Annotated in this window: 50 protein-coding genes and 2 pseudogenes (2 of these 52 cut by a window edge); 29 read left to right on the top strand and 23 right to left on the bottom strand. The window is 70.1% G+C overall.

What is annotated here, in order from left to right; all coding sequences use genetic code 11:
- The 5 genes from SGFS_RS39510 to SGFS_RS39490 form a co-directional block, all read right to left on the bottom strand.
- Positions 1–565: the 5' portion of a DUF475 domain-containing protein gene (locus SGFS_RS39510; RefSeq protein WP_286257044.1), read on the bottom strand. It extends 578 nt beyond the left edge of the window; the window shows 565 of its 1,143 coding nt (coding positions 1–565); it begins with the start codon at positions 563–565; the stop codon falls past the left edge of the window.
- A gap of 125 nt (positions 566–690) precedes the next feature.
- Complete coding sequence (locus SGFS_RS39505) at positions 691–1,266, bottom strand: TerD family protein (protein WP_286257043.1); 576 nt, start codon at positions 1,264–1,266, stop codon at positions 691–693.
- A gap of 212 nt (positions 1,267–1,478) precedes the next feature.
- Complete coding sequence (locus tag SGFS_RS39500) at positions 1,479–2,054, bottom strand: TerD family protein (protein ID WP_286257042.1); 576 nt, start codon at positions 2,052–2,054, stop codon at positions 1,479–1,481.
- Between the two features lie 113 nt (positions 2,055–2,167).
- The gene (locus SGFS_RS39495) at positions 2,168–2,626 is read right to left on the bottom strand and encodes a peroxiredoxin (protein ID WP_286257041.1); all 459 of its coding nucleotides are present in this window, start codon (positions 2,624–2,626) and stop codon (positions 2,168–2,170) included.
- Positions 2,627–2,800: 174 nt separating this feature from the next.
- Positions 2,801–3,241 carry a DUF3052 domain-containing protein gene (locus tag SGFS_RS39490; RefSeq protein WP_286257040.1) on the bottom strand — a complete coding sequence of 147 codons (441 nt, stop codon included), beginning with the start codon at positions 3,239–3,241 and terminating at the stop codon, positions 2,801–2,803.
- 414 nt (positions 3,242–3,655) lie between these two features.
- Here SGFS_RS39490 and aceE point away from each other — a divergent pair, with 414 nt between their 5' ends.
- Together aceE and SGFS_RS39480 are read left to right on the top strand one after the other, a co-directional pair.
- A complete protein-coding gene (aceE, locus tag SGFS_RS39485) occupies positions 3,656–6,388 on the top strand; it encodes a pyruvate dehydrogenase (acetyl-transferring), homodimeric type (protein WP_286257038.1) in 2,733 nt (910 codons plus the stop codon).
- A 71-nt stretch (positions 6,389–6,459) separates the two neighbouring features.
- Complete coding sequence (locus SGFS_RS39480) at positions 6,460–7,218, top strand: ion channel (protein WP_286257037.1); 759 nt, start codon at positions 6,460–6,462, stop codon at positions 7,216–7,218.
- Between the two features lie 514 nt (positions 7,219–7,732).
- Here the strand turns inward: SGFS_RS39480 and SGFS_RS39475 are convergent.
- Complete coding sequence (locus SGFS_RS39475) at positions 7,733–9,361, bottom strand: MFS transporter (protein ID WP_286257036.1); 1,629 nt, start codon at positions 9,359–9,361, stop codon at positions 7,733–7,735.
- 99 nt (positions 9,362–9,460) lie between these two features.
- Between SGFS_RS39475 and SGFS_RS39470 the strand changes: the two genes are divergently transcribed.
- From SGFS_RS39470 to SGFS_RS39460, 3 genes are all read left to right on the top strand, one after another.
- Entirely contained in the window at positions 9,461–10,120 is a 660-nt protein-coding gene (locus SGFS_RS39470; protein WP_286257035.1) for a TetR family transcriptional regulator, read from the top strand.
- Between the two features lie 124 nt (positions 10,121–10,244).
- Positions 10,245–11,453: an alpha/beta hydrolase gene (locus SGFS_RS39465; protein ID WP_286257033.1), complete on the top strand. Its 1,209-nt coding sequence runs from the start codon at positions 10,245–10,247 to the stop codon at positions 11,451–11,453.
- Between the two features lie 74 nt (positions 11,454–11,527).
- Complete coding sequence (locus SGFS_RS39460) at positions 11,528–12,391, top strand: DUF4429 domain-containing protein (protein WP_286257032.1); 864 nt, start codon at positions 11,528–11,530, stop codon at positions 12,389–12,391.
- A 91-nt stretch (positions 12,392–12,482) separates the two neighbouring features.
- On the opposite strand, the gene SGFS_RS39455 is transcribed toward SGFS_RS39460, so the two are convergent.
- Both SGFS_RS39455 and SGFS_RS39450 read right to left on the bottom strand, forming a co-directional pair.
- Entirely contained in the window at positions 12,483–13,520 is a 1,038-nt protein-coding gene (locus tag SGFS_RS39455; RefSeq protein WP_286257031.1) for an aldo/keto reductase, read from the bottom strand.
- Complete coding sequence (locus tag SGFS_RS39450; RefSeq protein ID WP_286257030.1) at positions 13,517–13,993, bottom strand: MerR family transcriptional regulator; 477 nt, start codon at positions 13,991–13,993, stop codon at positions 13,517–13,519. Before SGFS_RS39450 ends, SGFS_RS39455 begins: the two co-directional genes overlap by 4 nt.
- A gap of 97 nt (positions 13,994–14,090) precedes the next feature.
- Here SGFS_RS39450 and SGFS_RS39445 point away from each other — a divergent pair, with 97 nt between their 5' ends.
- The 3 genes from SGFS_RS39445 to SGFS_RS39435 all read left to right on the top strand — a co-directional run bounded on the left by SGFS_RS39445 (position 14,091) and on the right by SGFS_RS39435 (position 17,268).
- Positions 14,091–14,561 carry a GNAT family N-acetyltransferase gene (locus tag SGFS_RS39445; RefSeq protein WP_286257028.1) on the top strand — a complete coding sequence of 157 codons (471 nt, stop codon included), beginning with the start codon at positions 14,091–14,093 and terminating at the stop codon, positions 14,559–14,561.
- 21 nt (positions 14,562–14,582) lie between these two features.
- Positions 14,583–15,410, top strand: a complete 828-nt coding sequence (locus SGFS_RS39440; RefSeq protein ID WP_286257027.1) for a serine hydrolase domain-containing protein — start codon at positions 14,583–14,585, stop codon at positions 15,408–15,410.
- A gap of 73 nt (positions 15,411–15,483) precedes the next feature.
- Positions 15,484–17,268: a protein kinase domain-containing protein gene (locus SGFS_RS39435; protein WP_286257025.1), complete on the top strand. Its 1,785-nt coding sequence runs from the start codon at positions 15,484–15,486 to the stop codon at positions 17,266–17,268.
- A 236-nt stretch (positions 17,269–17,504) separates the two neighbouring features.
- Here SGFS_RS39435 and SGFS_RS39430 read toward each other — a convergent pair whose 3' ends face one another.
- A complete protein-coding gene (locus SGFS_RS39430) occupies positions 17,505–18,164 on the bottom strand; it encodes a pirin family protein (RefSeq protein WP_286257024.1) in 660 nt (219 codons plus the stop codon).
- Positions 18,165–18,266: 102 nt separating this feature from the next.
- On the opposite strand from SGFS_RS39430, the gene SGFS_RS39425 reads away from it, so the two are divergent.
- The 5 genes from SGFS_RS39425 (at position 18,267) to SGFS_RS39405 (ending at position 23,200) form a co-directional block, all read left to right on the top strand.
- Positions 18,267–19,469, top strand: a complete 1,203-nt coding sequence (locus SGFS_RS39425) for a PucR family transcriptional regulator (protein WP_286257023.1) — start codon at positions 18,267–18,269, stop codon at positions 19,467–19,469.
- Positions 19,470–19,558: 89 nt separating this feature from the next.
- Positions 19,559–20,473 carry an ACP S-malonyltransferase gene (locus SGFS_RS39420; protein ID WP_286257022.1) on the top strand — a complete coding sequence of 305 codons (915 nt, stop codon included), beginning with the start codon at positions 19,559–19,561 and terminating at the stop codon, positions 20,471–20,473.
- Between the two features lie 17 nt (positions 20,474–20,490).
- Complete coding sequence (locus tag SGFS_RS39415; protein ID WP_286257021.1) at positions 20,491–21,522, top strand: ketoacyl-ACP synthase III; 1,032 nt, start codon at positions 20,491–20,493, stop codon at positions 21,520–21,522.
- Positions 21,523–21,603: 81 nt separating this feature from the next.
- A complete protein-coding gene (locus SGFS_RS39410; RefSeq protein ID WP_286257020.1) occupies positions 21,604–21,852 on the top strand; it encodes an acyl carrier protein in 249 nt (82 codons plus the stop codon).
- Positions 21,853–21,928: 76 nt separating this feature from the next.
- Positions 21,929–23,200, top strand: a complete 1,272-nt coding sequence (locus tag SGFS_RS39405; RefSeq protein ID WP_286257019.1) for a beta-ketoacyl-[acyl-carrier-protein] synthase family protein — start codon at positions 21,929–21,931, stop codon at positions 23,198–23,200.
- A 68-nt stretch (positions 23,201–23,268) separates the two neighbouring features.
- Here the strand turns inward: SGFS_RS39405 and SGFS_RS39400 are convergent, their stop codons facing one another.
- The gene (locus SGFS_RS39400) at positions 23,269–23,763 is read right to left on the bottom strand and encodes a DUF3145 domain-containing protein (RefSeq protein WP_033527269.1); all 495 of its coding nucleotides are present in this window, start codon (positions 23,761–23,763) and stop codon (positions 23,269–23,271) included.
- Between the two features lie 300 nt (positions 23,764–24,063).
- On the opposite strand from SGFS_RS39400, the gene SGFS_RS39395 reads away from it, so the two are divergent.
- Positions 24,064–24,963 carry an SGNH/GDSL hydrolase family protein gene (locus SGFS_RS39395; protein ID WP_286257017.1) on the top strand — a complete coding sequence of 300 codons (900 nt, stop codon included), beginning with the start codon at positions 24,064–24,066 and terminating at the stop codon, positions 24,961–24,963.
- Between the two features lie 33 nt (positions 24,964–24,996).
- The gene (locus tag SGFS_RS39390; protein ID WP_286257016.1) at positions 24,997–25,968 is read left to right on the top strand and encodes an aldose epimerase family protein; all 972 of its coding nucleotides are present in this window, start codon (positions 24,997–24,999) and stop codon (positions 25,966–25,968) included.
- Positions 25,969–26,058: 90 nt separating this feature from the next.
- On the opposite strand, the gene SGFS_RS39385 is transcribed toward SGFS_RS39390, so the two are convergent.
- Positions 26,059–28,515, bottom strand: a complete 2,457-nt coding sequence (locus tag SGFS_RS39385) for a beta-glucosidase family protein (RefSeq protein ID WP_286257014.1) — start codon at positions 28,513–28,515, stop codon at positions 26,059–26,061.
- Positions 28,516–28,628: 113 nt separating this feature from the next.
- Between SGFS_RS39385 and SGFS_RS39380 the strand changes: the two genes are divergently transcribed.
- On the top strand, positions 28,629–29,216 hold the full coding sequence (locus SGFS_RS39380; protein ID WP_286257013.1) for a TetR/AcrR family transcriptional regulator: 588 nt from the start codon (positions 28,629–28,631) through the stop codon (positions 29,214–29,216).
- An 18-nt stretch (positions 29,217–29,234) separates the two neighbouring features.
- Here SGFS_RS39380 and SGFS_RS39375 read toward each other — a convergent pair whose 3' ends face one another.
- A complete protein-coding gene (locus SGFS_RS39375; protein WP_286257011.1) occupies positions 29,235–31,358 on the bottom strand; it encodes a M48 family metalloprotease in 2,124 nt (707 codons plus the stop codon).
- Positions 31,351–31,902: a hypothetical protein gene (locus tag SGFS_RS39370; protein WP_286257009.1), complete on the bottom strand. Its 552-nt coding sequence runs from the start codon at positions 31,900–31,902 to the stop codon at positions 31,351–31,353. Before SGFS_RS39370 ends, SGFS_RS39375 begins: the two co-directional genes overlap by 8 nt.
- A gap of 259 nt (positions 31,903–32,161) precedes the next feature.
- Between SGFS_RS39370 and SGFS_RS39365 the strand changes: the two genes are divergently transcribed.
- Positions 32,162–33,370, top strand: a complete 1,209-nt coding sequence (locus SGFS_RS39365; RefSeq protein ID WP_434028128.1) for a pyroglutamyl-peptidase I — start codon at positions 32,162–32,164, stop codon at positions 33,368–33,370.
- Between the two features lie 205 nt (positions 33,371–33,575).
- On the opposite strand, the pseudogene SGFS_RS39360 reads toward SGFS_RS39365, so the two are convergent.
- A pseudogene (locus tag SGFS_RS39360) lies at positions 33,576–33,692 on the bottom strand (LysE family translocator); the annotation flags it as partial.
- Positions 33,693–33,705: 13 nt separating this feature from the next.
- A complete protein-coding gene (locus tag SGFS_RS39355) occupies positions 33,706–34,524 on the bottom strand; it encodes an EI24 domain-containing protein (RefSeq protein WP_286257006.1) in 819 nt (272 codons plus the stop codon).
- Positions 34,525–34,791: 267 nt separating this feature from the next.
- Between SGFS_RS39355 and SGFS_RS39350 the strand changes: the two genes are divergently transcribed.
- Both SGFS_RS39350 and SGFS_RS39345 read left to right on the top strand, forming a co-directional pair.
- Positions 34,792–37,344, top strand: a complete 2,553-nt coding sequence (locus tag SGFS_RS39350) for a M14 family zinc carboxypeptidase (protein WP_286257005.1) — start codon at positions 34,792–34,794, stop codon at positions 37,342–37,344.
- A 35-nt stretch (positions 37,345–37,379) separates the two neighbouring features.
- The gene (locus tag SGFS_RS39345; RefSeq protein ID WP_286257004.1) at positions 37,380–38,567 is read left to right on the top strand and encodes a serine hydrolase domain-containing protein; all 1,188 of its coding nucleotides are present in this window, start codon (positions 37,380–37,382) and stop codon (positions 38,565–38,567) included.
- Positions 38,568–38,644: 77 nt separating this feature from the next.
- On the opposite strand, the gene SGFS_RS39340 is transcribed toward SGFS_RS39345, so the two are convergent.
- The gene (locus SGFS_RS39340; RefSeq protein ID WP_286257002.1) at positions 38,645–39,643 is read right to left on the bottom strand and encodes an NADP-dependent oxidoreductase; all 999 of its coding nucleotides are present in this window, start codon (positions 39,641–39,643) and stop codon (positions 38,645–38,647) included.
- A gap of 103 nt (positions 39,644–39,746) precedes the next feature.
- Here SGFS_RS39340 and SGFS_RS39335 point away from each other — a divergent pair, with 103 nt between their 5' ends.
- Complete coding sequence (locus SGFS_RS39335; protein WP_286257001.1) at positions 39,747–40,184, top strand: MarR family winged helix-turn-helix transcriptional regulator; 438 nt, start codon at positions 39,747–39,749, stop codon at positions 40,182–40,184.
- Between the two features lie 33 nt (positions 40,185–40,217).
- On the opposite strand, the gene SGFS_RS39330 is transcribed toward SGFS_RS39335, so the two are convergent.
- Positions 40,218–41,417, bottom strand: a complete 1,200-nt coding sequence (locus SGFS_RS39330; protein WP_286257000.1) for a cysteine desulfurase-like protein — start codon at positions 41,415–41,417, stop codon at positions 40,218–40,220.
- A gap of 107 nt (positions 41,418–41,524) precedes the next feature.
- On the opposite strand from SGFS_RS39330, the gene SGFS_RS39325 reads away from it, so the two are divergent.
- From SGFS_RS39325 to SGFS_RS39315, 3 genes and pseudogenes are all read left to right on the top strand, one after another.
- Positions 41,525–42,466 (top strand): LysR family transcriptional regulator, encoded by a 942-nt coding sequence (locus tag SGFS_RS39325; protein ID WP_286256999.1) that lies wholly within the window; start codon positions 41,525–41,527, stop codon positions 42,464–42,466.
- Between the two features lies 1 nt (position 42,467).
- Positions 42,468–42,656: pseudogene (locus tag SGFS_RS39320) on the top strand (GNAT family N-acetyltransferase); the annotation flags it as partial.
- A 52-nt stretch (positions 42,657–42,708) separates the two neighbouring features.
- Positions 42,709–43,554: an alpha/beta fold hydrolase gene (locus tag SGFS_RS39315; protein WP_286256998.1), complete on the top strand. Its 846-nt coding sequence runs from the start codon at positions 42,709–42,711 to the stop codon at positions 43,552–43,554.
- Between the two features lie 79 nt (positions 43,555–43,633).
- Here SGFS_RS39315 and yjfF read toward each other — a convergent pair whose 3' ends face one another.
- The 6 genes from yjfF to SGFS_RS39285 all read right to left on the bottom strand — a co-directional run bounded on the left by yjfF (position 43,634) and on the right by SGFS_RS39285 (position 50,998).
- Positions 43,634–44,674 carry a galactofuranose ABC transporter, permease protein YjfF gene (gene yjfF / locus SGFS_RS39310; RefSeq protein ID WP_286256997.1) on the bottom strand — a complete coding sequence of 347 codons (1,041 nt, stop codon included), beginning with the start codon at positions 44,672–44,674 and terminating at the stop codon, positions 43,634–43,636.
- Positions 44,674–45,795: an ABC transporter permease gene (locus SGFS_RS39305; protein ID WP_286256995.1), complete on the bottom strand. Its 1,122-nt coding sequence runs from the start codon at positions 45,793–45,795 to the stop codon at positions 44,674–44,676. The genes yjfF and SGFS_RS39305 overlap by 1 nt, the downstream gene beginning before the upstream one ends.
- Entirely contained in the window at positions 45,792–47,324 is a 1,533-nt protein-coding gene (locus SGFS_RS39300) for a sugar ABC transporter ATP-binding protein (protein ID WP_286256994.1), read from the bottom strand. The genes SGFS_RS39305 and SGFS_RS39300 overlap by 4 nt, the downstream gene beginning before the upstream one ends.
- A 104-nt stretch (positions 47,325–47,428) precedes the next feature.
- The gene (locus tag SGFS_RS39295) at positions 47,429–48,436 is read right to left on the bottom strand and encodes a substrate-binding domain-containing protein (RefSeq protein ID WP_286256992.1); all 1,008 of its coding nucleotides are present in this window, start codon (positions 48,434–48,436) and stop codon (positions 47,429–47,431) included.
- Positions 48,437–48,584: 148 nt separating this feature from the next.
- The gene (locus SGFS_RS39290) at positions 48,585–49,631 is read right to left on the bottom strand and encodes a LacI family DNA-binding transcriptional regulator (RefSeq protein ID WP_286256990.1); all 1,047 of its coding nucleotides are present in this window, start codon (positions 49,629–49,631) and stop codon (positions 48,585–48,587) included.
- Positions 49,632–50,254: 623 nt separating this feature from the next.
- On the bottom strand, positions 50,255–50,998 hold the full coding sequence (locus SGFS_RS39285) for an SCO2400 family protein (RefSeq protein ID WP_434028127.1): 744 nt from the start codon (positions 50,996–50,998) through the stop codon (positions 50,255–50,257).
- A 247-nt stretch (positions 50,999–51,245) separates the two neighbouring features.
- On the opposite strand from SGFS_RS39285, the gene SGFS_RS39280 reads away from it, so the two are divergent.
- The 6 genes from SGFS_RS39280 to mmsB form a co-directional block, all read left to right on the top strand.
- Positions 51,246–52,403 carry a mandelate racemase/muconate lactonizing enzyme family protein gene (locus tag SGFS_RS39280; protein WP_286256986.1) on the top strand — a complete coding sequence of 386 codons (1,158 nt, stop codon included), beginning with the start codon at positions 51,246–51,248 and terminating at the stop codon, positions 52,401–52,403.
- The gene (locus tag SGFS_RS39275) at positions 52,400–53,422 is read left to right on the top strand and encodes a zinc-dependent alcohol dehydrogenase (protein ID WP_286256984.1); all 1,023 of its coding nucleotides are present in this window, start codon (positions 52,400–52,402) and stop codon (positions 53,420–53,422) included. Before SGFS_RS39280 ends, SGFS_RS39275 begins: the two co-directional genes overlap by 4 nt.
- Before the next feature lie 122 nt (positions 53,423–53,544).
- Entirely contained in the window at positions 53,545–54,513 is a 969-nt protein-coding gene (locus SGFS_RS39270) for a glycosyltransferase family protein (RefSeq protein ID WP_286256983.1), read from the top strand.
- Between the two features lie 104 nt (positions 54,514–54,617).
- Complete coding sequence (gene chvE, locus SGFS_RS39265; RefSeq protein ID WP_350284047.1) at positions 54,618–55,733, top strand: multiple monosaccharide ABC transporter substrate-binding protein; 1,116 nt, start codon at positions 54,618–54,620, stop codon at positions 55,731–55,733.
- 32 nt (positions 55,734–55,765) lie between these two features.
- Positions 55,766–57,316, top strand: a complete 1,551-nt coding sequence (gene mmsA / locus SGFS_RS39260; protein WP_286256979.1) for a multiple monosaccharide ABC transporter ATP-binding protein — start codon at positions 55,766–55,768, stop codon at positions 57,314–57,316.
- A protein-coding gene (mmsB, locus tag SGFS_RS39255; RefSeq protein WP_286256978.1) for a multiple monosaccharide ABC transporter permease crosses the window boundary here: on the top strand, positions 57,313–57,671 show its 5' portion. The gene runs 886 nt beyond the window's last position; the window shows 359 of its 1,245 coding nt (coding positions 1–359); the start codon lies at positions 57,313–57,315; its stop codon lies off the right edge, out of view. Before mmsA ends, mmsB begins: the two co-directional genes overlap by 4 nt.

Raw genomic sequence — 57,671 nt, 5'->3', positions numbered from 1 at the left:
TGTCAGCGTGCCCGGCGTGGAGGTGGGCGTTCTTCGCGAAGGTCATCGAGGTGACCAGCAGCACGACCAGCGCGATACAGACCGACAGCATGTCGACCTTGCCGAGCTTGGCCAGCGGGCGCTCCAGCCAGGCCAGCCACTTGATGTCCCGGTCCTCGAAGATGAAGTCGAGGAAGATCATCAGCAGGAACATGCCACCGAAGGCGGCGATCGACGGGTGGGCGTCGGTGACCAGTTCCTCGTAGTGGTTCGGCTCGTTGAGCGCGAGGTCGACGGCCTCGATCGGGCCGAGCTTGGCACTGATGGCGACGATCACGACGGGGAAGACCAGCCGCATGCCGAAGACGGCGATGAGGATGCCGACGGTGAGGAAGATCTTCTGCCAAAAGGCATTCATCTTCTTCAGGATCCCGGCGTTGACCACCGCGTTGTCGAAGGACAGCGAGATCTCGAGGACGGAGAGGATGGCCACGACACCGAAGGCCGTCCACCCTCCGAAAAGAACCGCTGCGACCAAGCCGAGCGCGGTGACCGCGAACGACCAGCCGAAGGTTTTCAGAACCACTGGCTACCCAATCGTGTTAGTACGGGGCTCCCCCGCGCCACGCGCGGCTTTACGAAACTTTGAACCCGAAGTCTAGTCGGCTACCCCTCGCGCCCCACGCGGCCCCGGCTTTTGCGCATATAGCGCTACGAGACGTTCACTCCGAAGTCCAGAGCGATGCCTCGCAGACCGGACGCATACCCCTGTCCCACCGCCCGGAACTTCCATTCGCCGTTGTAGCGGTAGAGCTCGCCGAAGATCATCGCTGTCTCGGTGGAGGCGTCCTCGGAGAGGTCGTAGCGGGCCAGTTCCTGACCGTCGGCCTGGTTGACGACCCGGATGAAGGCGTTGCTGACCTGGCCGAACGCCTGGCCGCGGTTCTCCGCGTCATGGATGGACACCGGGAAGACGATCTTGTCGCAGTGGAGCGGCACCTTGGAGAGATCGATGATGAGCGACTCGTCGTCGCCGTCCCCCTCGCCCGTGAGGTTGTCACCGGTGTGCTGGACCGAGCCGTCCGGGCTCGTGAGCTGGTTGTAGAAGATGAACCACTCGTCCCCCAGCACCCGTCCGGCCTGGCACAGCAGCGCGCTGGCGTCCAGGTCGAAGGGGGCTCCGGTGGTGGTCCTGACGTCCCACCCGAGCCCGACCAATACCTGCGTGAGGTTCGGCGCGGCCTTGGAGAGGGAGACATTGCCTCCCTTGGCGAGCGTGACACCCATGCTGGTCCTCCCCGATTTCGAGCTTGAGTTGCTCAGTTGTTCAGTTGTCGTCGCGTGCGCTGCCGTGGTCCCGCGCGCGTCTGCGCGGTCCCATCTGCGCGGTCCGATCTGCGCGGTCCGATCTGCGCGGTCCTACGAGCGCGTCCGGCGCCGCAGTCGAAGACGACGTGCGGCGCCGGACGTGGTGAGCCCTGGGGGTCTTCCCCGGTGGCTCAGACGTTCACACCGAAGTCCTGGGCGATCCCGCGCAGGCCCGAGGCGTAGCCCTGGCCGATGGCGCGGAACTTCCACTCGGCGCCGTTGCGGTACAGCTCGCCGAAGACCATGGCGGTCTCGGTCGAGGCGTCCTCGGAGAGGTCGTACCGGGCGATCTCGGCGCCGCCGGCCTGGTTCGTCACGCGGATGAAGGCGTTGCGGACCTGGCCGAAGGACTGCTGGCGGTTCTCGGCGTCGTAGATCGAGACCGGGAAGACGATCTTCTCGATCTGGGCCGGAACGCCGGCGAGGTTGACCTTGATCTGCTCGTCGTCGCCCTCGCCCTCACCGGTGAGGTTGTCACCGGTGTGCTCGACCGAGCCGTCGGGGCTCTTGAGGTTGTTGAAGAAGACGAAGTTGCCGTCGCTGCCGACCTTGCCGGACGAGTCCAGCAGCAGCGCGCTGGCGTCCAGGTCGAAGTCGGTACCGGTCGTGGTGCGGATGTCCCACCCCAGACCGACGATGACCGCGGTGAGGCCCGGGGCCTCCTTGGTCAGCGATACGTTGCCGCCCTTGCTGAGGCTGACTCCCACGAAGTCCTCCCATTGGTTTCAGGGGCGGGGAGCCCCGTCGTGCGTTGGTATCGGATCAACGTCTCGATCCTAGTGACGGGTTCCCGAGAACCGCAGGCCTTGGAGGCGAACAATCACAGGGTGTCGAGGGCGGCGACGTACTCGTTCAGGTCGCGGGCGTCCGGCAGGGCGTTCACGACGGTCCAGCGGACGACGCCCTCCTTGTCGATGATGAACGTGCCGCGCACCGCGCAGCCCTTGTCCCCGTCGAAGACTCCGTAGGCGCGGCTGACCTCGCCGTGCGGCCAGAAGTCGGACAGCAGCGGGTACTCCAGGGCTTCCTGCTCGCCGAAGACCCGCAGGGTGTGGATGGAGTCGTTGGAGACGGCCAGCAGTTGGACGTCGTCGTTGACGAACTTCGGCAGGTTGTCGCGCAGCTCGCACAGCTCGCCCGTGCACACACCGGTGAAGGCGAACGGGTAGAAGAGCAGGACGACGTTCTTCTCCCCGCGGAAGTCGGAGAGCCGCACGGTGGCACCGTGGTTGTCCTTGAGTTCGAAGTCGGGGGCCTTGTCGCCGACCTGGATCGCCATGATTTTCCTGCGTCCCTTCGTGGGCTGTTCGGGTGGCCCAGCCTACGCAGGAGAAACGGCGCGCCCCTTGAGGGGCCCCGAAGGGGTACCCCTCAAGGGGCGCGGGGCACTGCGCGACAAGCCACGACGACGCCGCGGCCGCCCTCGCACAGAACCCACAGAGCTCTCAGGCGGTTACTTCTTGCCGGACTTCGCCGCCTTCGGGGTCACCAAACGGCTCCCACTCCAGTCCTTGCCGACACTGACGCTCTTCGACGCGGACAACCCCGCAGTCGTCGCGGCTTCGGAGATGTCGCTGGGCTCCACGTAGCCGTCCCGCCCGGTCTTGGGCGTCAGCAGCAGGATCGAGCCACCCTCCTCGATGTACGTGGTGGCGTCCACCAGTACGTCGGTCAGGTCGCCGTCGTCGTCTCGGAACCACAGCACGACGGCATCGGCCACGTCGTCGTAGTCCTCGTCGACGAGCTCACTGCCTACGACTTCTTCGATGGACTCGCGGAGCTCCTGGTCGACATCGTCGTCGTAGCCGATCTCCTGGACCACCTGCTCGGGCTGGAACCCCAGCCTCGCGGCAGGGTTCGTCCGCTCCTCCGCGTGGTCCGCGGTCGCGCTCACGGGTTGCCTCCTGATCATGTTCGGGTGGGGTTGCCCCCGGGGAATCAGCCACGCGCGTACGCGTAGCGTTGGCCGTAGTCCACACGGGCGGGACGGATCGCGCAAGTACCCAGCCTCCGAGACCGCCGAAACGGTGACGATCCCGGCCGTGTCGCCGCAACTCCAGGCACGGATTCACAGACCCGCGTGACGCACGCCACACCGTTCTGCCCGTTTTGCGCATTCGGCAACCATCCGAGAGTACGAGACTCGAACACCTTCGCGTACCTTCACTACCGTTTACCGAACAAGTTCACCGTCCTGGTTACCTCACGGTAGAGATGACGTTTGCGGCCCCGAGGTACACGATGGGGAACGGTGCAGGCACATAGGCAGAGCCCTGCAACAGTGGCCCTCTGACAGCGAAGGAACAGCGTGGCTTCCGGATCCGATCGCAATCCGATCATCATTGGCGGCCTTCCGAGTCAGGTCCCCGACTTCGACCCCGAGGAGACCCAGGAGTGGCTCGACTCGCTCGACGCCGCCGTGGACGAGCGCGGCCGTGAGCGCGCGCGCTACCTGATGCTCCGGCTCATCGAGCGAGCCCGCGAGAAGCGCGTGGCCGTGCCCGAGATGCGCAGCACGGACTACGTCAACACGATCCCCACCAGGGCCGAACCGTTCTTCCCGGGCAACGAGGAGATCGAGCGCAGAATCCTCAACGCGACCCGCTGGAACGCGGCCGTGATGGTGTCCCGCGCCCAGCGCCCGGGCATCGGCGTGGGCGGCCACATCGCGACCTTCGCCTCCTCCGCCTCCCTCTACGACGTGGGCTTCAACCACTTCTTCCGCGGCAAGGACGAGGGCGACGGCGGCGACCAGATCTTCTTCCAGGGGCACGCCTCGCCGGGCATCTACGCCCGCGCGTACCTGCTGGACCGACTGGGTGACAACCAGCTCGACGCGTTCCGCCAGGAGAAGTCGAAGGCGCCGTACGGGCTCTCCTCGTACCCGCACCCGCGGCTGATGCCCGACTTCTGGGAGTTCCCGACCGTGTCCATGGGCCTCGGCCCGCTGGGCGCGATCTTCCAGGCGCGGATGAACCGCTACATGGAGGCGCGCGGCATCGCGGACACCTCCAAGTCCCACGTCTGGGCGTTCCTCGGTGACGGCGAGATGGACGAGCCGGAGTCGCTCGGCCAGCTCACGATCGCCGCCCGCGAGGGCCTCGACAACCTGACCTTCGTCGTCAACTGCAACCTGCAGCGCCTCGACGGCCCGGTGCGCGGCAACGGCAAGGTCATCCAGGAGCTGGAGTCGGTCTTCCGGGGCGCCGGCTGGAACGTGATCAAGCTGGTCTGGGACCGCACCTGGGACCCGCTGCTCGCGCAGGACCGCGACGGCGTGCTGGTCAACAAGATGAACACCACACCGGACGGCCAGTTCCAGACGTACGCCACCGAGACCGGCTCGTACATCCGCGACCACTTCTTCGGTGACGACCACCGGCTGCGCGCCATGGTCGAGGGCATGACCGACGACCAGATCCTGCACCTGGGCCGCGGCGGTCACGACCACCGCAAGATCTACGCCGCGTACAAGGCCGCCCACGAGCACAAGGGCCAGCCGACGGTGATCCTCGCCAAGACGGTCAAGGGCTGGACCCTGGGCCCGAACTTCGAGGGCCGCAACGCCACGCACCAGATGAAGAAGCTGACGGTCGCCGACCTCAAGGGCTTCCGCGACCGCCTGCACCTGCCGATCTCCGACAAGGAGCTGGAGTCCGGCCTGCCGCCGTACTACCACCCGGGCCGGGACTCGGAGGAGATCCAGTACATGCACGACCGCCGCAAGGGACTCGGCGGGTACGTCCCGACGCGTGTCGTGCGCGCGAAGCCGCTGCCGCTGCCCGAGGACAAGACGTACGCGAGTGTGAAGAAGGGCTCCGGTCAGCAGTCGATCGCCACGACCATGGCGTTCGTGCGACTGCTGAAGGACCTCATGCGGGACAAGGAGATCGGCAAGCGTTTCGTGCTGATCGCGCCCGACGAGTACCGCACCTTCGGTATGGACTCGTTCTTCCCGAGCGCGAAGATCTACAACCCGCTCGGCCAGCAGTACGAGGCGGTCGACCGCGATCTGCTGCTCGCGTACAAGGAGTCGCCGACGGGCCAGATGCTGCACGACGGCATCTCCGAGGCGGGCTGTACGGCCTCGCTGATCGCGGCCGGTTCGGCGTACGCGACGCACGGCGAGCCGCTCATCCCGGTCTACGTCTTCTACTCGATGTTCGGTTTCCAGCGCACGGGCGACCAGTTCTGGCAGATGTCGGACCAGCTGGCGCGCGGGTTCGTGCTGGGCGCGACGGCGGGTCGTACGACGCTGACCGGTGAGGGCCTCCAGCACGCGGACGGGCACTCGCAGTTGCTCGCGTCGACCAACCCCGGGTGTGTCGCGTACGACCCGGCGTACGGGTTCGAGATCGCGCACATCGTCAAGGACGGTCTGCGCCGGATGTACGGCCCGGACAGCGAGGACGTCTTCTACTACCTCACCGTCTACAACGAGCCGATCCAGCACCCGGCCGAGCCTGCCGACGTGGACGTCGACGGCATCCTCAAGGGCATCCACCGCTTCAAGGCCGGCGAGTCGGGCGCGATCCCCGCGCAGATCATCGCCTCCGGTGTCGCGGTGCCGTGGGCGGTCGAGGCGCAAGCGATGCTGGCCTCGGAGTGGAACGTCAAGGCGGACGTCTGGTCGGCGACCTCCTGGAACGAGCTGCGCCGCGAGGCGATCGACGTGGAGCGGCACAACCTGCTGCACCCCGAGGAGGACCAGCGCGTCCCGTACGTGACGCAGAAGCTGTCGGGCTCCGAGGGGCCGTTCGTGGCCGTCTCGGACTGGATGCGGTCGGTTCCGGACCAGATCTCGCGGTGGGTGCCGGGCACGTACCAGTCGCTGGGCGCGGACGGCTTCGGCTTCGCGGACACGCGGGGCGCGGCCCGGCGCTTCTTCCACATCGACGCGCAGTCGATCGTGGTCGCGGTACTGACCGAGCTGGCGCGCGAGGGCAAGGTCGACCGGTCGGTGCTGAAGCAGGCCGTCGACCGCTACCAGCTGCTCGACGTGGCGGCGGCCGACCCGGGGGCCGCGGGCGGCGACGCATAATATAAGGGCACATGTCAAGGGGTGGTGAACCTGCGGGTTCACCACCCCTTCACGTTTTCTACGATGCGAGCATGAAACAGCGAGCGGTATCGGCCCAGGCCCGTTGGGAACAGCACACGCAGCGGGCGCTGTTCGGCCTGGCCGCGGCCTTCGCCATCGCGTACGCCGTGCCGATCGTGCGGCCCGACGCGAGCACGGACCTCAGGGAGTGGTGCGAGGTCGTCGAGTGGGTGGTGTGGGCCGCGTTCGCGCTGGACTACGTCATACGGCTCCTGCTGTCCGAGCGGCGCAAGGAGTTCGTACGGTCGCACTGGCTGGATCTGCTCGCGGTGCTGCTGCCGATGGTCCAGCAGATGCGGCTGCTGCGACTGGTGGCGACGCTGCTGCTGGTCGGTCAGCGGGCGCGGATGGCGTCCCAGATAAGGCTCACGACGTATGTCGGCGGGTCGGTGATCGGGCTGCTGATGTTCGGCTCGCTGGCGGTGCTGTCGGTGGAGCGGGACTCTCCCGACGGGAACATCAAGACGCTGGGCGACGCGGTGTGGTGGTCGTTCACGACGATGACGACCGTGGGGTACGGGGATCACGCGCCGACGACCGGGCTGGGGCGGGTGCTGGCGGTCGGGCTGATGCTGTCGGGGATCGCGCTGTTGGGTGTGGTCACCGCGAACATCGCCGCGTGGTTCATATCGCGGTTCGAGAAGGACGACGCGGAGGAGCGACGGCAGACGGCGGCGATAGCGGCGTTGACCGACGAGGTTCGGGCGCTTCGGGCCGAGGTCGCGGCGTTGCGAAACGCTCCGCGAGCTGTTGAGGAGACTCGCCCCTGACCGTAGGGCTGCTGTGCGTCCACGACTGCGGCTGCTTCGCGGCTGATCGCGCCCACGCGGCGGAACCGCACATTGAAACAGCTCCGGGGCGCGGCGCGCTGCCCCCCTCCGGCAGCGCGCCACAGTCCCCCGCCCTCCCAGTTGTGCGGAGGGCGTGACCCACTGTGACCCGCGGCGCGCGCCGGGGGCGAGCGATCTTTAGGGTTGTCACTCTGATAGGGGAACCCGGGGCCAAACCGGCGCGGGAAGCCCGTTGTCGGTGTGCGGGTGCGCGGGGCTAGGGCCTGTCGTCACATTCCCGTCGTCCGCCCGGAGGGCGGGCCGCGCGACGACAGGCCCTAGGGCGTGTTTCGAAAGTCCCGTCTGCCCCGCGACGCCTGGCACGGACCTCGCCGCGTTGACGGGATCGTCCGCGTACGCCCAGTACGCGGACGACCCTCCGCCTTGCGACGCACCGCACCAGACGCCGCGGGCCCCGCCCTCCGGGCGGACGACGCCACTTTCGAAACACGCCCTAGATGTGCCCGACTCCCGCGCCTGCCTCCGCGTTCTCGCCGCGCTTGGTCAGGAAGGCGACCAGGACCGCGACGGCGGCCACACCGGCGGCGACGAGGGACGCCAGGCTCATGCCGGAGATGAACGTGTCGTGCGCGACCCCGGTGATCTTCGCGACGATCTCCGCCGGGGTGCCCTCGGGCGCCGGAGGAGCCATGCCCTGCTGGACGGCCTGCTTGGCCCCGGCGATCTGGGCCTCGCTGAGCTGGGGGAGGCCCGCGTCCGCCCAGTTGCCCGCGAAGTCGCTGTCGACCTTGGACGTCATCACGGCACCCAGCACGGCCGTACCGAGGCTGCCGCCGATCTGCATCGCGGCCTGCTGGAGTCCGCCGGCGACACCGGACAGCTCCAGGGGCGCGTTGCCGACGATGACCTCCGTGGCGCCGACCATCACCGGAGCGAGGCCGAGGCCCAGGAGCGCGAACCAGAGGGACATCACCGCGCTGCCCGTGTCCGTCTCCAGCGTCGACATGCCGTACATCGCGATGGCGGTGAACGCCATACCGCCGGCCAGCGGCACGCGCGGGCCCAGCTTGGTGATCAGCACGCCCGCGAGCGGCGAGCCGACGATCATCATGCCGGTGAGCGGGAGGAGGTGCAGGCCCGCGTCGATGGGGCTCATGCCGTGCACGTTCTGCAGGTAGAACGTCACGAAGAAGAGGCCGCCCATGAACGCGATGGCCATCAGAACCATCAGGACGACGCCCGCGGACAGCGGGACCGAGCGGAAGAGGGCCAGTGGGATCAGCGGCTCCTCGACCTTCGTCTCCCAGAAGGCGAAGAGTCCGAAGCCCGCCACGGACGCCACCAGGAACGCCCAGGTCAGGCCATCGCCCCAGCCCCACTCCGGGGCCTTGATGAGCGCCCACACCAGGCAGAACATGGCCGCCGACAGCAGGGCTATGCCGAGGATGTCGAAGGAGCGCGGGGCGTTCTCGGCGCGATGGTCCAGCAGGATCAAGGCTCCCAGGGTCACGGCGAGGATGCCGACGGGGACGTTGATGTAGAACACCGACTGCCAGCTGACGTGCTCGACGAGGAAGCCGCCGAGGATCGGGCCGCCCGCGGTGGAGGCGCCGATGACCATGCCCCAGATGCCGATCGCCATGTTCAGCTTCTCGGCGGGGAAGGTGGCCCGCAGCAGGCCGAGCGCGGCCGGCATCAGCAGCGCGCCGAACAGGCCCTGGAAGACCCGGAAGGTCACCACGAAGGCGACCGAGTTCGACAGACCGATGGCGCCGGAGGCGGCCGCGAAGCCGACCACGCCGATGAGGAAGGTCTGGCGGTGGCCGAAGCGGTCGCCCAGCTTGCCCGCGGTGATGAGCGTGACGGCGAGCGCGAGGAAGTACGCGTTGGTGATCCACTGGACCTCGGGGAAGCTCGCCTTGAGGTCCTCGGCGATGGCCGGGTTGGCGATCGCCACAATGGTGCCGTCGAGGGCGACCATCATGACGCCCACGGCCACGGTGAGGAGGGTGAGCCAGGGATGGCCGCGCAGGCCCCGTCCCTGGTTCGGTGTCGGGTCCGACGGGGCTGCTGGTGCCTTGTCCCCCGGTCCCGTCTTGTCGACAGTGGTCTGACTAGTCATGCGGCCGAGGTTAGTGACAGTCGCTGACAGTTGACAAACGAGTTCACAAGTCGGTAACTGTCACGTCGCTCACAGCTCGGCGAACGGAAACGAGGGTTCATGGACACGGCGACCACCGCGACGCCTTCGGAGCGGCCGGGCCTGCGGGAGCGCAAGAAGCGGCGCACCCATGACGCGCTACTGCGTGTCGCTCTGGAGCTGTTCACGACACAGGGGTACGAGGCGACGACGGTCGACGAGATCGCCGAGGCCGTGGACGTCTCCCAGCGCACCTTCTTCCGCTACTTCGCCGGCAAGGAGGAGGCGGCGCTCGCCGTCCATGACATCGCGACGGCCGTGTTCGTCGCGTCGGTGCGCGCCCGTCCGCTCCACGAGGCCCCGCTGGAGGCACTGCGCAACGCCGTCCTCGACGACTGGGACGCCCTCGGCGAGGCCATCGAGCAGGTCGTCCCCATCGACCTCTATATGCGCACCTACCCGCTGATCGAGTCGACACCGGCGCTCCTCGCCGCCCATCTGCGCCGCTCCGAGGAGGTCGCCGAGGAGCTCGCGCGGATCATCGCCGAGCGCGAGGGAGTCGACGTGGAGACCGACCCCCGGCCGCGAGTGGCGGTCGCCATCTTCGGCGGGGTGACCCGGGTCACAGAACGCCACTGGACCTACGGCGACGACTTCAGCCTGGACGCCATGCGCGAGCTGACCGCCACGTATCTCGACGCCGTACGGCCCTCGTTGGCGGGGAAGTGGCGTGCGGGCTGAAACGTACGGACAACGGGCCGATCCGAAACGATCTCTGCGTAGTGCACGAAACCTCGTGCTCAAAACGTGATCCGTCTCACGCAGTTAACACGAGACCCTTCCGTTCTCTTAGTGTGTCCTTTCAGTGACTTCCTTCGACTCCTCCCCGCAACTGAACGTCTGGCGCGCATCCCTGGCGCTGGCCGTCGTCTTCGTGATGCTGGCGACCACCGGCTGGACGGCGATCCGCAGCCACCGAGGGCAGTCGCCGCTCCAGGCGTCGCTCTCCGCGTGGCAGCGCGGACACCTCGACGGTAACGCCCTGCCGGACGCCGACTCGTCCCCGCGCCAACTGGCGGCTTTCTTCGCCTCGCTCGACGACGCGCAGCTCGACCGGCTCGCCCACCGCTATCCGCTCGCGGTCGGCAACATGAACGGCGCCCCCGTCGAACTGCGCTACCTCGCCAACCGTGTCGCGCTGAAGAAGCAGAGCGCGCGGGAACGCGCGCGCATGCACGACAAGCGGCTCACCGAGGCCGGGCAGTACGAGGCCGGCCGCCGGATGCACCGCTTCGCGGACCTGGCCGCGAAGAAGCGCCAGATCCTGGCCTTCGACCCCGAGGGCTCCGGCCGGGCCGCCGAGGTCTTCGGCGACCTCGACAAGGCCGAGCGCGTCTCGATCGTCGTGCCCGGCGTCGACACCGACGTCATCACCTTCCAGCGCACCAACCGCAAGTACTCGGCGCCCGTCGGCATGGCCAACTCCCTCTACCGGGCGGAGCGCGCCACCGGTTCGAAGACGCATACCGCCGTGATCGCCTGGGCCGACTACACCGCACCCAACGGCCTCGGCCTCGACTCGGCCACCGCCCTGCGCGCCGAACAGGGCTCGGTCCGACTGAAGGCGCTGGTGGCGGCCCTCCCCGGCGACTCCACGGTCGCCCTGTACTGCCACAGCTACGGCTCCGTGGTGTGCGGGGTCGGCGCGCGCTCGCTGCCGTCGCGGGTGACCGACATCGTGGTCGCCGGCAGCCCCGGCATGCGCGTCGAGAAGGCCTCCCAACTGGGCACCACCGCCCGGGTGTGGGCCATGCGCGACGCCGACGACTGGATCCAGGACGTACCGAACCTGGAGCTCGGCGGGCTCGGCCACGGCGCCGACCCGGTCTCCGAGGAGTTCGGCGCCCGCCTGTTGTCCGCGTCCGACGCCGTGGGGCACACCGGCTATTTCGAGCCGGGCACGGTGAGCCTGTACAACTTCGCCGAAATCGGCATCGGCGCGTACCGCTCGGTGCACTGCGCACAGGAGGATGACAGGTGTCTGGCCGGTCTACCCGACAGCGCGACGACCTGACGCGCGTAGAGGACGGAAAAGTGCTGTTCGCCTCGGTCGGGACTTCGCCGTCCCGCCCGCATACGATGAGCCGCATGGGTGATGTACTGGCCGGATCTCACGCCGCCTGGGAGTTCGAGTCCGACTCCGTGCTCATCCGCTTCGAACGGGGGATCCGTACGCCGAAGCTGTTCCAGGCGCTCGGCGAGCGGCGTATCCCCCTGGAGGCGATCGCGGGGGTGACCCTGGCGCCCGGGAAGCGGGGAACCGTCGTTCTGCGCGCCGTGCCGAGACCGGGCGCCGACCCCCTCATGGAGGCGGCCGCCGACCAGCTCAAGGAGTCGTCCGACCCGTACCGGCTGGTCCTGCCCGCCGAGCGCGAGACCCTCGCCGAGTACTACGCCGACGAACTGCGCGCCCGGCTCACCGAGTCCGGGCCCGCCGAGCGGTTCCTGGTGGCGGCGCCCGAGGTGCCGTTGCAGTTCAAGGCGTACGACGCGAAGGCGTCCTTCGACGGGCGGGCGGTGTCGTTCCGGTGGTTCTGGACGGGTGCCTCGTCGGCGAAGTGGAAGGCCGGGGACCAGAGTTTCGCCGTGGAGGAGCTGAGCGGGGTCGAGTGGCGTTCGCCGGAGGTGTTCGAAGGGCATCTGCGGCTGCTGCGGCGGGACGACGGTGCCGAGCGGGGGCAGCCGGATCAGGATCCGGCCGCTGTCGTCTTCGGGTTGGGGTACGGGCCGGTGCATGAGTCGTTGCCGTTCGCGGCTGCCGTGTTGGCGGCGGTTCGGTCCGGCTCCGCCGGGGGGTCCGGGAGTGCGCCTGCGTTGGCTGCCGCCTCGCCCCGCCGGGATCCGGCCGACATCGCCGACCGGATCCGGCATCTGGGCGAGCTGTACGAGGCCGGGCTCGTCACGGACGAGGAGTTCAGTGTGAAGAAGGCGGAGTTGTTGGCGGAGCTTTAGGGGGATCGCCGCTGGAGTTCTCGCCATCCCCGACCGCGGGTTGTCCGTGGTCGCTCGCGCAGTTCCCCGCGCCCCTTACAGGGCGCCGCACTTACTCCCTGCCCGCGGATGTGAAGCGCATGTCCGCGTACCTGTCCCCCGTCACCTTCTCCGCGATCGGGGCCAGCAGCGCCAGGTCCTCCTCGGTCAGGGTGATCGTCGTGGCCGCCGCGTTCTCCTCCACCCTGCTCGGCCTGCGGGTGCCCGGGATCGGGATCACCGGGAGGGCGTGCACGGTCGCCTGGTGTTGGGCCCAGGCCAGGGCGATCTGGCCGAGTGTGGCTCCGTGGGAGTCGGCCACCTTGCGGACGGGGGCCAGCAGGGCCGCGTTGGCCGCGGCGTTGTCGCCCGTGAAGCGGGGCTGCTGGCGGCGGAAGTCGTCGGCGGTGAGGTCCTCGGCCTTGGCGAAGGAGCCGGTGAGGAAGCCTCGGCCCAGGGGCGAGTACGCGACCAGGGCCACGCCCAGTTCGCGCGCCGCGGGGACGACGCTCGCCTCGATGTCGCGGCTGAACAGGGACCACTCCGACTGCAGCGCGGCGATGGGGTGCACGCTCTGCGCGGCCCGGAGTTCGGCGCCCGTGACCTCGCTGAGGCCCAGCTGCTTGACCTTGCCCTCGCGGACCAGGTCGGCCATGACGCCGACGGTCTCCTCGATCGGGACGTTCAGGTCACGGCGGTGCATGTAGTAGAGGTCGATCACATCGACGTCGAGGCGCTTCAGGCTCGCCTCCACGCACTGGCGTATGTACGGCTCGTCGTTGCGGATGGTCCGCTTCGTCGGGTCGTCCGGGTCGATCGCCAGGGCGAACTTCGTGGCGATGACGACCTCGTCGCGGTGCGCCTTGAAGAACGGGGAGAGGAACCTCTCGTTCTCGCCCGCCCCGTACGCGTCCGCCGTGTCGTAGAGCGTGACGCCGAGCTCCAGCGCGCGCTCCAGGGTGGCGCGGGACTCCCCCGCGTCCGAGGGGCCGTACGCGAAGCTCATGCCCATGCAGCCGAGGCCCTGGACGCCGACCTCGGGCCCGTCGGCCCCCAGCCGTGCCTTTGTGATCCGGCCGTCCGTCGTGCCGTCCGTCGTGCCGTTCGTCATGAAGCCCTCTCCGACGCCAGGGCCTGGTCGGCGTCAGTGTTCGCTGCGTAGTAGTCGATCTTGCGGTCCAGCACGGCGAGCGTGTCCCGGAGTTCGGCGATCCGCGCCAGGACGTCCCGCCTGGTCGCCTCCAGGAGGTCGAAGCGCTCGCCGTAGGTGTGTTCGCCCTCGCGCACCAGCTCCGCGTACCGGACCATGTCGGCGACCGGCATGCCGGTGAGCCGGAGCTTGCCGACGAGGTCGAGCCAGTCGAGGTCGCGGTTGCGGTAGCGGCGCTGGCCGGTGTGCGAGCGGTCGATGTGCGGCATCAGCCCGATCCGCTCGTACCAGCGCAGGGTGTGCGCGGTGAGGTCGGTGAGGGCGACGACCTCGCTGATGGTGTACATGTCCTGTCCGTCCGGACGCCGGGGTCTGCGCGGCGGTCCGGCACAACTGTCGGTACTGGTAGTGCTGGTGGTCTCCATCACCGTCATGCCCCCACGCTAAAACCTTGGAGTGCGCTCCAAGCAAGCGAACCCGGTGAGAAAAACCTGAGGACATCACGTGATCACGCTGGTTAGCGTGCGGGGCATGAGTCTTGTGCGACGTGCCACCGCCGAGGACGCGGAGGAAGTGCTGCGGCTGCGGCAGGTGATGATCGACTCGCTGCCCGGCGGGGACACGTCCACCGCGTGGCAATCCGCGTCCCTGCCGATCGTACGGGCCCGGCTCGCCGAGTCCGACGGGGAGTTCGCGGCGTTCGTCGTCGATCACCCCGAGCGGCCGGGGGCGCTCGCCGCGCTGGTGGTGGGGACGATCGAGTACCGCATCGGGAAGGCCCGGAACCCCGAGGGCACGACCGGCTTCGTGTTCAGCGTGGCCACCGACCCGGACGCCCGCCGCCGGGGCTACTCCCGCGCCTGCATGGAGTCCCTGATCGACTGGTTCCGCGAGAAGGGAGCGGGCCAGGTCGACCTCACCACGTCCCCCGCCGCGGCGCCGCTGTACGCCTCGCTGGGCTTCCAGCGCATACCGGACCCCTCGATGCGCCTGCGCCTGTGAGCACGGCTTAGTCTCGTACGCATGTCCCTGCAGAGCCTCGCCCTGATCGAGAACTGGCCGGTCCCGACCGCCGCCGCCGCTGTCGTACGCGCGGACGGCACCGTACTCGGGTCGTACGGCCCCACCGGGCACCGCTTCCCGCTGGCCTCGGTCACCAAGCCGCTCGCCGCGTACACCGTGCTCGTCGCGTACGAGGAGGGGGCGGTCGAGCTGGACGAGCCTGCCGGGCCGCCCGGGTCGACCGTCCGGCATCTCCTCGCGCACACCTCGGGGCTCGCCTTCGACGAGCACCGGGTGACGTCCGCGCCCGGGGAGCGGCGACTGTACTCCAACGCCGGGTTCGAGGTGCTCGGGGACCATGTCGCCAAGGCGGCGGACATCCCGTTCGCGGAGTATCTGCGGCAGGCGGTGCTGGAGCCGCTGGGGATGACCGGCACCGCTCTCGACGGGTCGCCCGCCAAGGACGGCGTCTCGACCGTCGACGACCTCGTACGGTTCGCCGCCGAGGTGCAGGCGCCCCGGCTGCTCGACCCGCGTACGGTCGCGGCGGCGATGACCGTGCAGTACCCGGGTACGAAGGGCGTGCTTCCCGGTTACGGGCACCAGAACCCCAACGACTGGGGGCTCGGCTTCGAGATCCGGGACGCCAAGTCGCCCCACTGGACCGGGACTTCGTCGTCGCCGCGTACGTTCGGCCACTTCGGGCAGTCCGGTACGTTCCTGTGGATCGACCCGGTGGCGGGGGTGGCCTGTGTGGCGCTGACCGATCGGGCGTTCGGGCCGTGGGCGATCGAGGCGTGGACGCCGTTCACGGACGCGGTGTTGGCCGAGCTCGGCAGCGGTCGCTGACACCGTCGTCGATCAGTTCGGTTAACCTCCCCCTGCACACACGCCTCAACTGCGGAGCTCTCGGGGGAGATTGATGGGCACGGTTCAACCAGGCGGAAGGTTCCGCCCGTTGGAGGTCGACGACCCCAAGGCCGTGGCGAGCTACCGGCTGGCGGCACGGCTCGGCTCGGGCGGCATGGGCACGGTGTACCTGTCGTACACCCCGGGCGGGCATCCGATCGCGCTGAAGACGATCCGGCCGGAGCTGGGCGAGGACCCCGAGTTCCGCCGCCGGTTCAAGCAGGAGGTCCAGGCCGCGCAGCGGGTGCAGGGGCTCTACACCGCGCCGGTCCTCGACCACGACACCGAGGGCGCGCAGCCTTGGCTGGCCACCGCCTATGTGCCCGGCCCGTCGCTGCACGCGGCGGTCGCCGAGCACGGCCCGCTGCCGCTCTCCTCGGTCCTGCTGCTGCTCGCCGGAGTCGCGGAGGCGTTGTCGGTCATCCACGGCGCGGGCATCGTCCACCGCGACCTGAAGCCGTCCAACGTGCTGCTCGCCGCCGACGGGCCCCGGGTCATCGACTTCGGCATCGCGCGCGCCGCCGACGCCACCGCCCTGACCGGCACCGGTGTGTCCATCGGTACGCCGGCGTTCATGTCGCCGGAGCAGGCGGCCGGGAAGCCGGTGACGCCCGCGTCGGACGTGTTCGCGCTCGGCCAGGTGGCCGCGTACGCGGCGCGCGGCACCGGCGCGTACGGCGAGGGCCCCTCGCACGCCGTGCTGTACCGGATCGTCCACGAGGAACCCGACCTGAGCGGTCTCCCGGACGAACTGCGCTTCATCGAGCGCTGCCTGGCCAAGGACCCGGCCGACCGGCCCTCCCCCGCCGAGGTCGTCGCCCTGTGCCAGGCCGCGTCGCCCACCCCGTTGGTGCAGTCGGGCTCCTGGCTGCCGGAGGCGATCGGCGCCGACATCACCCGGCGGGTCTCGGCGTCGGCGGAGCTGCTGGCCCAGCGGAACAGGGCGTCGGAGGCACCGACCGCGGCACCCGCGCCCGTACCGGCCACCGCCCCGGTGACCCGGCCGGACCTCCAGGCCGCGCCGCCGGTGCACGCGGCCCCGACCATGCACGCCGGGCACGCCGGTCCGGCGACCCCGCCCCCGCCGGGTCCGCCGTCGACGCCGTACGCCCCGCAGCCGACCATGCCGTACCACCCGCAGCCGGGGCCGCACACCGTGCCGACCGGCCACCAGGTGCCCTACCCGCAGCCGCCGCACACCTGGCACCGGCATCCTCAGCCGCACCCCCTGCCCGTCAAGCCGCGCAGGACCGCGGGCAGTTGGGTCGGGATCGGCATCGCGGTGGTGGTCGGGCTGTTCTGGCTCGGCAGCTGCGCGTCGGTTCTGAAGAGCATCGGCGACTCGGACGACAGCGCGAACGGCTCGGGCGGTTCGAGCTCCACGAGCACCAAGCCGCTGCCCGACCCGAAGCCGGTGACGTACAAGGGCATCAACATCCCCGCCGAGTACTACGTGCAGTTCGAGGACTCCCCGCCCAAGCCGCAGGACGACGACACCTCCATCTACTACAGCGACCTGTACTACTCGGACGACGCCCTGCGCAGCGGCAACGACAAGATCGTCCTGCTGAACAACGCCCAGCAGGGCTCCCTGAAGACCTGCCGCGAGGAGACCCGGTACGCCGAGACCGTCTCGCTCTCGCAGCTCTCCAAGGGCAGCCAGCTGTGCGTGCACACCGGCTCCGGCCATATCGCCCTAGTCACCTACCGGGGCACCGCCCCCGAGGGCGACCCCAGCGACTACGTCTCGGTCGACCTCACGATCTGGCGCAACGCGGAGGAGGCCTCGGGGTCCTAGGGCCTGTCGTCAAATTCCCGCCTGCCGCGCGAGGCCATGCACACACTCTCACCGCACCGGACACAGACCCACGTACTACCAGTACGAGGGCCTGCGCCCGGCAGGCCGAGAGCACGCTCCCCCACTCTCGGCTCCGCTCGAGCGGGAGGTACCCCCACGCCGCCGCGCGGCCCGCCCTCCGGGCGGACGACGGGAATTTGACGACAGGCCCTAGGGCCCGCCCCGGGTGACCTCACTCACTCCGTCAGCTCCCACACCAGCACCTCCGCCGCCTCCGACACCCCCAGCAGCTCCAGCCCCTTCTCCTCCGCCGCCCGCGCCGCGTCCCCGGGGCCCAGCTCGTGCGGCCCCAGCCGGACGGTGCCGCGCACCACGTGGACGTACACGCGTGGCGCGTCCGGCACCGCCGCCCGCTGCCCGGGCCGCAGCCGCCGTACGTGCAGCGTCGCGCCCGCCTCCGGGAGGGCGTACGGGCTGGAGTCGGCCAGGCCGCGGGCGATCTCGTACGCGGGGTCGCCGCCGGGGCCCAGGGGGGCCAGCCACATCTGGACGAAGGTCAACGGCTGCGAGGCGTCGTTGCGTTCGACGTGCCGTACGCCGGCCGCCGAGCTGAGGCGCTGGACGTCGCCGGGGCGGACCAGGGTCTCGTGGCCGGTCGTGTCCCGGTGGGTCAGCTCGCCCTCGACCACCCAGGTGACGATCTCGGTGTGGCTGTGCGGATGCTCGTCGAAGCCGGCGCCGGGGGCGAGCCGCTCCTCGTTGCAGGCGATCAGCGCGCCGAAGCGGAGGTTGTCGGGGTCGTAGTGCGCGCCGAAGGAGAAGGCGTGCAGGGAGGCGATCCCGGCCTCCGGGTCCCCGCCGGGGTAGCGCGTTTCGGCGCGCCTGACGTCGATCACGTACTCCACGGTAAGCGGTGCCGGGGTGCGTGCCGGCACTTCCCCGGCGCCGCTTGTCGACCCGCGCCGCATGTCGGGGGCCCGATGAGGCAGTCTTGTCCCGTGCCCGAACCCGAAGCCAGCAAACCCGAACCCACACCGTACGTCCACGCGCACGCGGCGACCCTGAAGCGGCTGGAGAAGTCTTCCGGAAGCCTCGCGCAGCAGGCCATCACGCGTATGGACGAGACGTTGCCCTGGTACCGGGCGATGCCGCCCGAGAACCGGTCGTGGATCGGGCTGGTCGCCCAGGCCGGTATCGCCGCGTTCACGGAGTGGTTCCGGTATCCGGACGCCCCGCAGGCCATCTCGACGGATGTCTTCGGGACCGCGCCGCGTGAACTGACCCGGGCGATCACGCTTCGGCAGACCGTCGAGATGGTGCGCACCACCATCGAGGTCATGGAGTCCGCCATCGACGAGGTGGCCGCGCCCGGCGACGAGTCGGTGCTGCGCGAGGCGCTCCTCGTCTACGCCCGGGAGATCGCCTTCGCCACCGCTCAGGTGTACGCGCAGGCCGCCGAGGCCCGCGGCGCCTGGGACGCCCGGCTGGAGTCCCTGGTCGTGAACGCCGTGCTCAGCGGGGAGGCCGACGAGGGCGCCGTGTCCAGGGCTGCCGCCCTCGGGTGGAACTCGCCCGACCATGTGTGCGTGGTCCTCGGCACCGCCCCGGACGGCGACAGCGAGCTGACCGTGGAGGCCATCCGGCGCGCCGCGCGGCACGCCAAGGTGCAGGTGCTCACCGGGGTGCTGGGCGACCGGCTCGTGGTGATCGCGGGCGGGCGGAACGACCCGTTGCAGGTCGCGAAGTCGCTGATCGGGCCATATGCGGCGGGGCCCGTCGTGGCCGGGCCGATCGTGCCCGACCTGCTGGCCGCGACCCGGTCCGCGCAGGCCGCGGCCGCGGGATTGAAGGCTTGTTCGGCGTGGCAGGACGCGCCTCGGCCGGTGCTGGCGGACGATCTCCTTCCGGAGCGCGCGATGGCGGGAGACCCGAGCGCCCGTGAGCAGTTGGTGGAGGAGATCTACAGACCGCTGAAGGAGGCCGGTTCGGCACTGCTCGAAACGCTCAGCGTCTATCTCGAACAGGCGTCGAGTCTGGAGGGCGCGGCCCGGATGCTGTTCGTGCATCCCAACACCGTGCGCTACCGGCTTCGACGTGTGACTGACGTCACCGGGTGGTCGCCCTCCGATGTACGCTCTGCGTTCACGCTGAGGATCGCGCTGATCCTGGGGCGTCTGGTGGATGGGGATCCCCAGCTCTAGGGTTTTGTCGGGGCCCTACAAAACCCCTACGCGTTCTTCGTCCCTGTCCCCACGGGCGGCTTGAGCCGTCCCCAAGAGAGAGTGTGAGAGTGCTCGTACTCGTCGCTCCCGGCCAGGGCGCCCAGACGCCCGGCTTCCTGACCCCTTGGCTCGAACTCCCCGGTGCCGCCGACCGTATCGGCGCGTGGTCGGACGCCATCGGTCTGGACCTCGCCCACTACGGCACACAGGCCGACGCGGACGCCATCCGTGACACCGCGGTGGCGCAGCCGCTGCTGGTCGCGGCCGGTCTGCTGTCCGCCACGGCGCTCGGTGACGTTTCTCCGGGCGCGGTCGCGGGTCACAGCGTCGGTGAGATCACCGCCGCCGTGTTCGCGGGTGTCCTCGACGACACGGCCGCCCTGTCCCTCGTACGCAAGCGCGGCCTGGCCATGGCCGACGCCGCCGCGATCACCGAGACCGGTATGTCCGCGCTGCTCGGCGGCGACCCCGAGGTGACCGTCCCGCATCTGGAGAAGCTGGGGCTGACCCCGGCGAACGTGAACGGCGCGGGCCAGATCGTGGCCGCCGGCACGCTGGAGCAGCTCGCCGCCCTGGAGGCCGACAAGCCCGAGGGCGTACGTCGTGTGGTCGCCCTCAAGGTCGCGGGCGCCTTCCACACGCACCACATGGGCCCCGCGGTCGAGGTGCTCGCCAAGGCCGCCGAGGAGCTGGCGCCCGCGGACCCGACCGTCACCTATGTCTCGAACAAGGACGGGCAGGCCGTCGCCGACGGCGCCGAGGTGCTCTCCCGTCTGGTCGGCCAGGTCGCCAACCCGGTCCGTTGGGACCTGTGCATGGAGACCTTCAAGGCACTGGGCGTGACCGCGCTCGTCGAGGTGTGCCCGGGCGGCACGCTCACCGGTCTCGCCAAGCGCGCGCTGCCCGGCGTGGCGACGGTGGCGCTGAAGACCCCCGACGACCTCGACGCTGCTCGCCAGCTCATCGCTGACCACAGCGCCTGAAAAGGAGCACCTGAGCAATGTCGAAGATCAAGCCGAGCAAGGGCGCCCCGTACGCACGCATCCTCGGCGTCGGCGGGTACCGCCCGACCCGGGTGGTCCCCAACGACGTGATCCTGGAGAAGATCGACTCCTCCGACGAGTGGATCCGCTCCCGCTCCGGCATCGAGACCCGGCACTGGGCCTCCCCCGAGGAGACCGTCGCCGCCATGTCGATCGAGGCGTCCGGCAAGGCGATCGCCGACGCCGGCATCTCCGCCGAGCAGATCGGCGGTGTGATCGTCTCGACGGTCTCGCACTTCAGCCAGACCCCGGCCGTCGCGACGGAGATCGCCGACAAGCTGGGTACGCGGAAGGCCGCCGCGTTCGACATCTCGGCCGGCTGCGCGGGCTTCGGCTACGGCCTGACGCTCGCCAAGGGCATGGTCGTCGAGGGCTCGGCGGAGTACGTCCTGGTCATCGGCGTCGAGCGGCTCAGCGACCTGACCGACCTGGAGGACCGGGCGACGGCCTTCCTGTTCGGTGACGGCGCCGGCGCGGTCGTCGTCGGCCCCTCTCAGGAGCCGCACATCGGCCCCACGGTGTGGGGATCCGAGGGCGACAAGAGCGAAACGATCAAGCAGACGGTCCCGTGGGACGAGTACGCCGCCGGTGACGTCTCCACGCTTCCGCTGGACAGCGAGGGCAACATCAAGTTCCCCGCGATCACGCAGGAGGGCCAGGCGGTGTTCCGCTGGGCCGTGTTCGAGATGGCGAAGGTCGCTCAGCAGGCGCTGGAAGCGGCCGGGATCACCCCGGACGACCTGGACGTCTTCATCCCGCACCAGGCCAATGTGCGGATCATCGACTCGATGGTGAAGACACTCAAGCTGCCGGAGCACGTCACGGTCGCGCGTGACGTCCGCACCACCGGCAACACCTCCGCCGCCTCGATCCCGCTCGCGATGGAGCGGCTCCTGGCGACCGGTGAGGCGAAGAGCGGCGACACCGCGCTCGTCATCGGCTTCGGGGCGGGTCTCGTGTACGCCGCGACGGTCGTTACCCTCCCCTAGGCACTTTCGTGCCGGACATCGGCGTCCGGCGCGGAAAGCACGTGCCCAACCCTCTGGAACATCTACGAAGGAGCGCCTGACATGGCCGCCACTCAGGAAGAGATCGTCGCCGGTCTCGCCGACATCGTGAACGAGATCGCCGGCATCCCGGTCGAGGACGTCCAGCTGGACAAGTCCTTCACCGACGACCTGGACGTCGACTCCCTGTCCATGGTCGAGGTCGTCGTCGCCGCCGAAGAGCGCTTCGACGTCAAGATCCCGGACGACGACGTCAAGAACCTCAAGACGGTCGGCGACGCCACCGACTACATCCTCAAGAACCAGGGCTGATCCCCGGATCAGTTCGTTTGCCCCGCCACCCGGCGGTGGCGCCGCTGAATCCTCGTAACCGTTGGAGAAAATTCCCGTGAGTTCGACCAATCGCACCGTGGTCGTCACCGGTATCGGCGCAACCACACCGCTGGGTGGCGATGCGACCTCCACCTGGGAGGGCCTGATTGCCGGAAAATCCGGTGTCGGCCCCCTGGAGCAGGAGTGGGCCGCCGACCAGGCGGTCCGTATCGCCGCGCAGATCGCCGTGGAACCGACCGAGGTCATTCCGCGGCCGCAGGCCCGCCGGCTGGACCGCTCGGCGCAGTTCGCGCTGATCGCGGCCAAGGAGGCCTGGGCCGACGCCGGCTACAGCGAGACCTCGGCCGACGACGGCACCGTCGACCCGGACCGGGTCGGCGCGGTCATCGCCTCCGGCATCGGCGGTGTGACGACCCTGCTCGACCAGTACGACGTGCTGAAGGAGAAGGGCGTACGCCGCGTCTCCCCGCACACCGTGCCGATGCTGATGCCCAACGGCCCGTCGGCCAACGTCGGTCTGTACGTCGGCGCCCGCGCCGGTGTGCACACCCCGGTCTCCGCCTGCGCGTCGGGCGCCGAGGCCATCGGCTACGCCATCGAGATGATCCGCACCGGCCGCGCCGATGTCGTGATCGCCGGTGGCACCGAGGCCGCCATCCACCCGCTGCCGATCGCCGCGTTCGGCAACATGATGGCGATGTCCAAGAACAACGAGAACCCGCAGGGCGCGTCGCGTCCGTACGACACCGGCCGCGACGGCTTCGTCCTCGGCGAGGGCGCGGGCGTCGTCGTCCTGGAGTCCGCCGAGCACGCGGCTGCGCGCGGGGCGCGGGTCTACGCGGAGGCTGTGGGCCAGGGCATCTCCGCCGACGGCCACGACATCGTGCAGCCCGAGCCGGAGGGGCGGGGCATCGCCGCCGCCCTGGAGCACCTGCTGGAGCGCACCGACCTGGACCCGGCGGAGATCGTGCACGTCAACGCGCACGGGACCTCGACGCCGGCCGGTGACATCGCCGAGCTGAAGGCGCTGCGGAAGGTGTTCGGTGACGAGACCGACCACTTCGCGGTGTCCGCGACGAAGTCCATGACCGGGCATCTGCTCGGTGGTGCCGGTGGGGTGGAGACCGTGGCGACGGTGCTCGCGCTGTACCACCGGCTGGCTCCGCCGACGATCAACGTCGACAACCTCGACCCCGAGGCCGAGGCGAACGCGGACATCGTGCGCGGTGAGGCGCGGAAGCTGCCTGTCGAGGGGCGGATCGCCGCGCTGAACGACTCGTTCGGGTTCGGTGGGCACAACGTGGTGCTGGCATTCCGGACGGTCTGATTTCCGTCGTACGAAGTCGAAGGGCCCCCACCGTCCGGTGGGGGCCCTTCAGTCGGCTTGGGCAGTCATCACACCACTTGGTGCAGCCAACGCACCGGGGCGCCCTCCCCCGCGTATCTGAACGGCTCCAACTCGTCGTCCCAGGGCTTGCCGAGGAGTTTGGCGATCTCGGCTTCCAGGTCGGTCTCGCCGCGCTGGGAGCGGGTCAGGGCGGCGCGGAGGCGGTCCTCGGGGATGAGGATGTCGCCGTGGATGCCTGTGACCGCGTGGAAGATGCCGAGCTCGGGGGTGCAGCTGTAGCGCTCGCCCTCGGCGGTGGCGCAGGGCTCGGCGGTGACCTCGAAGCGGAGGAGGTGCCAGCCGCGCAGCGCCGAGGCGAGCTTGGAGGCGGTGCCTGCCTGGCCCTGCCAGGAGAACTCGGAGCGCCAGGTGCCGGGGGCGGCCGGCTGGCGGATCCAGTCGAGGTTCACTCGCGTCCCGAGGACACCCGCGACGGCCCACTCGACGTGCGGGCACAGCGCACGCGGCGCGGAGTGCACGTACAGAACTCCACGTGTCGTCACCGGGGCCTCCACAGAGCGGGACATCTTGTAACTTGGCGGAACGGCAGTGGCGCCAGCGGCCACGTGGCGAGGCTACCGTGCGGCGGGGCAAGGAGTGTGACGTACCGTCGGAGCCAGTGCCAGGAAGAACTCGGGTTTCACCCGAGGGGACGCCTGTGCGGACGGAACGGTTGCACCTCCGGTCACATCGACCCTCTCCTTTGCTCACCACACCTGCCCCCACGGCCCTCGTGTCGGGAACTCTCGCGCGTTGTCCTGGGTGGGAACGTGCATGTGTATGACCGACGAGGGGACCAGGGGATGCGGAAGCGACGCCACCGTACGAGGGCGGTGTGCTCAGCCGTGGCCGCGGCCTCCGTGCTGGCCGTGGCCGGCTGCGACACCGCGGGTGGCAACTCCGCCGGCCCCGAGGCCACCGAGGCGAAGGCCGAGCCCTCCGCGAAGCCGGCCCCGGCCTGGGACAGCACGCCCGCGTCGCTGGCCGCCGTCGGGGACTCCATCACGCGCGGCTTCGACGCCTGCAAGGTGCTGTCCGACTGCCCGGAGGTCTCGTGGGCGACCGGCAGCGACACCTCGGTCGACAGTCTCGCCGTACGGCTGCTGGGAGCGGCCGGGGCCGCCGAGCGGAGCTGGAACTACGCGGTGACCGGGGCCCGGATGGCCGACCTGCCGAGCCAGATGGCCCGGGCGGCGGCGCGCGCGCCGGAGTTGGTCACGGTCATGATCGGCGCGAACGACGCGTGCCGTGCCACCGCCGCCGACATGACCCCGGTCGCCGACTTCCGCGCCGACTTCGAGGACGCGCTGGCGGCCCTGCGGGACACCCTGCCGAAGGCACAGGTGTTCGTGGCGAGCGTGCCGGACCTGAAGCGGCTGTGGTCCGAGGGCCGTACGAACCCGCTCGGCAAGCAGGTCTGGAAGCTGGGCATCTGCCCGTCGATGCTGGCCGACCCGGACGTCCTCACCAAGGCGGCCGCCGAGCGGCGCGACGCCGTGCAGGACCGGGTGGAGGCGTACAACGACGTGCTGGAGAAGGTGTGCGAGAAGGACCGCCACTGCCGGTACGACGGGGACGCGGTCTTCGACTACCACTTCGGCGAGACGCAGCTCAGCCAGTGGGACTGGTTCCATCCGAGCAAGGACGGGCAGGCGCGGCTGGCCGAGATCGCCTACCGGATCATCAGCAGGAAGGGGGCGTGACCTGGGGTTCTTCCGTGGCCTAGGGTTTCGCTCATGAGTGAACTTTTCGGCACACTTTCCGACGGCACCCCCGTGCACCGCTGGACGCTGGAGCGCGCGGGCGTGCGGGTGGGGGTTCTGTCGTACGGCGGGATCGTGCAGTCGGTCGAGGTCCCGGACCGGGAGGGGCGGTCGGCGGACGTGGTGCTGGGCTTCGCGGATCTGGACGGGTATCTGGAGCATCCGGGCCCGTACTTCGGTGCCCTGATCGGCCGGTACGCCAACCGGATCGCGGGCGGTCGCTTCGAGTTGGACGGGCGGACGTACGTGCTCGCGTCCAACAACGCGCCCAACTCCCTGCACGGCGGAGAGAACGGCTTCGACAAGCGGGTGTGGGACGTGGAGCCGGTCGAGCACGGGGTGCGGCTGAGCCGGGTCTCCCCGCACGGCGAGGAGGGCTTCCCGGGGCGCCTGGAGATCTCGGCGACCTACACCCTGGACGGGTCGGGCGCGCTGCGGATCGCGTACGAGGCGGTCACGGACGCGCCGACCATCGTGAACCTGACGAACCACAGCTATTTCAACCTGGCCGGCTCCGGGAACGCCGGCGGGCACGAACTGCGGATCGCCGCCTCACGGTTCACGCCGGTCGACGCGGACCTGATCCCGACCGGGGTGGAGGACGTGACGGACACCCGCTTCGACTTCCGGCAGGCACGCGGGACCGGCGCGGGCTACGACCACAACTTCGTGCTCGACAAGGGGATCACGCCGGCGCCCGTCGAGGTCGCCGAGCTGTACGACCCGGCGTCCGGGCGGGTGCTGACGGTGGCGACCACCGAGCCGGGTCTCCAGCTGTACACGGCGGATCATCTGGGGGAGCCGTTCGGGCCCGGGGGTGGGGTCGCGCTGGAGACGCAGCACTTTCCTGACTCGCCGAATCAGCCGCGGTTCCCGAGTACGGAGCTGCGGCCGGGGGGCGTTTACCGGTCGGAGACGGTTTATGGGTTCGGGGCGCGTTCGTAGTCGGCTGCGGGTGGGTGGGGGCTGGTCACGCCCAGGCGGCGGAGCCGCACATCTATACGGCCCCGCGCCCCTGGAAGATCCGGCCGCGCCCTACGCCTGAATGGTTGCCGTGACGCGGCGGTCCGTGATGGAACGGCCCGCCTCCACCTCGTACGAACCCCTCCTGTACGTCCAGGAGTCGGTCTTCTCGTCCCAGGTCTCGAAGGCTCGGCGGGGCAGTTCGACGACGGCCTCCGTCGCCTCCCCCGGACCCGCCTCCACCAGCGCGAAGCCCGCCAGTCGGCGAGCCGGGCGGTCCGTGTCCGGGGTCGTCGGGGCGAGATAGACCTGGACGACCTCCCGTCCCGCCCGCTCACCCGTGTTGCGGACGCGGATCTTCGCCGTCGTGCCGGCCGTGATCTCCAGGGACTCGTACGTCCAGTCCGTGTAGCCGAGGCCGTGGCCGAAGGGGTACGACGGGGGTGTGGACGTCTTCTCCCAGGCGCTGTAGCCGATGAACACGCCCTCGTCGTAGGTGAGTTCGCCGTTGGCGGGGGTCACCTGGGTGACCGGGGCTTCCTGGAGCGGGCCCCAGGTGGTGGGGAGGCGGCCGCCGGGCTCATGGGTGCCGGTGAGGACGTCGGCGAGGGCCGCGCCGCCCTCCTGACCGGGGAACCAGGTGAGAAGGATCGCGGCGACCTCGTCGCGCCAGGGGAGTTCCACCGGGGAGCCGGAGTTCACGACCACGACGGTGTGGGGATTGGCGGCGGCCACGGCGCGGACCAGGTCGTCCTGGCGGCCCGGGAGTCGCGTGGTCGTGCGGTCGAAGCCCTCGGACTCCACGCGGTCCGTCGTGGCGACCACCACGACGGCCGTGTCCGCCGCCCGGGCCGCCTCCACCGCCTCGGCGATCAACTCGTCGGCGTCGCGCTGGGGTTCCTGGTGGCAGAGGGAGAAGCCGATGACCTTGAAGGGGATGTCGGCGGGGAGGGCGACCACATGGGTGAGGGAGACCTCCACCGGCTCGCCCTCCGTCAGTTCGGCCTGGGCTCGCGGGACCGGGGCGCCGAAGAACGCCTCGAAGGGGTCGTCCTTGTCGGTGGTCTGGGCGGCGTCGAAGTGGGTGGTGCCGTCGACGGTGAGCTTGAAGGCGCCGAGGCCCTTGATGCCGAAGGTGTGGGTGCCGGTGGTACGCGGGGTGAAGGTGCCGGTCAGTTCGACGGTGTGCAGGACGTCGTGGGTGACGCCGTCGGGGAGGTCCGAACCCATCCACTGGATCTGGCCGTTGGGGGCGGAGCCGATGCCGATGACCGTGCCGGTCGCGTCTCGGCAGACGGCTCGGAGGGTGAATCCCTTGTCTGCCACCGCCAGTTCCTCGTTCGGGTCCGCGCCGAGGGCGTAGGTGAGGGTGCCGTCGGGGAGGGCTGCCGTGAGGCCGTCGAGGGGGGAGACCGTCCGGGCGGGGAAGACGGTGGCGGAGCCGCCGCCGAGGACGCGGGCGTCGCGGGCGGCGGCTCCGAGCAGCGCCACCTCGGTACCGGGCCGCAGGGGCAGGGCGCCGGCCTCGTTGCGTACGAGGACGAAGGCGCGGCGGGCGATCTCGCGGGCCAGGGCCTCGCCGTCGACCGGCGCGGGCGGCTCGGGGACGACCGGGTCGGCGCCTTCCAGGATGCCCACGCGGGCGGCCAGGCGCAGGACCCGGCGTACCGCCTCGTCGACCTTGGACTCGTCGGCCTCGCCCGCGCGTACGGCGGCGGCGAGGGCCTCGCCGTAGACGGTGACCGGGCCGGGCATGGCGACGTCGAGGCCGCCGGTGAGGGCGCCGGTGGTGGAGCGGGCGGCCATCCAGTCGGAGACGTTGAAGCCGTCGAAGCCCCATTCGCCGCGCAGGACATCGTTGACGAGGTAGTGGTGCTCGGTCATGGTCGTGCCGTTGACCGTGTTGTAGGCGGTCATGATGCCCCAAGGGTGGGCGTTCGCGACGATCGCCTCGAAGGGGGCGAGGTACAGCTCGCGCAGGGCGCGTTCGGAGACCAGGTTGTTGACGGTGAAGCGGTCGGTCTCGGCGTCGTTGGCGACGAAGTGCTTGACCGTGGTGCCGACGCCGCCGGACTGGACGCCGGTGACGTAACCCGAGCCGATCTCGCCGGTGAGGTACGGGTCCTCGCTGTACGCCTCGAAGTGGCGGCCGCCGAGCGGTGAGCGGTGCAGGTTGACGGTGGGGGCGAGGAGGACGTGGACGCCCTTGCGGCGGGCCTCCTGGGCGAGCAACACGCCTGCTCTACGGGCGAGTTCGGGGTCCCAGGTGGCGGCCAGGGCGGTCGGGGAGGGCAGTGCGACGGAGGGGTCGTCGGCGGTCCAGCGCACTCCTCGTACGCCGATCGGGCCGTCCGACATGACGAGGGACCGCAGGCCGATCTCGGGCAGCGCGGGCAGGGTCCACATGTCCTGGCCGGCGAGCAGGCGGGCCTTGGCGTCGAGGTCGAGCTTGCCGAGCGCCGCCTCCACGACGGCCTCGCGGGCCTCGTCGGCCGTCGTCGCGCTCCGGGTGGACCGGGTTTCCGCCATCGCGGTGCCTCCTCGTCGAGTCCGTCTTCTCCCCTCCATCGTGCACGCATTACCTGTAGAGCGGTAGGTTTTGTGATCTTGCCGTTATATTACGAGGGTGTCGGTGGGGTCGTATGCCGTACGGTGACGCCATGAGCGGGACCAGGGTCAGGGGCGTCAGAGGTGAGGAGCGGCGCGCCGAGATCGTGCGGGCGGCGCTGGAGGTGATCGCCGAGCGCGGTTACCGGGGTGCGAGCATGGCCGCGGTCGCCGAGCGGGTGGGGCTCACCCAGCAGGGCCTGTTGCACTACTTCCCGACCAAGGACGCGCTGCTCGTCGCCGTGCTCAAGGAGCGGGACCAGTGGGACGCCGTGCCCGACACCCCGTGGCGGCTCGATCTGCTGGGATCCCTCGTGGAGTACAACGCCATGCGGCCCGGGATCGTACAGACGTTCTCCGCACTGCTCGGGGAGAGCGTGACGGAGGGGCACCCGGCGCGGGAGTTCTTCACCGAGCGGTACGGGCGGGTGCGGGGGGTGATGGCGGAGGTGCTGCGGGCCGAGTACGGGGAGCGGTTGCCGAGCGGGCTGTCGCCGGAGCAGGCCGCGCCGTTGCTGGTGGCCGTGATGGACGGTTTGCAGTACCAGTGGCTGCTGGATCCCGAGGGCGTCGACATGCCGGGGGCGTTCCGGGACTTTCTGGTGTTGCTGGGTGAGGGGTGACGTGCCGGCTGCGCATGGCTAGCGTGGCGGCCCGTACCAGTACGGGCCCGCCGGGGGCCGCCACATGACCCGGCGTGGGGCTCGTCCCTTGCGGGTCGAGGGGACGCAGGCCGCGACGGACAGCGCGAAGAGGGTGCTCAGGCCGATGCCGAGGGCCATGTAGGTCACGCTGGGCGCGGCGCACCGGTCCCCCGCCCAGCAGTTCAGCAGCGACACCATCGTGTCGGCGCCCGCGATGGCCAGGACACCGGCGACGGCAGTCGCCAGGACCGCATGGGCGAAGGCCAGGCCGCAGCCGCGCGGACGACGGCCGTTTTTGATGGCGAGGACGAGCTGCGCGACCGCCACGACGAGCAGCCCCACGCCGGTGATCCCGGCGAATTCGAGCAGGATCACCCCGGCCACGAGGCACAGCCCCCACAGCATGCCCCGCCCCACCGTGCGGCGCAGTTCGAAGCGGGCACCGGGGTACGAGGAGCTCGCCTGACCCAGCAGTGGGAGCAGGGCCGCCAGGGTCGCCGCGCAGACCAGGTACGGCGAGCGGGCCGCCGCGTCGGTCACGGTCCCGAGGGCGAAGGAGACGATCTCCGGTGTGTTCCGGCCGATGATGCTCGCCATCAGGGCCTCGGCGACCATCAGCTTCATCAGCCAGAACAGGGCGCTGCCGAAGAGGAGGCCCAGGGCGGCGGCGAGCGCGCACAGTGTCAGGACCGGGTGCCGCCGGTGCGGCCAACCCCGCTGCCAGATACGGACCGTGGCGGACATCCAGCGCGCCGCGACGAACGCCGTCAGGGCGAGCAGCACCGTCCACGGCAGGAACGCGACACCGTGCCGGCCCGTGGTGGCCAGCGCCCAGGCCGTGGTGCCGTCGAGGACGCCGCCACCCAGGGCCAGGCCACAGCCGAGGCCCCAGGCGGGCGCCCGCAGCACGGACCTGGTCGCCCCGGCGAACCCCTCGTTGGCGCGCAGCGCGAGGAAGCCCACGACCGCCGCGCACAGCACCCCGACGACGGCGGCCGCCGCGTGGTCCTTGACGGCGTCGGCCCACTCCCCGAGCGCGGAGTTGAGGACGAACGTGCCGTCGATGTCGGAGCGGAGCGCGCCGAGCACACAGCCGACGGCGAACAGTTCCCAGAAGCCGCTGCGGAACAGGGGCGCAGGGTCGTCGAGCACGGCCTGCCGCTGCCGGGCAGAAGGGTGCACCCGCAGGAGCGTGCCCGTCAGGCGACGGCGCCCGGTGTCCCCCGCGTCGAAGAGCGAGCGCAGGGCGTCCGGCGCGGTCGTCCACTGCCGGGCGCGGGCGTCGGCGTAGAACTCGCGGCTGCGCAGCACCGACCGGCGGGCCAGCGGTACGACGACAAGCAGGCTCAGGGTCTGGAGCGAACTGGCGGCGCCCGACACCAGGCCGCCCGTGCCCTCGTGCTGCACCAACGGCCAGCCGATGCCGCCGGGCAGAGTCAGCAGCAGGACGGGCAGGGCGACCCGGCCCGCGGCGATGGTCAGATAGCTGATGTCGACGTCCCGGTTGCGCACATGGGCGAGTTCGTGCAGGACCACGGCCTCGAAGGTGGCCGGCCGGGTGGTGCGCAGCGCGAGCAGGCCGCCGCTGAGCACGATGTACCGGCGTCGCCACCGGCCGAACGCCAGCGCCGAGACCCGGGGGTCCAGGGGCTGCGCGTACCAGGAGACGGGCTCGGCGCCCGCCCTGTCCCGCAGCGCCTCCAACGCCCGTACGGCGTCGGGGAGTTCGGGGCCAAGGGGGACGTACCTGCGGCGGCGGAGCCGCCAGGCCGGCAGGAGCCAGTAGACGGCGAACACCAGCAGCCAGAAGACGAGGATCGCGGTGACGGGCACCCAGAGGCCGATCACACGGGGGTCGGCGCCGCACACCTCGACGGTCGACCGCGTGTCGTTCGTCGGGAGACCGCCCATCTCCCGGTTCTCCCGCTCCCAGCAGGCCCGGTACGCGACGAGGGCACGCCGGGTCGCGTCACCGGTCAGCCGGGGTCCGATCTGCTGCGCCGCGCTCGTCATCACCACCACGGTGGCGCTGAGCACCAGCAGGCCGAAGCGCAGGGTCGTGCCGGAGGGGACGGCGAACGGGTCGCGTTGGCGGACTTCCGTGGGTGGGGGGCTAGTCACGGCTGGGTTCGCCCGAGCCGTTCGACATCGCGAGTTCTGCGACGATGCCGTTCGCGATCGCCTCCGCCGTGGCGGCCGGGACGCGCATCCGGCGGGCGTGCCGACGGGCCACGCGGTGGATGGTCCGCATCTGTTCCGGGGTCAGCTCGACCATCGGTCCCGTAGTGGGTTCCGCGTCCGGGTCCGAGTCCGGTGGGGGCAACGGCACAGGGCGGCGCAGCACCACGCGGCGGAACCAGGCGGTGACGCGGGGCATCGTGCGGCGGGTGCGGTCCCGGGCCAGCTGGCTCAGTACGTCCACGGCGACCGCCAGGACCAGCGCGGTGACCGCCGCGGTGATCCCCTCGACGCCGAACGCCAGCGGTTCCTGGCGGCGCCGCGCCCGTCGGCCGCGCCGGGGCGTGCGGTGGAAGGCCCGGGCGACCACGTCGAACTGGGCCAGTTCCGCGCGGGCGTCGAGCCCGGCGTCCTCGTTGAGCTCCCGGCCCGCCAGCACGGCCCGTGCCAGCCGGTCCACGGCTTGTCCGTCGTACGCGTCTCGCACTGCTGACCTCCCCCGTGGTGGTCAACTACCCGTGATGGAACAGGAGTCGATGCGTTCGATGCATACGCCATCGAACAGCGCCTCCCCCACATACCCCGTCGCACGCGTGGGCGAAACCGCTCCCCGCCCCACCTGTGGCGTGCGTCCCGCCCGGCACGCGATACTGCGGCCGTCCGGCGACACCCCACAGCGACGGAAGGCACGAACTCCCTTGATTTCCCTTTGCGTTCGGCTCAGCAGGCCAGGAGTGCTCGGGCTGGTGGCGCTATTGGCGAGCGGCGGACTCGCCTCACCCGCCACGGCCGCGCCGACACCCCTCACGGTCGAGGAGCAACGGCTCGACCGTGCCGTCCCCCAGGAGATCCTGCGCCGGTCCGGATTCGACACGGCGGCCGAGGAGTTCGCCCGGGCGCTCGGCTCGGCCCACTCGTACGCGCAGGCACAGCGCGTTGTCGTACGGCAGGGATCCGCGCTGTGGCAGCGGGCCGTCGCCCGGGCGCAGGGGCGGGGGCCGGCCGGTGGTGACCTCAGCAGGGACGACGACCGGCCGCTGTACTGGGCGCGGCTGGGGATGACGCGGGAAGTGCGGGGCTGGGAGCCGGAGTTCGGGCTGGGTGACGCCCAACGGGCCCGGCTGATCGGCGCGCTGGAGCGGGCGTCGCGCGGGCAGGAGGACATCCGGTTCCCGCGCGGCAAGGGGATCAAGCGGATCCTCGTCACCGGCTTCGACCCGTTCACGCTGGACCGGGACGTGCGGATCTCCAACCCGTCCGGGGCGACCGCGCTCGCGCTGGACGGCACGGTGATCGAGACCGAGGACGGCCCGGCGCGGATCGAGACCGCCGTCTTCCCGGTCCGCTGGCAGGACTTCGCGGACGGGGTGGTGGAGCGGACGCTGCGGCCGTATCTGAAGGAGGTCGATCTGTTCACCACCGTGAGCCAGGGGCGGGTCGGCCGCTTCGACATCGAGCGGACGAACGGCGCCTGGCGCGGCGGCTTCCCCGACAACGACACCATCGGGCGGACCGAGACCGTCCCGGTCACCGACCCCGCCACCCAGCCCCAGTGGACGTCCACGACCCTGCCGTACGAGGCGATCGTCGGCGCGAGCACCGGGCGCTTCCCGGTGTACGACAACACGAGCGTGACGGAGATACCGGCGGGCGGTACGGAGGCGGTCGTACGGCCCGAGGGGCCGACCGCCGGATCGACGGCCCGTGCCGGGGGCGGCGGGAACTACCTCTCCAACGAGATCGCCTACCGTGCCACGCTGCTGCGCGACCGCCTGGGGCTGCACGACGTACTGCCGGGCGGGCATGTGCACACGCCCGTGCTGCAGTTCGGGACGGGCAACACCGATCCGGCGACCGGGGCGGTGACGGACCCCGAGTTCGTACGGAACCGGCTGGACATCGTGGCGCAGGTGCGGGCGATCGTGGCCGTGGCGATCACCAGCTCGATTTCCTAGTGCGATCTGGGCCACTAGGGCGTGTTTCGAAAGTAGCGTCGTCCGCCCGGAGGGCGGGGCCCGCGGCGTCCGGTGCGGTGCGTCGCAAGGCGGAGGGTCGTCCGCGTACTGGGTGTACGCGGACGACCCCGACAACGCGGCGAGGTGCCGTGCCAGGCGTCGCGGGGCAGACGGGACTTTCGAAACACGCCCTAGATGCGGTGTCAGCAACTCCGGTGGCGGCGAGGATCCCGGTCGTCCGGCCGTGGAGACAGCTGTCGCGGATGACCGTGGCGAAGCCGGCGCCGGGGGCTATGACGGCCAGGACGGTGATCGCCGCCACGGCGAGGACTCGTTCAAGCGCCGACCTCCGGCTTGCGGAACATGTCGCCGGGGACGGGAGGGCGGGCTTCGTCGTCCTCGTCGGCCGTCTCCTCGCCTAGGAGGTCGCGGGCCATGAGGGTGGCGCCAGCGACCGCGCCGGGCATCAGGAAGACCGCGACGAACGGCACCAGGAAGGCCAGGCCGAGCGGCGTTCCGAAGCCCCAGACCAGCGTCTTGCGGGAGCGCAGCAGGGCGAGCCGGTCGCGGAGTTCGACGCGGCGGCGCTGCAGGGCGACGGCGGTCAGCTCCTCGGTGAGGAAGAACCCGGTGACGACGAAACCGATGACCGGGACGACGGTCTGCCCGATGAACGGGACGAAGCCGAGGCCGAAGAGCAGTACGCCCCACAGGGCGGCCCGCATGACGATACGGAGGCTGTCCCGGGCCGAGATCACCAGCTCCCGCCAGAGCGGCAGGCCCGACTCCGGGGCGCTGCCGTCGGGCGAGACGTCCCGGTCGACCTTCTCGGAGAGGTTCTCGTAGAAGGGCTGGCCTATGAGGAGGGTGACGGCGGTGAAGGTGACGACCGCGAGGAGGAGGGCGAGGGCGAAGAGGACGGCGGTGAGGAGGCCGCGGAAGAGGCCCAGCCAGGGGCTGGACCACCCGTCGGCGAACGGGGTGGCCCAGGCGACGAAGTCCGGCCCCCAGAGGGCGAGGGCGGTCAGCGCGCCGAGGTACAGCACGAGTGTGATCAGGCCGGGGATCAGCCCGAAGCCGTACTGCTTGCCGTGCCGGGCCACCCAGCGCTGGCCTCGCACGAGGTACCTGAAACCCACCCCTAGATCGCGCATGGGGCGAACTTTACCCAGGGGGTGAGGTCTGGGGCACGGGGGAGATCGGGTGGGCGGGGTGCGTCGGTGGGTGCGGGTCCGTCGTGGTCGCTCGCGCAGTGCCCCGCGCCCCTTTCAGGGGCACGGTCGGCCAACCGGACCAGCCACTCCAACGCCCTCTTGTTGTACGGGAGTCGAACAGGTAGACCAGCAGCACCATGGTCATCACCCGCACCGTGGTCGCCACCCGCACCGGCCGTCCCAGAAATCCCCCCACCAGGAGGTAGCGTGCGCCCGCCGAGATCCGGCCCGAGAGACGCTTCGAGATCCGCTCTGCTCAGCTTTGTCACCATCGCCGTCACGACCGGTGCGCTCGTACTCACCCCGCAACCCGTCGGCGCCGACCCCAAGCCGCCCGTCCGTGAGGGCTCCTCTCTCCCCCAGGGCGCCGCCAAGGCCCCCGCGAGCGCCGCCGAGCGCGCCCTCACCGCCCCGGTCACGGAGTTGTCGGACACCCGCGGCTACCCCCGCGAGCAGGTCCTCTCCCCCGACCCCGTGAACCCCGCCGACAAGTCCATCAAGCTGGGCCTCACGCCGTACCACGCCATCGCCCCGAAGCTGAACGAACTCCAGCGGCTCGGCGACCGGGTGAGCGTCGAGGTCGCGGGGCGGTCGGCCGGTGGGCACCGCCTCTACCTCGTCACCGTCACCGCCCCGGAGAGCGCACGCCAGGCTCGCGCCCAGAACCGTATGCGCGAACTCATCGAGAGTGCTCCGAAGTCGGCCGCCAAGGACCCGGCGGTGAGGAAGACCTACAAGACGCCCGTCTTCTTCAACAACAACATCCACGGCAACGAGTGGGAGGGCACGGACGCGGCCCTCGGCCTCATCGAGTCGCTCGCCACCGCCGACGACAAGAGGACCACGAGCCTCCTCGCCCACTCCCGGCTCTACTTCAACATCACCGCCAACCCGGACGGCCGTATCGCCGGGACCCGAGCCAACGCCAACGGTTTCGACCTCAACCGCGACTTCGTCACGGCCTCCCAGCCGGAGGCGCGCGCGATGCGGCAGATCGAGATCGACAAGCAGCCCGCCGTCATGCTCGACCTGCACGGATACGTCAACGGCACGCTCATCGAGCCGACCACTCCCCCGCACGGCGAGAACTACGAGTACGACCTCTTCCTCAAGAACACCTACGCCAACGCCCTCGGTATGGAGTCCGCCGTCAACGGCCTCGGCTACACGCCCGAGAAGGACGGCGTCGACCCGGCGCAGATCCCCTTCCGCGACTCCGAAGAGGGCTGGGACGACTGGCCGCCGGTCTTCACCCCGCAGTACGCGGCCTTCCACGGCACGGTCGCCGCGCACACCGTGGAGATCCCGCTCGCGGTCAACAACGAGGAGTACGACCAGCTGCCGGTGACCGAGCTGCGCCGCCGCTCGGCCATCAACGTCGACGTCGCCGGCGCTGCCATGCGCGCGACCCTCGACTTCGTCCGGGCCCACCGCAGCTCCCTCGTCGCCGACCAGATCGAGGTCTTCCGGCGGGGCGCCACCGGTGCCGCCCAGGTGCCGGTGTCCGAGGAGACCGTCCCGGGTGTCCCGGGAATCGGCCCGGAGGACGTCTACACGACCGAGTTCCCGCGCGCGTACGTCATCCCGGCGGGCACCGCCCAGCGCTCCGCGACCGCCGCCGCGCGCCTCGTCGACCATCTGCTCGCCAACGACGTACGCGTCACCCGCGCGACCCAGGGCTTCCGGCTCGGCGGGCGGTCGTACGCGAAGGGGTCGTACGTCGTCGACATGCGGCAGCCCAAGCGCGGGCTGGCCAATGTGCTGCTGGCCGACGGGCGGGACATCAGCGACAAGGTCTCGGTGATGTACGACATCTCCGGCTGGAGCCTCGGGCGGTTGTGGGGCGCGAGTGTGGAGAGGGTCGTGGGCGGGCGGCTGTCGGCCGTTCACACCCGGCCCGTGACTGCCGCCGCCCGCGTCGGCTACGTGGCACCGCGCGGCGAGCTGCGGCTGCGGCTCGACAGCCCGCAGGAGATCGCGGCCCTCAACTCCCTTCTCAAGGACGGGGTTTCGGTACGGCAGGCCGCCGACGGCAGCGCGCTCGTACCGGGCTCGGCTCGCCGGAGGGCGAAGTCGCTCGCCACGTCGTACGACGTGGCCTTCGACGCGACGAGGACAACACGGGGTACGCCTCTGCACCGCGTGCGGGTCGCCGCGGCCGTGACCGCCGGTGAGCTGTTCGCGTTGCGGGAGATGAACTTCGACGTCGTGCCGGTGTCGACGGCCGTCCTCAACGCCGGGTTCGACTGGGCGAAGACGGATGTGCTGTTCGTGTCGTCGGGGCTGTCGTACGGCGGGCTGAACGCCTCCGCCCGGACCGCGCTCGACGGCTTCCTCGCCGGGGGGCACGGGTTCGTCGGCCGGGGGTCCGCCGGTGCGGCGCTGAGCACGGCCGCCGGTCTGTTGAAGGCGACGGCCGTGGAGGGCAACGGGGACGCCAACGGCGTGGTGCGCGTGGTGAACTCGGGCGGCGCGGTCACGGGCGGGGCGCCCGGCCACAGCTTCGTCTACGCCCCCGTCTGGTTCACCGGCCTCGGCCCCGAGGTCACCGTCGAGCAGTCGTACGCCACCGGGAATCCGCTGGTCTCCGGGCACTGGCGGCCGCTGGCCGACGGCACCGGCGGACCGGCAGCGGCGGCGGGGCAGGCGTCCGTCGTCAGCGGCCCGCACACGGTCCTGTTCGGCACGGAACCGCTCTTCCGGGACCACCCGAAGGGGGAATTCCCGCAGATGGGGCGGGCGTTGCTGTCGGTGTTCTGATGGGCGGGTCCACCTACTGGGGAACGGGAGCACGTATGACGCAGGAGAGCCGGGAGACCGCCCTCGTGCACGGCACGGTCGCCGACGGCTTCGAGGCCGTACGCGAGGAGTTCGCGGCCTTCGTGACCGGTGAACGGGCCGACTACGAGGGGCAGTTGACCGCGTATGTGCACGGGCGGCGGGTGGTCGACCTGTGGGCCGGGCCGGACGCCGAGGCGGGCGGGGACGCGCTGTACGGCCTGTTCTCCTCCACCAAGGGGGCCGCCCATCTCGTGGTCGCGCTCCTCGTCCAGGACGGGGTGCTGGAGCTGGACCGCCAAGTGGCCGTCTACTGGCCGGAGTTCGCCGCCGAGGGCAAGGGGGCGATCACCCTCAGGGACGTGCTGGCCCATCGGGCCGGCCTCGTCGGTCTCGACGCCGGGTTCACACCGGAGGAGATGGCGGACGACCGGCGGATCGCCGAACGCCTCGCCGGCCAGCGGCCGTTCTGGCGCCCGGGCACGGCCTTCGGCTACCACGCGCTCGTCATCGGGGCGCTGACCGGCGAGGTCGTACGCCGGGTGACGGGTCGTACGCTCCAGGAGGTGTACGAGGAGCGGGTCCGCGCCCCGTACGGGCTGGATCTGTTCCTGGGGTTGCCGGAGGAGTTGGAGCCCCGCTTCCGTACCGTGCTGCCGATGATCCCGACGGCCGAGCAGCAGGCCGCGATGGACGCCTCGCCGACCGGTCCGCACACGCTCGCGGCGATCGCGTTCAACGAGCACGTACCGGATCCGGGAGGTCTGACGGACTTCCCCAACTCCCGTGCCGTGCGCGCGAACGGGCAGTCCTCGGCGGGCGGTGTCGGCTCTGCGCGCGGGCTCGCCGGGATGTACGCGGCGGCCATCGGCCCGGTGGACGGGCGGCCGGCGCTGCTGAAGCCGGACACGATCGGCGAGGTGGGGCAGATCCACTCGGTCGGCCGCGATCTGGTGGCCGGTGCCCACAAGGCGTACGGGCTGGGCTTCCAGGCGACCGCCGAGAACTGGTACCCGTTCCTCGGCGCCGGTTCGTTCGGACACAGCGGGGCGGGTGGCAGCCAGGGGTTCGCGGATGCGCGCAGTGGTCTGGCGTACGCGTACACGCGGCGGCGGATGGCGTTTCCGGGTGGGGCGGCGCCGGAGAACGTGGGGTTGGTGCGGGCGGTGCACCGCGCTGCGCCGACGGTCCGACGGGGCGGTTGAGCGACGCCGAAGTCCCGGGGCCCCGTTCGCGCGGTTCCCCGCGCCCCTGAAGGGGCGCGGGGCGGCGGACCCTCAGGTCACAGCTTGACGATCATCTTGCCCGTGTTGTCGCCGCGCAGGACGCCGAGGAAGGCCTCCAGGTTGTTCTCGATGCCCTCGACGACCGTCTCGCGGTACTTGAGCTCGCCGGAGCGGACCCAGGCACCGACCTCCTGGACGAACTGCGGCTGCAGGTCGTAGTGGTCGCCGACGAGGAGGCCCTCGATACGGCCGCGGGTCTGGATGAGCCGGGCGAGGTTCTTCGGGCCGGGGGCGGGCTCGGTGTTGTTGTAGACGGAGATCATGCCGCAGATGGCGATCCGGCCATGGACGTTGAGCTGGCCGATGGCGGCCTCCAGGTGGTCGCCGCCCACGTTGTCGAAGTAGACGTCGACCCCGTCGGGCGCGGCCTCGCGCAGCTGCTCGGCGACCGGGCCGTTCTTGTAGTTGAAGGCCGCGTCGAAGCCGTACTCCTCGACCAGCAGCTTGACCTTCTCGTCGGAGCCGGCGGAGCCGATGACCCGGGAGGCGCCCTTGAGCTTGGCGATCTGGCCGACCTGGCTGCCGACGGCACCGGCGGCGCCGGAGACGAAGACGGAGTCGCCCTCCTTGAAGGAGGCGGTGCGCAGCAGGCCGGCGTAGGCGGTGAGGCCGGTCATGCCGAGGACGCCGAGGTAGGTGGACAGGGGCGCGGCGTCAGGGTCGACCTTGACGGCCTGCTTGGCGTCGAAGGTGGCGTACTCGCGCCAGCCGCCGAAGTGCAGGACGTGGTCACCGACGGCGATGCCCTCGGCGCCGGAGGCGACGACCTCGCCGACCGCACCGCCCTGCATGGCCTTGCCCAGCTCGAACGGGGCGACGTACGACTTGGCGGCGCTCATGCGGCCGCGCATGTACGGGTCGACGGAGAGGAACTTGTTCCGTACGAGGACCTCGCCCGTGCCGGGCTGCCGGATCTCCGCCTCGACCAGGGCGAAGTCCTCGGGCTTCGGCCAGCCGACGGGACGGCTGAGCAGGTGCCATTCGCGATTGATCATGACGAAGAACCTTTCGGATGCACTTCAATATTTACTTCAGGAACTGAAACAACAATGCTCCTGAATATTTCATGTTGTCAAGTATCGGGGTAGCCTGGTGACCATGGCCACGCAGAAGACGACAGCGCGTATCGACCCGCTCACCCTCGAGGTCGTCGACCTCATCGGCACGGTCGTGGCCCGCTACCACGACGAGTACGAGGACGCCGCCACCGGGCACGCCCTGACCGGCGCCCAGGCGCGGCTGCTCAGCCTGCTCTCGCTGGAGCCGCTGCCGATGCGGCGGATCGCGCAGCGCCTGAAGTGCGAGCCGTCGAACGTGACGGGCATCGTGGACCGACTGGAGGCCCGGGGCCTGGTGGAACGCCGCCCCGACGCGAACGACCGCCGAGTGAAGCTGGCGGCGGTCACACAGGAGGGACGACGGGTGGCGCGGAGCCTGCGCGAGTCGTTGCACTTCGCCCGGGAGCCGCTCGCGGGGCTTTCGGTGGCGGAGCGGGAGTCGCTGCGGGATCTTTTGTTGCGGATGCTGGCGGCGTAGCCGCGCCGCGCGGTAGGCGGCCGGGGGCATGGGTCAGAGGAAGGCGGCGAGACCGTCGAGGAGCCGGTCCACTTCGTCGGCGGTGTTGTACGGGGCCAGGCCCACCCGCAGCGCGGGGTCCTGAAGCTTCAGCGCCGTGAACGGCTCATACGCGTAGAACGACCCGGCGGGTGCCAGCACGTCGCGCGCGGCCAGGTGTGTCTGGGCCTCACGTGCGTCGCGACCCTCGAGGGTCATCAGGAGGGTCGGGGTGCGGTCGGGGGCGTTCGAGTGCAGGGTGACCGCGTCGCCGAACGCCCGCAGGCCCTCCCGCAGCCTCGTCCGCAACGACTGCTCGTGCTCATGCAGAGAGCGCAGCGACCACGTCAGCCGCTCCCTGCGCGAGGTGCCCGTACCCGGGTCCATCGCCGCCAGGAAGTCCACGGCGGCGGTGGCGCCCGCCAGGATCTCGTAGGGAAGGGTGCCGAACTCGAAGCGTTCGGGCACGGTGTCGGGGGACGGCAGGAGCTTGTCCGGGCGCAGGGTCGCGAGGTACTCGGGGGCTGCCGCGAGCACCCCGCAATGTGGTCCGAGGAACTTGTACGGCGAGCAGACGAACAGGTCGGCTCCGAGGGCGGGTACGTCCACGAGGTGGTGCGCGGCGTAGTGGACGCCGTCCACGTACACCAGGGCGCCGACTTCGTGGGCGCGGTCGGCGATCCGGCGAACGGGCGGCTTGGTGCCCAGCACGTTCGAGGCCGCCGTGACCGCCACCAGCCGGGTGCGCGGTGAGAGGGCCCGCTCGTACGAGTCGAGGTCCAGCTCCGTGGTGTCGGCGTCGATCTCGATCCAGCGGACCGTCACTCCGGCGCGCTCGGCCGCCTGGATCCAGGGGCGGACGTTGGCGTCGTGGTCCAGACGGCTGAGAACGATCTCGTCGCCCGCGTTCCAGCCCTTGGCCAGGTGACGCGAGAAGTCGTACGTGAGCTGGGTGGCACTGCGGCCGTGGACGATGCCGTTCGCGGGCATGTGGAGCAGGTCGGCGTAGGCGGCGCGGAAGTCCGCGACGGCGCGCTCGGCGTTGCGCTCGGACGGGCTGACGGTTCCCCGGTTGGACAGGGGGCCGGTCAGCGTCGCGGCGATGGCGTCGGCGACGGGGCGGGGGGTCTGCGTGCCGCCCGGTCCGTCGAAGAAGGCGAGGCCGGTGGCGAGGGAGGGGAAGTGGGCCCGCAGGGCGGTGAGGTCGAGGGCCATGGTCTCGGCTTTCTGTCGGGCGGAGTTCTCGGCATCGGGTCCCCTTACTCTGGCGTCGTCCTCGCGACACGTAAAGCGATGGATTCCGAAGAGAAAGTTCATGAACTGTGAAGTCCCAGCCGGATCTGAAGCTGCTGGCCACCTTCCTGGCCGTGGTGCGCCAGGGTTCGATGGCCGAGGCCGCGACGGCACTGGGCTATGTGCCGTCGGCGGTGTCCCAGCACATCGCCGCGCTGGAACGCGACCTGGGCATCGAACTGCTCGTCCGCCGCCCCGGCAGCCGGCTGATCCTCACCGCCGCCGGCCGCTCCCTCGCCCGGGCGACCGAGACGCTCTTCGACGCGACCGCGCGGTTCCAGGACACCGCGATCGGCATCGCGAAACGCGAGATCGCCGAACTGCGCGTCGGGATCTACCCCAGCGCGATGACCTACCTGCTCCCGGAGGTCCTCGCCACGCTCAGGGATCGCCGCCCGGGACCCCGTGTCCGTCTCGTCGTCGTGGAGACGGACGAGGGCGTGCCGAGGGTGCGGTCGGGGGACCTGGACCTGCTCGTCGCCTACCGCTATCTGCCCGAGGACCCGCCGGCCCCCTCCGAGGCGTTGACGATCACCGTCCTGGGGCGCGAACCGCTGGTCCTGGTCACGGGTGCCGAGCCGGGCCGCCGACGCCCGGTGGAGCTGGCCGAGTGCCTGGAACGGGAGTGGGTCTCGGGCCACGCGCACAACCCCGACCGGCGTCTGCTGCTCCGCTGGGCCGGAGAACTCGGGATCGCGCCCCGGGTGACCCTGGAGACCGAGGACCTGCACAGCATGCTCGCCATGATCCGAGCCGGCCTCGCGGTGGGCCTGATCCCGGCCACCCTCCTCGGCGCAGGGCACGACACCGGAGTCGAGAGGGTGAGCCTGCCGCCCGGGGCGGCGCCTCTCCAACGGGAGATCCTCGCCGTCAGCAGACGCGGCGCCCGCCCCCCGATCATCGATGAGTTGGTCGCGCTCCTGGCCGGTGCCGTGGAGAGCGTGGTCGTCAGGGGGTTCAAAGGCCGGTGATCACGTGGGCGCGGGCGGTGAGCGGCATGGCGCAGCCCAGCGCAGCCCGACCGAGGAACTGGAACGCCGGGCGCCCGCCACCGCCTACGTCTCACTGATCGCGGACGGCCCCGCCCGCTTCCTCCACGAGAGGTTCGGCTTCATCGACACCACCACGCACGGCTCGATCGGTACGCGTCGTGCGACGGGAGCGGGGAAATTCCGGTTGCCCGTGCCCCGGCGCGCCTGTGAAGGTCAAGACCATGCCCACCTTCTCCGCCCCCGACGGCACCCTCCTCGCCCACCACTCCATCGGCGACGGCCCTCCCCTCGTCTGCCTCCCCGGCGGGCCCATGCGGGCCTCCGCCTACCTCGGTGATCTCGGCGGACTGTCCGCGCACCGGCGGCTGGTCATGCTGGATCTTCGGGGGACCGGGGAGTCCGAGGTGCCCGAGGACGTCTCGTCCTATCGGTGTGACCGGCTCGTCGGGGATGTGGAGGCGCTGCGGGAGCGGCTCGGGGTGGAGCGGATCGATCTGCTCGCGCACTGTGCCGGGGCGAATCTCGCCGCCGCGTATGTGCGCCGGTACCCGGAGCGGGTCGGACGGCTCGTTCTCGTCACGCCCAGTCCCATCGGGGTCGGTATCGCCGTGGGCGTCGACGACCGGCTCGCGCTCGCTCGGCTCCGCGAGGGCGAGCCCTGGTTCGGGGAGGCGTTCGCGGCTTTGGAGGAGGTCGCGGCGGGGCGCGGGACCGATCGGCACTGGGCGGCCGTCGCGCCGTTCTTCCATGGGCGGTGGGATGCGGCCGCCCAGGCCCTGGACGCCGCCGACGCCGAGCAGCGGAACTCCGAGGCCGCAGGCGTCTTCGGGGGTGAGGGGGCCTTCGATCCGGAGGGTACGCGTGCGGCGTTCGGGCGGTTCGGGGCGCCCGTGCTCGTGCTCGCCGGGGAGGTCGATCTCAACTCGCCGCCCGGCGCGATGGGTGAGTACGCCGCGCTGTTCCCCGACACCCGCACCCGGTTCGTCGTACAGCCCGGCGCCGGGCATCATCCGTGGCTGGACGACCCTGATCGGTTCGTGGAGGCCGTCGCCGGATTCCTGGGCTGAGGAGCCCGTGAAAACGCCGGGCGGTCCGTCGCGTGTGTATCGCGCGACGGACCGCTCCGGTTGCTGACAGCGTTTCCGCTCAGGTTTTCTTGCGTGCCGTCATCGCCCGCTGGATCAGGATGAACGCGCACAGCAGCACACCCGTGGCGATCTTCGTCCACCAGGAGCTCAGCGTGCCCTCGAACTGGATGATGGTCTTGATCAGGCCCAGGACGAGGACACCGAACAGGGTGCCCAGGACGTAGCCGGAGCCGCCCGTCAGGAGCGTGCCGCCGATGACCACCGCCGCGATCGCGTCGAGTTCCATGCCGGTGGCGTGGAGCGGGTCACCGGACTGGATGTAGAGGGTGAAGAGCAGGCCCGCCAGGGCCGAGCAGAAGCCGGACACGGTGTACACGGCGATCTTCGTGCCGCCCTGTGGGAGGCCCATCAGCATGGCCGACTGCTCGCTGCCGCCGATGGCGTACACCCGGCGGCCGAAGCGGGTGTAGTGGAGGATGTAGAAGGCTGCCGCCAGGACGACCAGTGCGACCATCGCGCTGATCGACAGGAAGCCGACCCCCAGCTGCACCTGCGCCTGGGCCATGCTGTTCACCGTGGCGTCGTCGATCGCGATCGACTCCTTGCTGATGACCAGGCACAGGCCCCGGAAGAGGAAGAGGCCGGCGAGGGTCACGATGAAGGGCTGGATCTCGAAGTTCTGGATCACATAGCCCATCAGGAAGCCACCGAAGGCGCCCACGGCCAGGGCCACGGGGATGACCGCCAGGAACGGCATGCCCTGGCGTTCCACCAGCCAGGCCGTCAACATCGTCGTGAAGCCGATGAGCGAGCCGACCGACAGGTCGATGCCGCCGGAGAGGATCACGAAGGTGGCGCCCACGGCGGCCACCAGCAGATAGCCGTTGTCGATGAAGAGGTTGAGGAAGACCTGCGGTTCGGCGAAACCGTAGTTCTGGTAGCGGCTCAGGCCCGTGATGTACATCGCGAGGAAGAGCCCCGCCGTGACCAGGACGGGCAGCCGCCGGTCACCGAGCAGAGCCGCCGCCTTGGACGTCGGCGCGGACGTCGATGTCGTACGGCTGTCCGGGGCCGTCGGGGTCTTGGTGGTCGCGCTCATCACGACACCTCCATCTTGGGGGCTGCCTCGGCGGTCGTGACGGTCTTCGCGGGCGCGGAATCCGGCGTACCGCCGCTCTTCGCACCGGACTTCGCGCCGAAGACCTTCGCGCGGAACTTCGGGGACTGGAGCAGGCAGACGACGATGACGACCGCGGCCTTGAAGACCAGGTTCGTCTGGGTCGGGACGCCGATCGTGTAGATCGTCGTCGTGAGGGTCTGGATGACCAGGGCGCCCACCACGGTGCCGCCGATCGAGAACCGGCCGCCGAGCAGCGAGGTGCCGCCGATCACCACGGCGAGGATCGCGTCCAGCTCGATCCACAGACCGGCGTTGTTGCCGTCCGCGGCCGAGGTGTTGGAGCTGATCATCAGGCCCGCGATGCCCGCGCACAGGGCGCAGAAGACATAGACCATGATCTTGATGCGGCGGGACCTGATGCCGACCAGACGGCTGGCCTCTGCGTTGCCGCCGACCGACTCGACGAGGAGGCCGAGGGCGGTCTTGCGGGTCAGGGCCACGGTGATGGCGACGACGGCCGCGACGACGAAGATGGAGAAGGGCAGCGTCAGCCAGTAGCCGCCGCCGATCAGCTTGTACGGCTCGCTGTTGATGGTGATGATCTGGCCGTCGGTGATCAGCTGGGCCACACCTCGGCCGGCGACCATGATGATGAGGGTCGCGATGATGGGCTGGATGCCCATCCTGGCCACCAGGAAGCCGTTCCACAGGCCGCAGACCACCGCGGCCACCAGGCCGATGCCCATGGCGAGGAAGACTGCCGACAGGGCGTTCTGGTCGGCCTGGTCACTGATGTACGAGCAGGTCAGGGCGCCGGTGATGGCGACGACCGCGCCGACCGAGAGGTCGATGCCGCCGGTGGCGATGACGAGGGTCATACCGACCGCCACCAGGATCAGCGGCGAGCCGAAGAGCACGATCGAGACGAGGCTGCCGTAGAGGTGGCCGTCCGTCATCTTGATCGAGAAGAAGTCGGGGGTGAAGGGGACGTTGACGAGCAGCAGAGCGACCAGGACCGCGACCGGCCAGAACAGGTGATGGTGCGTCAGTGCTCGCCAGCGGGACGGCGTGGCTGTCGTGGCCGCGGATGGGGTACTCACTGGTGTTCTCCGCTCGCGATGGTCTCCAGGATCTTGCTGGCGGTGATCTCCGGCCCGTTGGTCAGCCGCGCCACCAGCTTGCGATCGCGCAGCACTCCGATGGTGTGGCTGAGGCGGAGGACCTCCTCCAGCTCGGCCGCGATGTAGAGCACGGACATGCCGTCCTCGGAGAGGGAGACGACCAGTTTCTGGATCTCCGCCTTCGCTCCGACGTCGATGCCGCGCGTGGGCTCGTCGAGGATCAGCAGCTTGGGCTGGGTGATCAGCCAGCGGGCGAGCAGCACCTTCTGCTGGTTGCCGCCGCTCAGTTGGCCGACTCGGGCCTCCGGGTTCGCGGGCCGGATGTCGAGGGCCTTGATGTACTTGGCGACCAGTTCGTCGCGCTGGGCGGCCGGGATGGGCCGGGTCCAGCCGCGGGACGCCTGGAGGGCGAGAATGATGTTCTCGCGTACGGTCAGATCGGGGACCAGGCCCTCGGTCTTGCGGTTCTCCGAGCAGAACGCGACCCCGGCGCCGATGGCGTCGTTCGGGGCGTTCATCGGGACCTGCTTGCCGCCGACGGTGACCTTGCCGCTGTCGGGCTGGTCGGCGCCGAAGAGCAGCCGGGCGAGTTCCGTGCGGCCCGAGCCGAGCAGACCGGCGAGGCCCACGACCTCGCCCTTCTTGATCTCCAGGTCGAAGGGGGCGATGCCGCCCGTGCGGCCGAGGCCGTCCGCGTGGAGCAGGGTCTCGCCGATGTCGGCGTGCAGCTGCTGCTCGTGCAGCTCCTCCAGCTGGTCCAGGTCCTTGCCGATCATCAGCTGGATCAGGCCGACCTGGTCGAGTTCGCTGACCATGTGCTCGCCGACGAGGGTGCCGTTGCGCAGGACGGTCATGCGGTCGCAGATCTCGTAGATCTGGTCGAGGAAGTGGGAGACGAAGAGGATCGCCACTCCCTCGTCCTTCAACCGCCGCATCAGACGGAAGAGTTCGAGGACCTCGTCGCGGTCGAGGCTGGACGTCGGCTCGTCGAGGACCAGCACCTTGGTGCCCTTGCCCTCCCCGTCGCCGCCGCTCACCGACCGTACGATCGCGACCAGTTGCTGCACGGCCAGCGGGTACGAGGACAGGGGCGCCGTCACGTCGATGTCGAGGCCGAGGCGGTCGACCAGCTCCGCGGCCTCTTTGCGCAGCCGCTTCCACTGGATGCGGCCGAAGCGGGTGGGCTCGCGGCCGATGAAGATGTTCTCCGCCACCGAGAGGTTGGGGCAGAGGTTGACCTCCTGGTAGACGGTGTTGATGCCGGCCTGCTGCGCCTGGAGGGGGCTGGCGAAGCGGACGGACTCGCCGTCGAGGGTGATCGTGCCGCCGTCCAGGGAGTAGACCCCGGTCAGCACCTTGATCATGGTGGACTTGCCGGCGCCGTTCTCGCCCATCAGCGCGTGTATCTCGCCGGGGAAGAGCCGGAAGTCGACGCCCGACAGAGCCCGTACCCCCGGAAACTCTTTGACTATGCCCGTCATCTCCAGGACGGGCCGCGGCTCTGCCATGGCAGCGCTCCTCAGGGAATTCATCGAATTCGTTCAGGCCCGCAGGGAGCCCCGGGGCCGACGGGTGGGTCGGACGGGGGCTCCCTGCCGGTGGGGTGCGGGGGTCAGTACTTGCGGGTGGGGAGGGCGTCCTTGGCCTGGTCCTGCATGAAGTCGCTCTCCTTGGTCTTGATCCACCGGTCGACCGTGCCGCCGTCGTGGACCGTCTTGACGACCTCCATCAGCTGGGGGCCGAGCAGCGGGTTGCACTCGACGATGGCGTTGATCTTGCCCTCGGACATGGCCACGAAGCCGTCCTTCACACCGTCGATCGTGACGATGAGGATGTCCTTGCCGGGCTTCTTGCCGGCCGCCTCGATGGCCTGGATGGCGCCGATGCCCATGTCGTCGTTGTGCGCGAACAGCACGTTGATGTCCGGGTTGGACTGCAGGAAGGCCGACATGACCTGCTTGCCGCCGGCGCGGGTGAAGTCACCGGTCTGGCTGACGACGATCTTCCAGTCGTCCGCGTGGTCGGCGTCCATGACCTCCTTGAAGCCCTTGGCGCGCTCGATCGCGGGGGCGGCACCGGTGGTGCCCTCCAGCTGGGCGATCTTCACCTTGCCCTTGTGGCCGGCCTTCTCCAGGACCTTCTCCAGGATCTTGGCGGCGCGGCGGCCCTCGTCCGTGAAGTCGGAGCCGACCAGCGTCACGAAGAGCGAGTCGTCCTTGGTCTCCACGGAGCGGTCGGTGAGGATCACCGGGATCTTCGCGGCCTTGGCCTCCTTGAGCACCGCGTCCCAGCCGGTGACGACCACCGGCGAGAAGGCTATGACGTCGACCTTCTGCTGGATGTAGTTGCGGATCGCGGAGATCTGGTTCTCCTGCTTCTGCTGGGCGTCGGAGAACTGCAGCTTGTAGCCCGCCTCCTTGGCCGCCGACTTCACCGAGTCGGTGTTGGCGCTGCGCCAGCCGCTCTCGGAACCCACCTGGGAGAAGCCGAGGGTGATCGTCTTGCTGCCGCCGTCCGAGGAGGAACCGCCCGCGCTGTCGTCCTCCTTGGCACAGGCGGCCAGGCCGGTCGCGGCCACGACGCCGACGGCTGCGGTGAGGAAGTTCCGTCTGTTGAGCATGTGTCTTCTCCTTCGAAGAGCCGGCCCGAGGTCGGACCGCTGGTACTTGTGGAGACCGGCCGCCTTATGTCCAGCCTGTCGATCATCGTTCGAGATGTCGGCCGCACTGAGGGGTGGAAGTCGATCGGGTGGTGGTGTCGGTGCCGGGTCAGCCGGGGGCTGCCCCCGACTGCGGGAGGTACGGGAATGTGCTGGCGCGGACGACGAGTTGGGGCTCTATGGCCACCGTGGACGTCCCGGAGGGGGTCCTGCCCTCGATGAGGTCCAACAGCAGCGCGATGCTTTGCTTGCCCACCGTCGCGAAGTCCTGCCGGACGGTGGTGAGCGGCGGGGCGAAGAACTCCGACTCCGGGATGTCGTCGAAGCCGACCACCGCGACGTCCTGGGGAGTGCGCACGCCCGCCTCACGCAGCGCCCGCAACACCCCCAGTGCCATCTGGTCGTTGGCGACGAAGACGGCGGTCAGGCCCCGGCCCACCCAGCCCGCCAGTTCCTGGCCGGCACGATATCCCGAGAGCGGGCTCCAGTCTCCCCTCAGCAGCATCGGCGGTTCGACGCCCGCCTCTTCGAGGGTCGCCCGCCAGCCGGTGGCCCGGTCCGCCGCCTCCTGCCAATCCTCGGGCCCGGCGAGATGCCAGACCTTGCGGTGGCCGGCGGCGAGCAGATGGCCGGTGGCCAGCCGCGCGCCGAGATGCTGGTCCACGTTGACGCTGGGGATCTCCGCGCCGGAACCGGTGCCGACGGCCACCACCGGGAAGGGGTGGCGGAGTTCGGCGAGTGCCGCGACCGCCGACCGCTGGGGGGCGAGGGCGATCACGCCCTCCACACCGCCCTCGCTGAGGTGGTCCATGGCCTCGGACAGCGTCTCCACCGTCAGCCTGCGCTGGCTGACCGTCGAGACGAGATAGCCCTCGGCGCGTGCCGCCTCCTCCAGCGCGAACAGCGTACTGGCCGGTCCGTAGAGCGTGGTGTTGGAGGCGACCACGCCCAGGGTCCGGGTGCGCCGGGTCGCCAGGGCCCGTGCGGAGGAGTTGCGGCGGTAGCCCATCTCCTCGATCGCGCGCAGCACCCGGGCCCTGGTCTCGTCCCGCACGTTGGGGTGATCGCCCAGTACGCGGGAGACGGTCTGGTGGGACACACCGGCCTGGCGTGCCACGTCGGCCATGGTGGGCGGCCGAAGCTGCGAGTGGGTCACGGCCACACCTCCTTGGCGGTCGTCTGACGATAAGTCCAGCGCTGCGGGCGGATCGCTCCGCGTCGTCGGTTTCACTCCGGGGTCCCGGAAATCCCCAGGGCATCGGGCGGGAGGGCGAGTTGGGGCACTGCCGGCATGACGCTCGTTCCTCCCTGGGTGCCGTTGGGCGCCGACTGGTGATTGGCGAGGTCATTGTGAGCGCTAACAATTCATGCCGGTCAAGAGGGCTGCATGAGGGAAGTCGTCACGGTTGAATAACGTGGTGGGCGACGCGGGCCGGGAGGACGGCCGGCCGCGCCGCACATTCGGGCCCGATGCGGGCCTCGGCTCAAAGGTGTTGACTCCGGGTCCCCCGCAGCCGTATGCCGATGGGGCGGCAGGGACGATCCGGCCTGGGACGGCGCCGCGTTCCGGCGGTTCGGGCGCCCCCGCCGAGCCGCGCCCCGACAGCGGCCGAAGTGGCCGGAAAACACTCCCGATCCAAGCCCGCGACACGGACATCAGCGCTGCTTGGACGGCCGGCACACCGTCCTGGACGGGCTCACAACCGTGCCCGTGTCAGGGCCGCCCCGCGCTCCACGTAACGGACATATCGCCCGGGCTTCGAAGGGCGGGCCGTCAGCCTACGAGCACCACCACAGGAACTGCTTGCACGTCTCCGACGGGGTCGGTTCCGGCGTCGGGTCGTCCGAGGTCGGGTCGTCCGTCGGGGTTTCGGGGTCCTCGGGTGCGGGGCTCGCGGCGGGCGCCGAGGGCGCGGGGCCGGTCGTCGCGTTCTGGCCCGAGCGTTCCTTGGGCTTGTCCTCGTCGTCGCCCTTCTCGGGCTTCTCGGAGCCCGAGGCCGAGGGGGACGCCGACTCGTCCGGCGCGTCGCGGTCGGCGTCGGCCGCCCCTTCCGCACCGGCACCGGCCCGCGAACCGTCGCCCTTCGACGAAGCCACCGGTGATTCGGTGGCGGCGTCGTCCGCGGCCGCCACGTTCGGCTGCGACGGCGGCGCCTCCATGCCGAGTTCGGCGAGGCTCAGTCCGCCCGCGGCGAGCAGCAGCCCCGCGCCGATCAACACGATCCGCCGGCGGCGGCGCCGGTGGGCCGCGGCCCTTCGGTCCCGCCGGTCCGCCCGGCCGCCGTGCGCACGGCCACGGGAGCGGGACCGGGACCCGGCGCGGCGTCCGCCGACCTCCGGGGTGTCGTCGTCGCGCACGTCGTCGCGCACGCCATCGCGCACGTCGTCGCGTTCGTCCGCGGGGATGTCGTCCCTTTCGGGCGACACGTCCGCATACGCCCGGCACTCTTCGGCCGATGCGCCGCACCCGGGACAAGCCAGGGCGCCATTGAGGTGCCGTTGGCACGGGGAGCAGTAGTCCATGACGCCGGAAGATTATTTGGCGCACCGGTAACGTTCCCCGGCGGGGCCGTGAAAGTTGTGTAGGAGCCTCGTGCACCGGCGCGTCAGAGCGGGGACAGCACGGATCTTTGCCCCCTTCCCGGCCATCGCGGCCAAACCGTTATGCGTTCGACCCATTGACACTCCGACCGCGTCGTCCCTACTGTCGCGACCAGCATTTCGAACGAGTGCCGATATTTCGAACAGATCGAAGAGGACAGGGAGTACCGTGCGCATCACGGGAATCAGCACGCACGTGGTCGGAACGCCGTGGCGGAACCTGACCTACGTCCAAGTGCACACCGACGAGGGGCTCACCGGAGTCGGCGAGACCCGCATGCTGGGCCACACCGACGCACTGCTCGGCTATCTGCACGAGGCAGAGACCAATCACATTCTCGGGTCGGACCCCTTCGCTGTCGAGGACCTGACCCGCCGGATGAAGTACGGCGACTACGGCCGGGCCGGCGAGATCGTGATGTCCGGCATCGCCGTCATCGAGATGGCCTGCTGGGACATCAAGGGCAAGGCCCTCGGGGTGCCGGTCTGGCAGCTGCTCGGCGGCAAGGTCACCGACAAGGTCAAGGCGTACGCCAACGGCTGGTACACCACGGAGCGCACGCCCGAGGCGTACCACAAGGCGGCGCAGGGGGTCATGGAGCGCGGTTACAAGGCGCTCAAGATCGACCCCTTCGGGACCGGCCATTTCGAGCTGGACCACGAGCAGTCCCTCTACGCGGTCTCCCTGATCGAGGCCGTACGCGACGCCATCGGGCCGGACGCCGAGCTGATGCTGGAGATGCACGGCCGGTTCTCGCCCTCGACGGCCGTGCGGCTGGCCAAGGACCTGGCGCCCTTCAAGCCCGCGTGGCTGGAGGAGCCGTGCCCGCCGGAGAACCTGAAGGCGCTGGAGAAGGTCGCCGCCAAGGTCGACATCCCGGTCGCCACCGGTGAGCGGATCCACGACCGGATCGAGTTCCGGGAGCTCTTCGAGAGCCAGGCCGTGGACATCATCCAGCCCGACGTCGGCCACATCGGCGGCATCTGGGAGACCCGCAAGCTGGCCGCCACCGCCGAGACCCACTACATGTTGGTCGCGCCGCACAACGTGGGCGGGCCGGTGCTGACCGCGGCGTCCCTGCAGGTGGGCTTCACCTCCCCGAACTTCAAGATCCTGGAGCACTTCAACGACTTCGCGGACGCGGAGATCAAGAAGGTCGTCTCGGGGGCCCCGGAGGTCGTGGACGGCTACTTCCACCTGTCCGACAAGCCCGGCCTCGGTGTCGAGCTGGACGTCGACGCGGCGGCGGAGTTCCCGCAGCAGCAGGCCCGCTTCGACCTGTGGGCCGAGGGCTGGGAGCAGCGCAAGCCCAAGGGCACCCAGTGACCGCCTCTCCCGACGCGGCCACCGCCGTCGTCATCGAGGCACCGGGCGAGCACCGGCTCGTCCCGCACGAGCCCCGGCAGCCCGCCGCAGGCGAGGCGCTGGTGCGGGTGCACGCCTCCGGGATCTGCGGCAGCGACCGCGAGGTCTACCAGGGCAACCGGCCTGAAGGATACGTCCGTTACCCCCTCACGCCGGGCCATGAGTGGTCCGGGACGGTCGAGGCGGTCGGTGACGGTGTTCCTTCAAGTCTTGTAGGCCGCAAGGTCGTGGGCGAGGGCTTCCGGAACTGCCAGGTGTGCGACCGCTGCCACGCGGGCGAGACCACGCTGTGCACGGCCGGCTACGAGGAGACCGGGTTCACGCAGCCCGGTGCGATGGCCTCCACGCTCACGCTGCCCGCCCGTCTGCTGCACGTTCTGCCGGACGACGCCAATCTCACGGCGGCTGCGCTGCTGGAGCCGGCCGCGTGCATCGCGGCCGCCGCGCTCAAGGCGAACGCCCTGCCGGGCGAGCGGGTCGCCGTCGTGGGCACGGGCACGCTCGGGATGTTCGCCGTTCAGTTCCTGAAGGCGGCGTCGCCGGCCGAGCTGCTCGTCGTGGGCACCCGTCCGGACCGGGCCGAGCTGTCGAAGCAGTTCGGTGCGACGGACTTCCGCACCAAGGACCAGGAACTGCCGGACGACTTCGACGTCGTCATCGAGACCGCCGGGTCCGCGGACGCGGCCCGCAACGCCGCCGCCCTGCTGCGGCGCGGCGGCCGGCTGGTCCTGACGGGAATCCCGGCGGCGGGCGCGGACGGGCTCGACCCGACCGATCTCGTCGTACGGCAGCTGGAGGTGCACACCGTGTTCGGTGCGGCGCCCGAGGCCTGGGCGCACACCGTGCGGGTCTTCGGGGCCGGGCTCCTCGACCCGCTGCCGCTCGTCACGCACGAGCTGCCGCTGGAGGAGTTCCCGCAGGCCATCGAGCTGGTGGGGTCGGGCGATCCGAAGGTCGGCAAGGTCCTTCTGAAGCCATGACCCACCCCTGAGCCGTACGCCGGTACGGGGTACCTGACGACTTCGTACCGGCGTACACCCAAGAGCTTGTTGTACCCAGAGCCGCGAACCCCGTCCGAAATATCGAACCTGAAGGACAGCTTGTGACCGACACCACCGCTCCGGCGCCGCGCCGACCCGGTGAGCAGGCGCTCACCGCGCTCGGCCTGGCCGCGCCCGCCCTCGACCCCTCCGACGCCTCCCCGCACACCTTCCCCGGCGGCGGCCGCTGGCGCACCGAGGTGCCCTCCGTCGAGGGGCCCGAGGCGCTCGGCGTGGTCCTCAAGGAGGCCTCGCGGCTCGATGTGCCGATCCACCGGATCAGCCAGGGCAGCGGCGTGTGGATGCTCACCGACGCCGAGATCACCGAGATGGTCGAGGCGACCGCCGAGCGCGACATCGAGCTCTGCCTGTTCACCGGCCCGCGCGGCACCTGGGACATCGGCGGCTCCACCCGGACCGACTCCAAGGGCGGCGGACTGCGCGCCCGGGGCCACGACGCGGTCGCCGGATGCGTCGAGGACGCCGTACGCGCGACCGAGCTGGGTGTGAAGTGCCTGCTCGTCGCCGACGAGGGTGTGCTGTGGACGCTGCACCAGGCGCGCGTCGCGGGTATCATCCCGGCCGACACGACCCTCAAGGTCTCGGCGCTGATCGGACCCGTCAACCCGACCGCGTACGCCGTGTACGAGAACCTCGGCGGCGACTCGATCAACGTGCCCAGCGATCTGACGCTGGACCATCTCACCGAGATCCGGCGGCTCTCCGGTGCCCCGATGGACATGTACATCGAGGCGCCCGACGATCTCGGCGGCTATGTGCGGATGTACGAGGTCGCCGAGCTGATCCGGCGCGGCGCGCCGCTCTACCTGAAGTTCGGCCTGTCGAAGTCCCCCGGGATCTACCCCTACGGGCACCACATGCGCGACCTGACGCTGTCCACCGCCAAGGAGCGGGTGCGGCGCGGTCGGCTGGCCCTGGACCTGCTCGCACGGCACGGAGCGGACGGCGACATGGCGCCGCTCGGCTCACGACTGCCGGGCGCGCTGAAGCGCTTCGGAACTCCGTCATAACGTTCCGGACAACGCCTCTTCACAAAACCTGACGCAGTCCCACAGACTCCGACACAACTCATCGCCCGACCGATCCCGGCCGCAACACATCAAGGAAGATGAACATGCGCACTCGCAGAGCCGCTCTCGCCGCCATAGCCTCCGCCGCCTCCCTCGCCCTCACCCTGTCCGCCTGCGGCCAGAGCTCCGAGGGTGGCAGCAAGGCGGACGACACCAAGGGCAGCACCAAGGGGGCGACCATCGGCATCGCGATGCCGACCAAGTCCTCCGAGCGCTGGATCTCCGACGGTAACAACGTCGTCAAGGACCTCGAGGCCAAGGGCTACAAGACCAAGCTGGTCTACGGCGAGGACAAGCCCGAGCAGCAGGTCTCGCAGATCGAGAACCTGATCGCCCAGGGCGTCAAGGCATTGATCGTCGCCGCGATCGACAACAAGTCGCTCGACAACGTGCTGCAGCAGGCCAAGGACGCGAACATCCCGGTCATCTCCTACGACCGCCTGATCCTGAACAGCCCGAACGTCGACTACTACGCCTCCTTCGACAACAGCAAGGTCGGCGAGCTCCAGGCCAACTACATCGTCGAGAAGCTCGGTCTGAAGGCGGGCAAGAAGGGCCCCTTCAACATCGAGCTGTTCGCCGGCTCCAACGACGACAACAACACCAAGTACTTCTTCAACGGCGCGATGAGCGTCCTGCAGCCGTACATCGACAAGAAGCAGCTCGTCGTCCAGTCCGGCCAGACCAAGATCACGCAGGTCACGACCCTGCGCTGGGACGGCGCCACCGCCCAGAAGCGCATGGACGACATCCTCACCAAGTCGTACAAGAGCGAGAAGGTCGACGCGGTCCTCTCGCCGTACGACGGCATCTCCATCGGCATCCTGTCGGCCCTGAAGTCGGACAGCTACGGGTCCAAGAGCAAGCCGCTGCCGGTCCTCACCGGTCAGGACGCCGAGCTGGCCTCGGTGAAGTCGATCATGGCGGGCGAGCAGACGCAGACGGTCTACAAGGACCTGCGTGAGCTGGCCAAGGTCGCCTCGAACATGGTCGACGCGGTCCTCAACGACAAGAAGCCCGAGACCAACGACACCGAGACCTACGACAACGGGTCCAAGGTCGTCCCGGCCTACCTGCTCGAGCCGGTGAGCGTCGACAAGGCCAACTACGAGAAGGTCCTGGTCGACGGCGGCTACTACACGGCCGACCAGCTCAAGTAAGCGTCGAACCTTAAGGATTGGAAGGCACGACCATGGCGGGACCCGTCCTGGAAATGCGCTCGATCGTCAAGACCTTTCCCGGTGTGAAAGCGCTGTCGGACGTCACCCTGACCGTCCGCCAGGGCGAGGTCCATGCCATCTGCGGTGAGAACGGCGCCGGGAAGTCCACCTTGATGAAGGTGCTCTCCGGCGTCCATCCGCACGGCACCTACGAGGGCGAGATCCTCTTCGAAGGAGAGGTCTGCTCGTTCAAGGACATCCGAGCGAGCGAGCAGCGCGGCATCGTCATCATCCACCAGGAGCTGGCGCTGGTGCCGTACCTCTCCCTCGCGGAGAACATCTTCCTCGGCAACGAGCACGCCTCGCGCGGTTTCATCAACTGGAACGAGACCCTGCGGCACGCCTCCCAACTGCTGCGCCGGGTCGGTCTGAACGACCACCCGGAGACCCGCGTCGCCGACATCGGCGTGGGCAAGCAGCAGCTCGTGGAGATCGCCAAGGCGCTGTCGAAGAAGGTGAAGCTGCTCATCCTCGACGAGCCGACCGCGGCGCTCAACGACGAGGACAGCGGCAAACTCCTCGATCTCATCCTGGAGTTGAAGAACCAGGGCATCACCTCGATCATCATCTCCCACAAGCTCAACGAGATCCGCCGGGTCGCCGACTCCGTCACGATCATCCGTGACGGCAAGTCCATCGAGACCCTGGACGTGAAGGCCGAGGAGACGACCGAGGACCGGATCATCTCCGGCATGGTCGGCCGCGACCTCGACCACCGCTTCCCCGAGCGCACCCCGCACGAGGCGGAGGTGGGCGCGGCCCCGGCCCTGGAGATCCGCGACTGGACCGTGCACCACCCGATCGACCAGCAGCGCAAGGTGGTCGACGACGTGTCGATCAACGTGCGGCGCGGGGAGATCGTCGGTATCGCGGGCCTGATGGGCGCCGGCCGCACCGAGCTCGCGATGAGCGTCTTCGGCCGGACGTACGGCCGGTACGCGGGCGGCACGGTCCTCAAGGACGGCAGGGAGATCCGCACCAAGTCCGTCGCGGAGGCGATCGACCACGGCATCGCCTACGTCACCGAGGACCGCAAGCACTACGGCCTCAACCTCATCGACACCATCAACCGGAACATCTCGCTGACCGCCCTGAGCAAGGTCGCCAAGCGCGGTGTGGTCGACGAGCACGAGGAACGCCAGGTCGCCGAGCGCTACCGCAAGTCCATGAACATCAAGGCGCCGACCGTCTTCGAACCGGTGGGCAAGCTGTCCGGCGGCAACCAGCAGAAGGTCGTCCTCAGCAAGTGGATCTTCACGGGGCCGGACGTACTGATCCTGGACGAGCCGACGCGCGGTATCGACGTCGGCGCCAAGTACGAGATCTACACGGTCATCGACAAGCTGGCGGCCGAGGGCAAGGCGGTCGTCTTCATCTCCTCCGAGCTGCCGGAGCTGCTCGGTATGTGCGACCGCATCTACACCATGGCCGCAGGGCGGTTGACAGGTGAGTTCCCGCGTGCCGAGGCCACGCAGGAATCGCTGATGCGTCAGATGACGAAGGACAAAGAGGTAACCCGATGAGCACGGAAGTGACCGCCAAGAGCCCGGCCCCCGCGCCGCCCGGCAAGAGCGGGGACGCGGCGGGCGGTGGCCTGCTCCAGCTGATGCTGGACGGCATGCGGCGCAACATGCGGCAGTACGGCATGCTGATCGCGCTCGGCCTGATCGTGGCGTTCTTCGCCGTGATGACCAACGGCGACCTGCTGCTGCCGCGCAACGTCTCCAACCTGGTGCTGCAGAACAGCTACATCCTGATCCTCGCGATCGGCATGATGCTGGTCATCATCGCGGGCCACATCGACCTGTCGGTCGGCTCACTGACCGCGTTCGTCGGCGCCTTCGCGGCCGTACTGACCGTGCAGCACGATGTGGCCTG

Source organism: Streptomyces graminofaciens, from assembly GCF_030294945.1.
GTDB classification, from domain to species: Bacteria; Actinomycetota; Actinomycetes; order Streptomycetales; family Streptomycetaceae; genus Streptomyces; species Streptomyces graminofaciens.
The sequence above is the reverse complement of the archived record's forward strand: the minus strand, read 5'-3'. Positions and strand labels throughout refer to the sequence as shown.

Bases quoted from the DNA above. Each gene is read 5' to 3' on its own strand.
- SGFS_RS39300 (WP_286256994.1), bottom strand. From the start codon at position 47,324: ATGGCAGAGCCGCGGCCCGTCCTGGAGATGACGGGCATAGTCAAAGAG.
- SGFS_RS39440 (WP_286257027.1), top strand. From the start codon at position 14,583: ATGTCCCTGCAGAGCCTCGCCCTGATCGAGAACTGGCCGGTCCCGACC.
- SGFS_RS39395 (WP_286257017.1), top strand. From the start codon at position 24,064: ATGCGGAAGCGACGCCACCGTACGAGGGCGGTGTGCTCAGCCGTGGCC.
- SGFS_RS39410 (WP_286257020.1), top strand. From the start codon at position 21,604: ATGGCCGCCACTCAGGAAGAGATCGTCGCCGGTCTCGCCGACATCGTG.
- SGFS_RS39455 (WP_286257031.1), bottom strand. From the start codon at position 13,520: ATGACGAACGGCACGACGGACGGCACGACGGACGGCCGGATCACAAAG.
- SGFS_RS39340 (WP_286257002.1), bottom strand. From the start codon at position 39,643: ATGATCAATCGCGAATGGCACCTGCTCAGCCGTCCCGTCGGCTGGCCG.
- SGFS_RS39495 (WP_286257041.1), bottom strand. From the start codon at position 2,626: ATGGCGATCCAGGTCGGCGACAAGGCCCCCGACTTCGAACTCAAGGAC.
- SGFS_RS39295 (WP_286256992.1), bottom strand. From the start codon at position 48,436: ATGCTCAACAGACGGAACTTCCTCACCGCAGCCGTCGGCGTCGTGGCC.
- SGFS_RS39460 (WP_286257032.1), top strand. From the start codon at position 11,528: ATGGGTGATGTACTGGCCGGATCTCACGCCGCCTGGGAGTTCGAGTCC.
- SGFS_RS39335 (WP_286257001.1), top strand. From the start codon at position 39,747: ATGGCCACGCAGAAGACGACAGCGCGTATCGACCCGCTCACCCTCGAG.
- mmsA (WP_286256979.1), top strand. From the start codon at position 55,766: ATGGCGGGACCCGTCCTGGAAATGCGCTCGATCGTCAAGACCTTTCCC.
- SGFS_RS39345 (WP_286257004.1), top strand. From the start codon at position 37,380: ATGACGCAGGAGAGCCGGGAGACCGCCCTCGTGCACGGCACGGTCGCC.
- yjfF (WP_286256997.1), bottom strand. From the start codon at position 44,674: ATGAGCGCGACCACCAAGACCCCGACGGCCCCGGACAGCCGTACGACA.
- SGFS_RS39355 (WP_286257006.1), bottom strand. From the start codon at position 34,524: ATGCGCGATCTAGGGGTGGGTTTCAGGTACCTCGTGCGAGGCCAGCGC.
- SGFS_RS39445 (WP_286257028.1), top strand. From the start codon at position 14,091: ATGAGTCTTGTGCGACGTGCCACCGCCGAGGACGCGGAGGAAGTGCTG.
- chvE (WP_350284047.1), top strand. From the start codon at position 54,618: ATGCGCACTCGCAGAGCCGCTCTCGCCGCCATAGCCTCCGCCGCCTCC.
- SGFS_RS39475 (WP_286257036.1), bottom strand. From the start codon at position 9,361: ATGACTAGTCAGACCACTGTCGACAAGACGGGACCGGGGGACAAGGCA.
- SGFS_RS39315 (WP_286256998.1), top strand. From the start codon at position 42,709: ATGCCCACCTTCTCCGCCCCCGACGGCACCCTCCTCGCCCACCACTCC.
- SGFS_RS39480 (WP_286257037.1), top strand. From the start codon at position 6,460: ATGAAACAGCGAGCGGTATCGGCCCAGGCCCGTTGGGAACAGCACACG.
- SGFS_RS39505 (WP_286257043.1), bottom strand. From the start codon at position 1,266: ATGGGTGTCACGCTCGCCAAGGGAGGCAATGTCTCCCTCTCCAAGGCC.
- SGFS_RS39450 (WP_286257030.1), bottom strand. From the start codon at position 13,993: ATGACGGTGATGGAGACCACCAGCACTACCAGTACCGACAGTTGTGCC.
- SGFS_RS39285 (WP_434028127.1), bottom strand. From the start codon at position 50,998: ATGGACTACTGCTCCCCGTGCCAACGGCACCTCAATGGCGCCCTGGCT.
- SGFS_RS39380 (WP_286257013.1), top strand. From the start codon at position 28,629: ATGCCGTACGGTGACGCCATGAGCGGGACCAGGGTCAGGGGCGTCAGA.
- SGFS_RS39390 (WP_286257016.1), top strand. From the start codon at position 24,997: ATGAGTGAACTTTTCGGCACACTTTCCGACGGCACCCCCGTGCACCGC.
- SGFS_RS39435 (WP_286257025.1), top strand. From the start codon at position 15,484: ATGGGCACGGTTCAACCAGGCGGAAGGTTCCGCCCGTTGGAGGTCGAC.
- SGFS_RS39385 (WP_286257014.1), bottom strand. From the start codon at position 28,515: ATGGCGGAAACCCGGTCCACCCGGAGCGCGACGACGGCCGACGAGGCC.
- SGFS_RS39470 (WP_286257035.1), top strand. From the start codon at position 9,461: ATGGACACGGCGACCACCGCGACGCCTTCGGAGCGGCCGGGCCTGCGG.
- SGFS_RS39330 (WP_286257000.1), bottom strand. From the start codon at position 41,417: ATGGCCCTCGACCTCACCGCCCTGCGGGCCCACTTCCCCTCCCTCGCC.
- SGFS_RS39415 (WP_286257021.1), top strand. From the start codon at position 20,491: ATGTCGAAGATCAAGCCGAGCAAGGGCGCCCCGTACGCACGCATCCTC.